The organism is Streptomyces sp. MAR4 CNX-425 (genome assembly GCF_048656465.1).
Classification (GTDB): Bacteria; Actinomycetota; Actinomycetes; order Streptomycetales; family Streptomycetaceae; genus Streptomyces.
The window spans coordinates 227494-285164 of the sequence record NZ_JBMDLF010000002.1 but is presented as its reverse complement, the minus strand read 5'-3'; the positions used below and the strand labels follow the sequence as shown (position 1 = coordinate 285164).

30 protein-coding genes and 3 pseudogenes (2 of these 33 only partly in view) are annotated in these 57671 nt (G+C 74.1%); 17 read left to right on the top strand and 16 right to left on the bottom strand.

The genetic code is table 11. From position 1 onward, the window contains the following. The 6 genes from ACHZ99_RS06545 to ACHZ99_RS06520 form a co-directional block, all read right to left on the bottom strand. Window positions 1-857 carry the 5' portion of a glycoside hydrolase family 5 protein gene (locus ACHZ99_RS06545; RefSeq protein ID WP_420303417.1) on the bottom strand. Its footprint begins 355 nt before the window's first position, so the window shows 857 of its 1212 coding nt (coding positions 1-857); it begins with the start codon at window positions 855-857; its stop codon lies off the left edge, out of view. A gap of 362 nt (window positions 858-1219) precedes the next feature. Further along, window positions 1220-2545, bottom strand: coding sequence for a BNR-4 repeat-containing protein (locus tag ACHZ99_RS06540; protein ID WP_420303416.1), 1326 nt, complete (start codon window positions 2543-2545; stop codon window positions 1220-1222). Between the two features lie 179 nt (window positions 2546-2724). Then, window positions 2725-4038 carry an RICIN domain-containing protein gene (locus ACHZ99_RS06535; protein WP_420303415.1) on the bottom strand — a complete coding sequence of 438 codons (1314 nt, stop codon included), beginning with the start codon at window positions 4036-4038 and terminating at the stop codon, window positions 2725-2727. A gap of 66 nt (window positions 4039-4104) precedes the next feature. Next, a complete protein-coding gene (locus ACHZ99_RS06530) occupies window positions 4105-6042 on the bottom strand; it encodes a glycosyl hydrolase 53 family protein (RefSeq protein ID WP_420303414.1) in 1938 nt (645 codons plus the stop codon). 73 nt (window positions 6043-6115) lie between these two features. Next, window positions 6116-8341 carry a family 43 glycosylhydrolase gene (locus tag ACHZ99_RS06525; protein ID WP_420303413.1) on the bottom strand — a complete coding sequence of 742 codons (2226 nt, stop codon included), beginning with the start codon at window positions 8339-8341 and terminating at the stop codon, window positions 6116-6118. A 95-nt stretch (window positions 8342-8436) separates the two neighbouring features. Next, on the bottom strand, window positions 8437-10674 hold the full coding sequence (locus ACHZ99_RS06520) for a carbohydrate-binding protein (protein ID WP_420303412.1): 2238 nt from the start codon (window positions 10672-10674) through the stop codon (window positions 8437-8439). Between the two features lie 495 nt (window positions 10675-11169). On the opposite strand from ACHZ99_RS06520, the gene ACHZ99_RS06515 reads away from it, so the two are divergent. Beyond that, a complete protein-coding gene (locus ACHZ99_RS06515; protein WP_420303411.1) occupies window positions 11170-12138 on the top strand; it encodes a PaaX family transcriptional regulator C-terminal domain-containing protein in 969 nt (322 codons plus the stop codon). Here the strand turns inward: ACHZ99_RS06515 and ACHZ99_RS06510 are convergent. Together ACHZ99_RS06510 and ACHZ99_RS06505 are read right to left on the bottom strand one after the other, a co-directional pair. Then, window positions 12107-12400, bottom strand: coding sequence for a GH12 family glycosyl hydrolase domain-containing protein (locus ACHZ99_RS06510; RefSeq protein ID WP_420303410.1), 294 nt, complete (start codon window positions 12398-12400; stop codon window positions 12107-12109). The two genes, ACHZ99_RS06515 and ACHZ99_RS06510, sit on opposite strands and share 32 nt — an antisense overlap. Window positions 12401-12627: 227 nt before the next feature. Further along, complete coding sequence (locus ACHZ99_RS06505) at window positions 12628-14649, bottom strand: beta-galactosidase (RefSeq protein WP_420303409.1); 2022 nt, start codon at window positions 14647-14649, stop codon at window positions 12628-12630. Window positions 14650-14835: 186 nt separating this feature from the next. Here ACHZ99_RS06505 and ACHZ99_RS06500 point away from each other — a divergent pair, with 186 nt between their 5' ends. From ACHZ99_RS06500 to ACHZ99_RS06485, 4 genes are read left to right on the top strand one after another with little or no spacing between them, the layout of a single operon-like run. After that, on the top strand, window positions 14836-16158 hold the full coding sequence (locus ACHZ99_RS06500) for an ABC transporter substrate-binding protein (protein WP_420303408.1): 1323 nt from the start codon (window positions 14836-14838) through the stop codon (window positions 16156-16158). After that, window positions 16155-17081 carry a carbohydrate ABC transporter permease gene (locus tag ACHZ99_RS06495; RefSeq protein ID WP_420303407.1) on the top strand — a complete coding sequence of 309 codons (927 nt, stop codon included), beginning with the start codon at window positions 16155-16157 and terminating at the stop codon, window positions 17079-17081. The genes ACHZ99_RS06500 and ACHZ99_RS06495 overlap by 4 nt, the downstream gene beginning before the upstream one ends. Continuing rightward, on the top strand, window positions 17078-17983 hold the full coding sequence (locus ACHZ99_RS06490) for a carbohydrate ABC transporter permease (protein ID WP_420303406.1): 906 nt from the start codon (window positions 17078-17080) through the stop codon (window positions 17981-17983). The genes ACHZ99_RS06495 and ACHZ99_RS06490 overlap by 4 nt, the downstream gene beginning before the upstream one ends. Window positions 17984-17985: 2 nt before the next feature. After that, a complete protein-coding gene (locus ACHZ99_RS06485; RefSeq protein WP_420303405.1) occupies window positions 17986-19011 on the top strand; it encodes a LacI family DNA-binding transcriptional regulator in 1026 nt (341 codons plus the stop codon). A gap of 351 nt (window positions 19012-19362) precedes the next feature. Here the strand turns inward: ACHZ99_RS06485 and ACHZ99_RS06480 are convergent, their stop codons facing one another. After that, entirely contained in the window at window positions 19363-20706 is a 1344-nt protein-coding gene (locus ACHZ99_RS06480; protein WP_420303404.1) for an MFS transporter, read from the bottom strand. A 78-nt stretch (window positions 20707-20784) separates the two neighbouring features. Between ACHZ99_RS06480 and ACHZ99_RS06475 the strand changes: the two genes are divergently transcribed. Further along, window positions 20785-21348, top strand: a complete 564-nt coding sequence (locus ACHZ99_RS06475; RefSeq protein WP_420303403.1) for a CGNR zinc finger domain-containing protein — start codon at window positions 20785-20787, stop codon at window positions 21346-21348. 357 nt (window positions 21349-21705) lie between these two features. Here the strand turns inward: ACHZ99_RS06475 and ACHZ99_RS06470 are convergent, their stop codons facing one another. Then, complete coding sequence (locus ACHZ99_RS06470; RefSeq protein WP_420304036.1) at window positions 21706-21972, bottom strand: hypothetical protein; 267 nt, start codon at window positions 21970-21972, stop codon at window positions 21706-21708. A 156-nt stretch (window positions 21973-22128) separates the two neighbouring features. Between ACHZ99_RS06470 and ACHZ99_RS06465 the strand changes: the two are divergent. From ACHZ99_RS06465 to ACHZ99_RS06420, 10 genes and pseudogenes are all read left to right on the top strand, one after another. Beyond that, window positions 22129-22410, top strand: a pseudogene (locus ACHZ99_RS06465) (SDR family oxidoreductase); the annotation flags it as partial. A gap of 264 nt (window positions 22411-22674) precedes the next feature. Then, entirely contained in the window at window positions 22675-23565 is an 891-nt protein-coding gene (scoE, locus tag ACHZ99_RS06460) for a (3R)-3-[(carboxymethyl)amino]fatty acid oxygenase/decarboxylase (RefSeq protein WP_420303402.1), read from the top strand. Continuing rightward, window positions 23562-24113 carry an FcoT family thioesterase gene (locus tag ACHZ99_RS06455; RefSeq protein WP_420303401.1) on the top strand — a complete coding sequence of 184 codons (552 nt, stop codon included), beginning with the start codon at window positions 23562-23564 and terminating at the stop codon, window positions 24111-24113. The genes scoE and ACHZ99_RS06455 overlap by 4 nt, the downstream gene beginning before the upstream one ends. 43 nt (window positions 24114-24156) lie before the next feature. After that, window positions 24157-30537 carry a type I polyketide synthase gene (locus tag ACHZ99_RS06450; RefSeq protein ID WP_420303400.1) on the top strand — a complete coding sequence of 2127 codons (6381 nt, stop codon included), beginning with the start codon at window positions 24157-24159 and terminating at the stop codon, window positions 30535-30537. After that, window positions 30534-32096, top strand: coding sequence for a long-chain-fatty-acid--CoA ligase (locus tag ACHZ99_RS06445; RefSeq protein WP_420303399.1), 1563 nt, complete (start codon window positions 30534-30536; stop codon window positions 32094-32096). The genes ACHZ99_RS06450 and ACHZ99_RS06445 overlap by 4 nt, the downstream gene beginning before the upstream one ends. Window positions 32097-32110: 14 nt before the next feature. Next, window positions 32111-33370 (top strand): cytochrome P450, encoded by a 1260-nt coding sequence (locus ACHZ99_RS06440; protein ID WP_420303398.1) that lies wholly within the window; start codon window positions 32111-32113, stop codon window positions 33368-33370. Further along, window positions 33367-33585 carry a ferredoxin gene (locus ACHZ99_RS06435; RefSeq protein WP_420303397.1) on the top strand — a complete coding sequence of 73 codons (219 nt, stop codon included), beginning with the start codon at window positions 33367-33369 and terminating at the stop codon, window positions 33583-33585. The genes ACHZ99_RS06440 and ACHZ99_RS06435 overlap by 4 nt, the downstream gene beginning before the upstream one ends. Window positions 33586-33681: 96 nt before the next feature. Next, window positions 33682-39057 (top strand): annotated as a pseudogene (locus tag ACHZ99_RS06430) (type I polyketide synthase); the annotation flags it as partial. A gap of 184 nt (window positions 39058-39241) precedes the next feature. Continuing rightward, window positions 39242-48394 (top strand): type I polyketide synthase, encoded by a 9153-nt coding sequence (locus ACHZ99_RS06425; protein ID WP_420303396.1) that lies wholly within the window; start codon window positions 39242-39244, stop codon window positions 48392-48394. 60 nt (window positions 48395-48454) lie between these two features. Next, entirely contained in the window at window positions 48455-51337 is a 2883-nt protein-coding gene (locus ACHZ99_RS06420) for a helix-turn-helix transcriptional regulator (protein ID WP_420303395.1), read from the top strand. Window positions 51338-51356: 19 nt separating this feature from the next. Here ACHZ99_RS06420 and ACHZ99_RS06415 read toward each other — a convergent pair whose 3' ends face one another. From ACHZ99_RS06415 to ACHZ99_RS06400, 4 genes and pseudogenes are all read right to left on the bottom strand, one after another. Beyond that, the gene (locus ACHZ99_RS06415; RefSeq protein WP_420303394.1) at window positions 51357-53849 is read right to left on the bottom strand and encodes an AAA family ATPase; all 2493 of its coding nucleotides are present in this window, start codon (window positions 53847-53849) and stop codon (window positions 51357-51359) included. A 139-nt stretch (window positions 53850-53988) separates the two neighbouring features. Then, window positions 53989-54209: pseudogene (locus ACHZ99_RS06410) on the bottom strand (hypothetical protein); the annotation flags it as partial. A 198-nt stretch (window positions 54210-54407) separates the two neighbouring features. Further along, window positions 54408-54992, bottom strand: a complete 585-nt coding sequence (locus ACHZ99_RS06405; protein ID WP_420303393.1) for an RNA polymerase sigma factor — start codon at window positions 54990-54992, stop codon at window positions 54408-54410. A 270-nt stretch (window positions 54993-55262) separates the two neighbouring features. Next, window positions 55263-55727 carry a DUF5709 domain-containing protein gene (locus tag ACHZ99_RS06400; protein ID WP_420303392.1) on the bottom strand — a complete coding sequence of 155 codons (465 nt, stop codon included), beginning with the start codon at window positions 55725-55727 and terminating at the stop codon, window positions 55263-55265. A 285-nt stretch (window positions 55728-56012) separates the two neighbouring features. Here ACHZ99_RS06400 and msrA point away from each other — a divergent pair, with 285 nt between their 5' ends. Further along, window positions 56013-56522, top strand: coding sequence for a peptide-methionine (S)-S-oxide reductase MsrA (msrA, locus tag ACHZ99_RS06395; protein ID WP_420303391.1), 510 nt, complete (start codon window positions 56013-56015; stop codon window positions 56520-56522). Between the two features lie 64 nt (window positions 56523-56586). On the opposite strand, the gene trxA is transcribed toward msrA, so the two are convergent. Beyond that, window positions 56587-56916, bottom strand: a complete 330-nt coding sequence (gene trxA / locus ACHZ99_RS06390; RefSeq protein WP_420303390.1) for a thioredoxin — start codon at window positions 56914-56916, stop codon at window positions 56587-56589. A gap of 102 nt (window positions 56917-57018) precedes the next feature. After that, on the bottom strand, window positions 57019-57671 hold the 3' portion of the coding sequence (locus ACHZ99_RS06385) for an SDR family NAD(P)-dependent oxidoreductase (RefSeq protein WP_420303389.1). 121 nt of this gene lie beyond the right edge of the window; the window shows 653 of its 774 coding nt (coding positions 122-774); the start codon falls outside the window, past its right edge; it ends in the stop codon at window positions 57019-57021.

The window sequence follows — 57671 nt, the reverse complement described above, 5'->3', positions numbered from 1 at the left end:
GTGATGGATCCGCTTTCCTCTCCGGTGAAGTCCCACGGATCGTAGTAGTGCACGGAGATCATGATCCGGTGCTCGTCGCCGGGAATGGAGGGGGATCGATACTCGTCGGTCGGCAGGGCGAAGCCGTAGTCGCCCGCGGTGTAGTCGATGTTTGTGTTCCAGCCGGGAATGAGCAGCCACCGTGAGCTGTTGTTGCCACCGGTCTGCCGCACCGTGTCCACGAAGATCTGGTTGTAGTCGTTGATGTTCGAGTAACACGGTTGAGTCGGCTGGCCGTACTGGCCGTCGAACTCCTCGTTCATGGATTCCAGGATCAGGCGCTGGTCGTAGCCCTGGAACTTCGACGCGATCTGCTGCCATACCTTCTGGTACTTGTCCTTGATTTCCGTCTGACCGGACGAGTCGCAGATCAGCCAGGAGCCGTCGATCGTCTTGAAGCCGTCGCCGTGCATGTTGATCACCACGTACATGCCTCGGCTGTAGGCGTAGTCGACGACTTCCTGGACCCTGTTCAGCCAGGACGAGTTGATCGTGTAATCCGGGCCGGGCCCTATGTGGCGCAGATAGGAGACGGGGATCCGGATTGTTTTGAATCCTGCCGCCTGCACCTTGTCGATGAGATCCTGGGTTACCGTCGGATTGCCCCATGCCGTTTCACTGGGATACCCGTTGACGGTGGCTTCGAGTTGGTTCCCCAGATTCCAGCCCGCACCCATGTCGGAAACGATCTGCGAAGCATCCGACTGAGCCGCTGTGTCAGCAGCCGCCTGATTCGCCGAGCCGCCGGATACGGATGCGGCCACCGCCAGTACGATGGCAACGAGGACGGTTCTGATCTTCATTGTTTTTGCCGCCATTAACGCTTCCTCTCCTCTGGTCCTGAGGTGCCGGAAACCTGGTGGATTCACTGATGTCGGGCGGTCGCGGCCATGGCGGCTCGGCGCCGAACGGCGCAGACGAGTGCGACGGCCGCGTGCAGGGGCCGCCATGGGCGGTGGAACTTCACCGCACCTTCTGCGACCATGGTCGCCGCCGAAGGTCCGGTCGATGACTGCGGTGCGCGGCTTCCGGTGGCCGTCGAATTCCCATCGAAGCGCTTCGATGGGAATTCGACGAGCTGGCTCCTTTTCCCCCGGGTAGAGAATAGAGTCACGCCGCGGCCATGACAACAAGCACGACCGCACCCTTCGGCGGCAGGCATCGGTGCCGCGAGCGTCCTCTACGACGTCGCCTGGATGTGCGTCTGATACTCGGTGTAGCTCGGGTAGCGCCCGGCCATCCACAGGATGCCCAGCCGTTCCCCGGAGTCCAGGCCGCGTGGGGTGAGGGGCCGGACCTGAGTGACCGTGGAGTCCGCGGTGACGGCCTCCCGCTCCCACGTCGTTCCGCCGTTCGTCGTCGTCCAGCGCTCGATCTCGTTCACGGACCCGATCCGGCGTGAGAGGAGGACCACGGACGGGTTGGTGTGATCGAGCGTGATGCCACCGGAGTAGTTGATCTCGCCGGGCTTCTCGGCGATCGTGCCGCCGGCGGCGGTCAGCTCCTGGTCGTCCCAGGCGGTGCCGTTCCACTGCGCGTAGTGGTACCGGTGGTCCGTGTCCGTGGGGAACCGCGCGAAGGTGAGGACGGGGTGGCCCTGGCTGTTGAGGGCGATGTCGTGAATCCATGACTTCCCGCCGCCCGAGCCGGCGTCGTAGACCTTCGTGGCCTGGGCGGGCGTCACCGCGGTGGACAGGGGCCCGATCCGGCTGCCGTCCGTCCGGTAGAGCGAGCCGGCCCGGTAGTACATGTGGTAAATGCTGGTGTTGAGGTTCCTCGGATGGGCTTCGGTGAAAGCGAAGTGGATGGTGTCGACGTCGTTCGACGCCACCTTCACGTAGGGCCGCTCCCCGGGGACCGAGACGAGGGTGGATGCGTCGGTCCACCGGTCGCCGCCGGTCGTGGTCGACCAGGTCGGGTTGTAGTTCCCGCCCCGCCAGAAGAGGTACAGCTTGTTGTTCTCCGCGGAGAGCTCCACCGGATTCGGATAGGTGTAGCCGGTGCCGCCCTCGGTGTTGGTGGGGATCTCCTTGGTTCTCTCCCAGCCCTGGCTGATGTCCTCGACCGCCACGGACCGCCGGTAGTACATGGAAGGACCTTGGTGTCCGGACCAGAACACCACCACATGGCCCGTGTGGCGGATGAGGATCGACGGGGTGTTGTGGTCGTCGATCTGGAAGCCGGTCCGGAGCGTGGAGGTTACGGACGCGCCGCTGTCGTGATCGTACTGCGTCACCCTGATGTCGCCGAACGAGGTGATGTATCCGACGAAGGTGCGCCGGTGCCGGCCGCGGTGATGGACCGCCCGCGGGTCTCCGAACCAGCACCACGCACCGCTGGGAGCGAGCGTGTGGGTGGCCGGGAGAGCCGCCGCGGAAGCCCCGGCGCGGGGACCGGCGGCTTGTGCCGCGGGAGTCGCTGCCGCCACAGCGAACGCCCCGGCGGCCGAGGCGAGTCCGCCCAGCACCGCGCGACGTCCGGGGGGCCTGAGTGGGGGGTTCACCATCTGGTCCTGCCTTTCACGAGTGGTTGCTCCGGTCATGCGTAAGATCGGACGGCCCAGGGGCTCCGGGTACGGCTGCCGCCGCAGCGCCGGTTCGACGGCGCAGAGGACTTGGCCGCCCGGAACCGCGCGACGACGCGACCGCCCCGGGGAGCCGCGACCCGCCCCGGTCAGGTCCCGGGTCAGACGCCGCGGCGGGTGAAGCACTGGTTGGGGTTGCCGCTGTAGGTCCACTGGGAGATGCGGGCACCGTCGGCGGTGGAGTACTCCCAGACGTCCATGGCCAGGCCGGATTCCCGGTTGATGAGGCTGATCACGTCACCGCCGTGGTCGACCACGCGCCACTGCTGGCCGGTGGCGCCGGTGTCGGTCTGCTGGAGGACGTCGGCGCCGGTGGCGCTGCCCGCGGGCTGGAGGAACAGGCCGCTGTGCATGGCCTTGACGCGGACGTGGCCGTCACCGGCGTCGACGAACTCGAACTGCTGGCTGAGGCCACCGCCCGGGGTCCGCTGGACGAGCAGTGCGCCGGCGGCGCTGGAGGCCCCTTCGATGTCGGCAGCCTTGCCGCTGTGCCGGGCCACCAGGGTGTAGGGGCCCGGCCCTCCGGGCGAGTCGCCCAGTTGGGCTTCCCACCTGGTGTTCGGCCCGGCCGCCGCGGCCGGGAGACGGTCCCGTGCCGCGTCGTCGCCGTACATGGTCCAGCGGGCCCATTCGACGACGGTGTCCGGGAAGCGGTTGTCGCTCCAGAAGCTGGTGTGGCTGCCCCCGACGAAGGTGAGGAACGCCTTGGGCCAGGCCATCTCGTCGTAGGCCTGGCGGGCCGAGTCGTAGCGCGTGAGGTCGTCGCGGTCGCCGTGGACGAACACGACCTTGGCCGTGATCGAGGCGGCGGGGGTGCCCATGTCCTCGCAGGACTGCGGGTTGGCCGAGATGATCCGGCTGTCCGGCCAGGAGGTCAGCAGACCATGGGTGATCATGCCGCCCAGGGAGTGGCCGGAGACACCCACGCCGATGTCGGTGTTGAGGTGCCCGGCCAGCGGTCCGCTCGAATTGAGGGCGAGGGTGTTGGTGAGGATCTGCGAGACGTCCCGGGCGCTGTTGCCGTTTCCGACGTCGGTGAAGTTGTGGTTGAAGTGCGGGGCGGGGACGACGAAGCCCGCAGCGGCCAGGGCCTGGATGAGGAACAGGGAGTTCTGCGGGCTGCTGTCGAAGCCGTGGGTGTAGTTGTAGACGGGGAAGACGCCGTCGGCGACAGGGGCGTCCGTCACCGGGCTGCCGCCGGGGGTGCCGGTGGCGGGGTAGTAGACGTAGGTGGTGCACGGGCGGCTGCCGCGGGTCCAGTCGTACCGGCGCACGCCGACCCTGAAGGGCGTGGTCGGCGCCGGGTCCAAGGGCCCGACGGCGGCCGGTGCCTGCCCCGTGCCGAGCAGCGACAGGCCCACGCCCGCCGCTCCGGCCGCGCTCATGCCGAGGAATGTCCGACGCTGCATGGTCATGGATGACTCCTTGGGTGCGGGGATGGGTGCAGTGCTGGGAGTTCGGCTGTCCTGTGGGCTGTCCGGTTACGAGGCGGCCACGTCGTGGTCGCCGCGTCGGGGAACGACGTCGATCACCGCCGTGACCGGTCCCTTGCCGGTCATGCCGGTGGCTGTCACCTCACCCGGCTCGTCGGCCGCGCCGGGTGGCAACGGCTGCCAGCGGACGGGGACACCGGTGATCGTGTCGTCGGCGGTGGTGAGCACGCGGACGGCGGAGGGCAGCTTCGGTGCGGTTCCCACCGTGGTGGCGGTGTAGACGGTGTCCTGGAGGATGTGCTTGGCACGGCTGGCGTTGAAGACGTTGATGGAGGCGTGCGGCTCCCACGTGCCGGCCTTTTGGGGCACGGCCCGGAACATGGGCTGGTAGCCGGCCGGCTCCCACACCAGCACAGCTGAGCCCCGGTTGTTGACCACGTCGTTGGCGGCCTGGAACACCCTCTGGACGGCGTCCGCCTGCCCTTGCATCGTCCGCGGGTAGGGTGAGCCGGGCACCGGGGAGCCGTCGCCGCCCGAGGCGGGGTAGGCGGTTTCGGCGACGTCGATTTCGTAGCCGGGATAGGCGATGGTCATGGTGTGCAGGTTGTGATCGAGCGCCTCGGGCGTACCGTGCCACTCCGGGTAGTACGAGAGGGCCAGCACGTCAGGATCCTGGCCCTTCGCCTTCACCCGGGTGAGGAACTGGTCCCAGAACTCCATGGTCTTGGCGAGCCCGTCGGCGTCCTTGTCGACGATCACGTGGATCTCGACCTTGGACGTCGGTGACGCGTCGCGGACCGCCTCGATCCCGGCCGCTGCCAGGGTGGTGAACCGGTCCCACGACTCGTCGTAGAGCCTCCGCTCCGCCGGGTCGGTCGACTTCCAGTACTTCCACAGCAGGCCACCGCCGGGTTTCGACTGGTAGACATCGGCCTCGTCGACGAAGTACGGCGGGTCGGTCGTGCCGATGTGGGCCGCCTCGCTGCCGTACATGAACCCGTTGATGACCTCATTGCCGACGGCCACCTTCTCCGGCGTGGTGCCCTGCTTGACCAGCCGGTCCAGGTAGTCGGCGGTGTAGTCGTAGACGGCCCTGGACAGGTCCGCGAAGTCCCGCTCGGCCCAGGCGCGTGGCTTCGGTTGCTTGCTCGGGTCCGCCCAGGAGTCCGCGTAGTGGAAGTCGATGCCCAGGCCCATGCCCCGCTGCTTGATCCACCGCGCGGAGGTCAGCGAGCGCTCCGGGCCCTGGCGCGGTACCGGCGTCGGCCGACCGGTGCTCTCGCTGCGCGGCTCGTTGAAGATCCGCAGCCGGGCGTACTCCATGCCGCGGTCCTTGGCCACGTCGAGGAGGTGTGGCCCGGCGCCGCGGTCTTCGGCCAGGGGATCGACCCAGTACTGCCGGTCCTGGAAGTCGTCCATCCAGGACAGATCGGCGCCGAGGACGAGGTCGTCGCGCAGGTAGTTGAAGACCTGGAGCTCGCTGACACCGGCCCGGGCACGGCCCGGCCCACCGGTGAACGTCAGCCGGACGAAGCGCGTTTCCGGCCGGGTGAACAGGTGTACTTCCCCGCGCGACACGGCTCGGTTGTGGGACCTGTCGGCGATGGTCTTCCACCGGCGGCCCTCGGACGACGCCTCGACGACGTACCGGTGGGCCACGCCGCGGTCCGGGAACGTCACCGTGACCTTGCGCAGGTTGTCGTACGTTCCACCGAGGTCGACGGTGAGCCGCTGCCGGGCGCCGGTGCCCCCGGGGTGCCAGGAGGTCGTCGGGTCGCCGTCGATGGCCAGTCCGGCGTTCGCCGAGCCGTCGCCGGCTGTCGCCGAGGCCCAGGGCTTGGCGGCGATATTGCTTTCGATGGGCTTGATGTCCGCGTGTCCGAAGGTCGCGCGGGCCGGCGCGGGCACCATCAGTAGCGTCGCGGCCACCATGGTGGCCAACGTCGTCGTACCCGCGACGGCGCGGGCCGGACGCTTGCTGCGCATGTCCTTCTCCTGACGGTGTGGGACGGGACCCCGAGCGCTCTGCCGGCCGAAGGGACCGGCAGAGCGTGGGGGGTCAGGCAGTCGCGGCAGCGACATCCAGGTAGTCGACGTTGGGCAGTCCGGCCGCCGTGGTCGGTTCCAGCCGGATGGTGTTGGTGCCGGCGTTCAGCGGGACGGTCACGGTCTTGGTGGACCACGTCGTCCACGCGCCGGTGGCCTCGAACGACACGTTCCCCACCGTGGATCCGTTGACGACCAGGTTCGCCGGCCGCGCACTGGCGCCGTTGGCGAACCGGACGCCCAGCGTCGCCGTGCCGGCAGCCTCCGGGGTCACCGTGAACTGCGCGACGCCCTCCGCAGCGTTATTGCCGTTGCAGAACCCGCTACCGGAGAAACCGGCGTGATTCGAGTCGATCGTGCCCTGACACTCCGCCGGCGCGGTCTCCGCCTCATAACGCTGTCCCGCCGGCGGTGGCGTGTCGCCGGAGGTCTTGACGAGTGAGAGCTGGTCGACGGTGACGCCGGCCGAACCCGACGCCCGCACCGTGACGGTGACGGTCCCGCTGGGCAGCTCGATGCCGGTGAGCTCGCGCTTGGCCCAGCCGCTCGACGACGGGACGTCGAGAGTTCTTTCGCTGCCGTCGGCGCCGGTGACCACGACCTGTCCGGAGCTCCCCCGAGCGTGCAGGGACAGGGTGTAGGCCCCTGCGGGCACCGACTCGATCCGCTGCTCGACGCCGCCGCTGTCACCCACCTGGAGGGCGAAACGAGACCCGTTCGCACCACCCTCGACATTGGTCGACCACCCACCGGTCCGCTGCCATCCCCGTACGTTGGAGACGATGATGCGGTCGGCCTGGATGTCCGGGTTGAGGATGTAGTTGTTCGCCGGTCCGGCGCGCCACTCACCGGTCGTGACGTTGAACTGCCACTGGCTCATCGAGTGGAACTGCGGGCGCGCACCGGTCTTGGTGATCGGCACCCACTGGTTGTACCCGATCCCGTTCCAGGCGAAGTCGGCCCAGCGGTCGCCGGCGTAGATCACCGTGTTCTGCTTCGTGCCGTTGACCGTCACGAAGAACCCGGTCTGCGTCACGTGGCTGTAGTCCCTCTCGGTGCCGGCAAGGACGTACTCGCTGCTGTAGGAGCCCTGGATGTCGCTGCCGGTCGACTCGTTGACGTAGTTGACGGAGGTGTTCCAGCCGTGCAGGTCCGACGCCGCGTGGTAGTACTTGCCGTCGAGCTTGAACATGGCGTTGCCCTCGCGACCGTCGCCACGGCGGATCTCCACGCCCGGCTCGATCCGCAGCGAGTCGGACTCCCGGAACTTGGCCACGAAGCCGCGCGAACGTCCTTCGCGGTTGGAGAAGATCAGGTAGTCCTTGCCGTCGTCGTCGGTGAAGACGGTCTGGTCCCCGGTGCCGGTCGTGGGCGAGTTGGTGATCTGCGTCTGCAAGTAGCCGAAGTCGAAGGTGTCGGTCGGCGAGTCGCCCTGCAACAGCAGAACGCCGTGCCCGCCCCGGCCCGGGTGCCACATCTGCGTGGCGAGCACGTATTTGCCGGTGTTCTCGTTGTACGTGACACCGAGCCGCCCGACCCAGCCCGCGCCACCCATGGTGGCGCCGCTGCCGGCGTCGGTGGAGCGCGTCGCGACGCGGTTCTCGAACTTCCAGTTCACCAGGTCCTTGGACGAGTACACGGGGATCGACACGAAGCTGACGTCGCCGTCGTACTTCCGCGTCGGATTGGCCCGGTAGTACTCGGCGCCGGTGTAGTGCACGCCGTACCAGTAGTAGGTGTCGCCGAACTTGAAGACTCCGCCGCCCTGCGAGTAGATGGGGTTGCCGTCGGTGTCGTTCCAGAAGGTGTCGTTCGTGATGGTCTGGAACGTGCCTTCGTCAGCGGCCTTCAAATCGGCGGCGGCGGTCATCAGCGCCGTCTTCGCGTCAGCGACGTCCGACTTACTGGCCGAGGTGTCGTCGGCCACACCGGCCGCGGTCCGCAGCGCCTTGGCGAAGGGCGCCCAGGAGCGGGCCGTGTACTTCGACGGAGTGCGCGTCTGGTAGTCGGACACCAGGTACTTCAGGCCGCGCTCCTTCGCCGGTCCGGCAGCGGCACGCTGGTCTTGGAGCTCCTTTGCCGGTGTCTGCGTCGTCGGTTTCTCCTTTACCGGCGCCTCCGCCGCAGCGGTGCTCGCCGAGGCCGGTGCCGCCAGCGCCAGGGATAACAATGCGGTGGCAGCCGACTTCCAGTACTTCGACAGTGCACGTGATCTGTGCCTCAAGATGTCACCTTCCATCGTTCTCAAAAGCGCCGGGCTCCGGCGCACTTCCGCTGAAGGGCAGTCCCCGGCCGGGCCCGTCGGGACGTCGGCGAATCCGTGGTGTCCGGTTGTCAGCGGACGTCGATGCGGGGTTGCGGCGGTGTGCTCATGCCGTTGCCGAGGAAGAAGCTCGGGTGCGGCGGCTGGTTGTAGGCGGTGTTCTGCCAGGCGACGGCGACCCGGTACTGGGGGTCGTGCATCAGCGTGTACATCCGCCGGTCGGTCTGGACGGGGGTGGCGTAGATGCGCAGCGCGGCGTTGTCGTCACGCGGGAGGATGATCTCCTCGCGCCAGTCGCCGAACAGGTCGCCGGACAGCGACGGGGTTGCCTTGGTGCCGTTGATGGAGTGCGCGCCGGAGGCGGTGAGGAGGCGGGAGTCGCCACCGGTGCCGTACTTGTCGACGTGGTTGCCGTCGAGCAGTTCCCGTACGGGGTCGGCGTCCCACCAGGCGAGGAAGTTGGAGCTGCCGGGGTTGCGTCCCACGTTGCCGCCCGAGGCGTTGAGCAGGTTGCCGAGGCCGGTGCCCGACCCCCAGAACTCGGCGCCCGCGTTGCCGGCGTAGATGTCGCCTGCCACCCCGCGGGCCGGGCCTTCGCAGCCGCAGGTGTTGTTCCGCTGCATGAGGATCGAGCCGTTGCCGGCGTCGCGCAGTGTTGCGGAGGCCCCGGAGCTCTGCTCGTGGATCTGCCAGATCTCTTTGCCGGTGCGGCCAGGGACGAAGTCGCCGACGTGCAGGGCGTCTCCGTGGGCGTAGAAGTCGGTGGTGTACCGGCCGGTGCCGTCGGCGTTGATGGTCATGCCGCCGTAGATGACTTCGTCGGTGCCGTTGCCGTCGACGTCGGCGATGGACAGCGAGTGCGTGCCGCGTCCGGTCCACCGGTTGCCCGCGTTGTCGGAGTCGAACTTCCAGCGCAGGGTGAGCTCACCGCCGCGGAAGTCCCAGGCCGCGATGGCGCTCTTTTCGTAGTAGCCGCGGCCCATAATGAGGCTGGGGCGCTGCCCGTCCAGATACGCGGTCCCGGCCAGGAACCGATCGCCGCGGTTGCCGTAGTCGTCGCCCCAGTCGTTGATGTTGCCGCGTGCGGGCTGGAAGTCCACGGTGGACATGGCGGCGCCGGTCAGCCCGTTGAACATGGTGAGGTACTCCGGCCCGGTGATGATGTATCCGGAGGAGTTGCGGTGGTCGGCGCCCGCGTCGCCGATCACCTGCCCGGTGCCGGAGACGGTGCCGTCGCCGGTCTTGACCGCGAGTTCCGCGCGCCCGTCACCGTCGTAGTCGTAGACCTGGAACTGCGTGTAGTGCGCTCCGGCGCGGATGTTGCGGCCCAGGTTGATGCGCCACAGCCGTTGCCCGTCGAGCCGGTAGGCGTCGATGTAGACGTCGCTGGTGACGCCGGACTGCGAGTTGTCCTTCTGGTCGTCCGGGTCCCACTTGAGGAAGATCTCGTACTGTCCGTCGCCGTCGACGTCACCGACGCTCGCATCGCCGGCCGTGTAGTTGCTTCCCGGCCGGGAGATCGGCACGTCCAGGTGGTTGCCGCCGGCGAAGCGCAGCGAGGGCTCGGACGCCGGCTGCTCCGCCCCGTCCACGACGGCGCGGACGGTGTACGAGGCGTCTGCCGGCGCGCCGGCGTCGAGGTAGTTGGTGGAGTCGGTGACCGGCGAGGCGTTCAGCTTCGTCGAGCCCCGGTAGACGTTGAACCCCGTGGAGGACGTCTCGGTCCCCAGCAGCCGCCACGACAGCAGGTTGCCCGACGCCGAACGCACGCTGGTCAGGCCGCGGTTGAGGTCTTCCATCTGCTTGCCGGGCGGCGCGGTGCCGCCGACCTCGAAGTCGAGGTAGTCCACGTTGGCGAGGCCCGCGGCGGTGGTGGGGTCGAGCCGGATGGTGTTGCTGCCGGCGTCGACGGACACGGCCAGGGTCTGGGTGGTCCATGTGGTCCAAGCGCCGGTGGAGCCGAAGCCGCGGGCCCTGTGGGCGACCGTGCCGTTGACGGATACGTCGGCCGGGCGGTCCGCGGTGGTGCCGTTGGCGTAACGGATGGAGACCGTTGCCGTGCCCGCGGCGGACGCGTTGACGGTGAACTCCGCGCCGGCGCTCATCGCGTTGTCGGTGTTGCAGAATCCGCTGCCGGAGTATCCGGTGTGGTTGGACTCGATGAGACCGTCGCAGGTGGCGGGTGCCGTTTCGGCCTCGTAGCGGGTCGGAGCCGCTGATGCCGTCGGGGAGGTGACGGCACCGGTGCCGGCCATGGCCAGCGTGATGCCGGCACAGAGCAGCGCGGCTCGCGGTCGGGGTGCACGCATGGGCTGTTCTCCAGAACGGGTTTGGTGGGATGTAGGGGGAACCCGCGGGCCGTACGCGCTGGCTCCGGCAGGTCGTGATGCGCCGCCCCGGATAAGCCGGTGTGGCGAGGGCGTGCGGTCTGCCGGATGGATCACGACCCTGTGAGTGCTGTGCCGCGCCCCGGATAAGCCGGTGTGGCGAGGGCGTGCGGTCAGCCGGGTGGATCATGGCCCTGCGAGTGCGGGCCGGCGCCGGGAGGCGGCGGGACAACGACCTGGCCGTCGATCGGGCGTGCCGGAGCCGGTTCCGCTTGGTGCTGGCTTGCTCTGCGCTTTCCAGGCCCCTATGACATATAGGTTGCCGCCGGGTCACACAAGTGTCAACCATGCCTGAGTGCGGCACCCTCGACGACGAGAGGGCCGTTTGCGGAAGACCGTGCAGCGGCACGAGGCCGCCATTACAGTCGGGCACATCCTTGTGATCGCGATTTGCGCCGGAGTGCACCGTTGGCCCGTGTGTTCGACCTCGAAGAGATCTTCCGGGATGCGGACGCGACATCGGTGCGGCTTCCCCGCCGGCAGAGCGGCTCGCCGCAGGGGCTCGGGACGACCCTTGTCGGCGACTACACACTGAGCACCCGCGCCTGGCTGCCGTCGGCGGCGATCGTGGACCTGCTCGGCGAGTTCGGGGTGTCCGGCCCGTCCGCCCGCACGACGATCAGCAGGCTGTCCCGCCGGGGTGTGCTGGAGGGCAGACGGAAGGGGCGGCACAGCGCATACCGTCTGACCGACGCCGCCGCTGCCAACCTGTCCAACGGCGGTCGCGAGATCGCGGCGTTCGGCGCCGGCACCGATTCCTGGGACGGCCGGTGGACATTGGTCGCGTTCTCCATGCCGCAGGAAAAGAGCACCCGGCGACGCGCCATTCGAGAGCACCTGCGCTGGCGCGGATACGCGCCGCTCTACGACGGCGTCTGGGTGTCGCCCCACCCGTTGACCACCCGGGAGCAGGCCGCCCTGGCGGGGCTGGCCTTCGGCGCGATGAGCGTGTTCCGCGCGCAGCACCTGGAACTGGAGACAGGTGCGGCCCGCAACCCGGTCGACGCCTGGGACCTCACGGGCATTGCCAAGCAGTACACCGCCTTCGTCCGGCGGTGGGGCCGCCTGCTTCCCCGTGTCACCGCGGGCACGATCTCCGGCACCGCGGCGGTGCGACTGCGCACAGAGGTGATGGACACGTACCGCCGGTTTCCGGTGATCGACCCGCTGCTGCCGGTCGGGCTGCTGCCGCCCGGCTGGCCGCGTACACGTGCGCGGGAGGTGTTCGCGGCGGTGTACGACGGGCTTGCCGAACCGGCACAGGCCCACGTGCGGGCCATTGCGGCGCGCGCCGCCGACGGGGCACCCTCGCAGATCCGCGCCCACACCGTCGCCGAGATGGGCGCCGACATCGTCAAGGGCGGGACGGCTCTTCGCGAAACCTGAAGCCCTGACCGCCACGCGGCCGGGGGGTACGTCTTCCGGGGCCGCCGCCACGTCGTCGCATGGAACTGCTTCCGTTCCCGCACCTGGCGTGCAGCGGAACTCCTGCCGAACAGTGAGCCCTTGTGATGTCCCAGCTGTGACCGCCGACCTCCGCGGTGCCCACCCGCGGGCCGATGGGGCCGACCGGGACGTACCGGTTGAGCCACAGCATGCTCTCGTGGTCGTGGTTGTCGCCCGGACCAGCCGCTCGGGGCGGCGGCACCGGTTCCGTCGGCCTCGAAGCCGCTGGTGGCCGGGGCGCTCGCCGCGCGGGTCGGTGGGGCGGGGGGCGGCCGCCTCCGCTGACGGCGGCGGCAGCAGAGTCCGTACCGTTCGTCCGGGCTGGAGCATCATCGTCCGTAGTCCCTTCCGGATTCGGTGAGGCTGAGGTGTGCCCCGCGCCCGCGGAGGGAGTTCCGCGTGCGCAGGCCCGTTCGGCCGCGGGGCCGTTCAGCCGTCGAGTCGTACGACCCGGACGGCACCCGCGGGCACGGCGAGGCGGCCGGCGGCGCGTTCGCCCGTCAGCAACTCGGTGCCGTGCGCGTCCAGCGGCACCTTGGCGTCGGTGCCGGTGTGGTTGATCGCGAAGACGTAGGTGCCGGAGTCGCCGGTGCGGCGCACCACCTCGACGTCGTGCGGCAGTTCGGCGCGCGGCGCTATCCCGGCGTCCGCGGCGGCCCGGTCCAGCACGGCGTCCAGGGTGTGCGGGGCGAGGCGGGTGGAGACGTACCAGGCGGTGCCCTCGCCGAGCCGGTGCCGGGTGACGGCCGGGTGGCCGGCGGTGAGCCCGTCGGCGTAACGCCAGACCGCCTCGGCGCCGCGCGGCACGACGATCTCGGTCCACACCTCGCCGGTCGGCCCCGCCCCGTCCGGGCCGCTGAGCCGCACCCGTTCGCCCTCCAGCAGCGGCGAGAACTCCTCGACCGTCAGCCCGAGCACGTCGCGCAGGACGCCGGGGTACGGCCCCCCGTGCGCGGCGTCGTGCTCGTCGACGATCCCGGAGAAGTACGACACGACGAGGGTGCCGCCGCGCTCGACGTAGCCCTTGAGGTTGCGCCCGGCGGCCTCGGTGGCCAGGTACAGCGCCGGCACGACCACGAGGGGGTGCGCCGACAAGTCGGCTTCCGGATGGACGAAGTCGACCGTCAGGTGGCGGTCGTAGAGCGCCTCGTAGAAGGCGTCGGCGCGCTCGCGCGCGTCGTGGTCCTGGGTCGGCCGCCACTCCAGCGACTGCGCCCACCAGGAGTGCCAGTCCCACACCATGGCCACGTCGGCGACGGTGCGGGTACCGCGCACCGGCGCCAGCGCGCCGAGGGCGGCGCCGAGTTCGACGACCTCGCGCCAGATCCGCGACCCGGTGCCCGCGTGCGGCACCATCGCCGAGTGGAACTTCTCGGCGCCGCGCCGGGACTGCCGCCACTGGAAGAACAGTGCCCCGTCGGAGCCGCGGGCGACGTGGGCCAGGGAGTTGCGCGCCATCTGGCCGGGGGCCTTCGCGGGGTTGCGGGGCTGCCAGTTGACGCCGGAGGTGGAGTGCTCCAGGAGCAGCCAGGGGGCGCCGGCGGCGACGGAACGGGCGAGGTCGGCGGCCATCGCCAGGTTCACGTGCGTGCGCCGGCCGTCGGTGATCAGGTAGTGGTCGTTGGTGACGAGGTCGACCTCGCGGCCCCAGGCCCAGTAGTCGACGGAGTCGCACTGGCTGAGCGCGGTCATGAAGTTGGTGGTGACGGGGACGCCGGGGGAGAGGCGGCGCAGGATGTCCCGCTCCATGCAGAAGTTCTCGCGCATGGTGGCGTCGGCGAAGCGGCGGTAGTCCAGCTTCTGGGCGGGGTTGCCGACGGTCGGGGTGGTGCGCGGCGGGTTGATCTGGTCGAGGTCGGCGTAGTGCTGGCTCCAGAAGTCGGTGCCCCAGGCCGCGTTGACGCCGGCGACGTCGCCGTAGCGCGCGGCGAGCCAGCGGCGGAAGCGGGCGGCGCAGACGTCGCAGTAGCAGGCGGAGACGGGGACGCCGTACTCGTTGTGGACGTGCCACAGCGCGAGCGCCGGGTGGCCGGCGTAGCGGGTGGCGAGTCGGGTGGTGATCGCGGCGGCGGCTTCGCGGTAGTGCGGATTGCCGTGGCAGATGGCGCCCCGGGAGCCGAACTCGTACCGGACTCCGTCGGCGGTCACGGGCAGCGCGTCGGGATGGGCGCGGTAGAACCAGGCGGGCGGGGCGGCGGTGGGGGTGCCGAGGTCGGCACGGATGCCGTTCTCGTGCAGGAGGTCCAGGAGGCGGTCGAGCCAGCCGAACTCGTAGCGGCCCGGCGCGGGCTCCAGCAGCGACCAGGAGAAGACCCCGACGGTGACCATCGTGACGCCGGCCTCGCGCATCAGCCGGACGTCCTCGTGCCAGACGGGCTCCGGCCACTGCTCGGGGTAGTAGTCGCCGCCGTAGGCGAGTCCGGCCAGGCCCCTGGGCGTGGTCTTGGTCATCGATCCTCTCCCGAATCCTTGATCATTTGGGAACGTGCACACATGGTTGCGGCGGCATCAACCCAACATAACCGCACAGTGGTAACCATTGACAAGCGTCGTCCAGGTTTCTCTACTGTGAACGCTCACAGCGAGCATCCCAGACCTCCGCAACGGGCGGAGACTGCCGGATCAGGGGAGAGACCCATGCCGAAAGCGAAGCGCCGCCGCCTCCTTTCCGCCACCATCGCCGTCACCCTGGGCGCGACCGCCCTCGCCGCCTGCGGCTCGGACGACGAGGGGGACGCCCAGGCCGGCCCGGCCGAGCTGACCTACTGGTCCTGGGCGCCGGGCATCGAGAAGGTCGTCGACATCTGGAACAAGGGACCGGGCAAGAAGGACGGGATCAAGGTCACGGTCAAGAAGCAGGGGCAGGGCGACGAGCTCGTCACCAAGATCCTCACCGCGCACAAGGCCGGCAAGGCGCCCGACCTGGTCCAGGCCGAGTACCAGACGGTGCCCACGCTGGTCAGCAACGACGCGCTCGCGGACATATCCGGCGAGGTCGGCGGCGTGAAGGAGAAGTTCGAGGACACCGTCTGGCAGCAGACCACGCTCGGCACGGACGCCGTCTACGCCGTGCCGCAGGACGTCGCCCCCCTCATGTTCTACTACCGCGAGGACCTCTTCGCGCGGTACGGCCTCGACGTCCCCGAGACCTGGGAGCAGTTCGCCGACACCGCCCGCGAGCTGAAGCGGAAGGCCCCCGACAAGGACCTCACCACCTTCTCCGCCACCGACTCCGGCCTCTTCGCCGGCCTCGCCCAGCAGGCCGGCGCCGCGTGGTGGACCACCGAGGGCGATTCCTGGAAGGTCGGCATCGACGACCCGGCCACCCACCGGGTCGCCGAATTCTGGGGCGGGCTCGTCGAGGAGGACGTCATCGACAACGAGCCCATGTACACCCCCGCCTGGAACAAGGCACTCAACACCGGCAAGCAGATCGCCTGGGTCAGCGCCGTGTGGGCCCCCGGTGTCCTCCCCACCGTCGCGCCCGACACCGAGGGCAAGTGGGCCATGGCGCCGCTGCCGCAGTGGGAGGCGGGCGAGCAGACCACCGGCAGCTGGGGCGGCTCCTCCGTCGGCGTCACCACCGACTCCGACCACCCGGAGGCCGCGGCGAAGTTCGCCACCTGGCTCAACACCGACCCCGAGGCGGTCGCCGCGCTCGCCGCGGAGGGCGGGATCTACCCGGCCGCCACCGCCGCCCAGACCGCGGGCGCCTTCGACCAGCCGCCCGCGTACTTCGCCAACCAGGCCGACTTCTACGACCGGGCCACGGAGATCGCGAAGACCACCGCGCCCTCCGCCTGGGGCCCGAACGTGAACGTCGCCTACAGCTCCTTCAAGGACGCCTTCGGCGCCGCCGCCAAGTCCGGGGACAAGGACGAGTTCACCGCCGCGGTGCGGACGGTGCAGCAGGACACGGTCGCGGACCTGAAGAGGCAGGGCTTCGAGGTCGCGCCGTGAGACGTGCCCGCCGGCCGGGGTACGGGGTGAGGGGTGCCCCGTACGCCTTCCTCGTGCCCGCCGCGCTCCTCTTCGCCCTCTTCTTCGCGCTGCCCATCGGCTACGCGGCCTGGCTCAGCCTGCACCGGGTCGAGGTCAAGGGCCTCGGCCTCGGCTCCGGCGCGCGCGAGGAGGTCTGGGCGGGGCTGTCCAACTACACCGACGCGCTCACCGACGCCGAGCTGCTGCACGGGGCGCTGCGGGTGCTGGGCTACGGCGCCATCGTCGTCCCGGTCATGCTGGGCCTGGCGCTCACCTTCGCGCTCATGCTGGACCACGAGCGGGTGCGGTTCGCGCCGGCCACCCGGCTCGCGATCTTCCTGCCGTACGCGATCCCCGGCGTGGTCGCCGCCCTGCTGTGGGGGTTCCTCTACCTGCCGGAGGTGAGCCCGCTCCACTACGGGCTCGACCGGGCCGGGCTGCCGCAGCCCGACCTGCTGGACGGCGGCTCGCTCTACCTCGCGCTGTCGAACATCGCCGTGTGGGGCGGCACCGGCTTCAACATGATCGTCATCTACACCGCGCTGCGGGCGATACCCGCCGAGGTGTACGAGGCCGCGAAGCTGGACGGCTGCACGCCGCTGCAGACCGCCCTGCGCATCAAGGTGCCCATGGTGGTCCCCGCGCTGGTGCTCACCTTCTTCTTCTCGATCATCGCCACGCTTCAGGTCTTCAACGAGCCGACCACCCTCATGCCGCTCACCAACGGCATCTCGACCACCTGGAGCCCGCTGATGAAGGTCTACCGCGACGCCTTCGTCGAGAACGACATCTACTCGGCCTCCGCCACCGCCGTCGTCATCGCCCTCGTCACCCTCGCGCTGTCCTTCGGCTTCCTGCGCACGGTGAACCGCAGGACCCGGCAGGAGGAGGCCGCCCGATGAGCTCCCTCGCCGCCCCCCGCAGCACCGCGCCCGCCGCACCCGCCGCTCCCGGCAGCGGGCAGGGCCCGCCGCGCCGCCGCGCCGCGCTGATACCGACGCTGGCCCTCGTCGTCGGCGCCGTGTACTGCCTGGTGCCGGTGGCGTGGGTGGCCGTCGCGGCCACCAAGTCCGGGACCGAGCTGTTCTCGACGTTCACCTTCCTGCCCGGCTCGGGGTTCGCCGACAACCTCGATCAGCTGAACGCCTACCGCGACGGCGTCTACTGGAAGTGGATGGGCAACACCGCCCTCTACGCCGGACTCGGCGCCGCGCTGTCCACCGCCGTCTCCGCGCTCAGCGGCTACGCCCTCGCCCTCTACCGCTTCCGCGGCCGCGAGGCCGTCTTCAACACCCTGCTCGCCGGCGTGCTGATGCCCCCGGTGATCCTCGCCGTGCCGCAGTACCTGCTGCTCGCCAAGGCCGACCTCACCGACTCCTACCTCTCCGTGCTGCTGCCGCAGCTCCTCTCCCCGTACGGCGTGTACCTCGCCCGCGTCTACGCGACCGCCGCCGTGGCCACGGACGTCGTGGAGGCCGGGCGGGTGGACGGAGCCGGCGAGTGGCGGATCTTCATCCGGGTCGGCGTGCCGATGATGGCCCCGGGCCTGGTGACGATCTTCCTCTTCCAGTTCGTGGCGATCTGGAACAACTTCCTGCTGCCGTACATCATGCTCAGCGACGACGAGAAGTTCCCGCTCACGCTGGGTCTCTACACCCTGCTGGAGCAGGGTGCCAGCGCCCCCGCGCTCTACACCCTCGTCATCATGGGCGCGCTGCTCGCGGTCATCCCGCTGATCGCGCTGTTCCTGGTCGTCCAGCGGTTCTGGAGTCTCGACCTGCTGTCCGGAGCCGTAAAGTCGTAACCATGCACACAGCGGGGGACAGGCGCAGGCCGCCGACGATCCACGACGTCGCGCGCGAGGCCGGGGTCTCCCGGGGCACGGTCTCGCGCGTGCTCAACGGCGGGCGGCATGTCAGCCCCGCCGCACGGGAGGCGGTGGAGGTCGCGATCCGCCAGACGGGGTACGTCGTCAACCGGCACGCCCGCTCACTGATCACCGGCCGCTCGGACTCGGTGGCCTTCCTGCTCACCGAGCCGCAGGAGCGGTTCTTCGAGGACCCCAACTTCAATGTGCTGCTGCGCGGCTGTACCGAGGCACTGGCCGTGCACGACGTGCCGCTGCTGCTGATGATCGCGGGCACGGAGCCGGAGCGCCGGCGCATCACGCGGTACATCGCGGCGGGCCACGTCGACGGGGTGCTCCTGGTCTCCAGCCACTCCGGCGACCCGGTCGCCACCCGGCTGCGTGAGGCCGGGGTGCCGCTGGTGGCGTGCGGCAAGCCCATCGGACAGGCCACGAAGGTCTCCTACGTCGCCGCCGCCGACCGGGACGGCGCCCGCGAGATGGTGCAGCACCTGCTCTCCCTGGGCCGCCGCCGCATCGCCACCGTCACCGGGCCGCTGGACACCCCGGGCGGCGTGGAGCGGCTCGCGGGCTACCGCGAGGTCCTCGCGGAGGCCGGCCTGGCCGCCGACGACCGGCTGGTCGCCACCGGCGACTACGGCCGGGCCAGCGGCGAGGCGGCCGGGGAACGGCTCCTCGCCGCGGCCCCGGATGTGGACGCGGTGTTCGTCGCCTCCGACCTCATGGCCCAGGGCGTGCTCACCGCGCTGCGCCGCGCCGGCCGCCGCGTCCCCGACGACGTCGCGGTCGGCGGCTTCGACGACTCGCCGGCCGCGCTCGCCGCCCAGCCGCCGCTGACCACGATCCGGCAGCCCTGGGACCGCATCAGCACGGAGATGGTACGTGTCCTGCTCGCCCGGATCGGCGGCGAGGAGCCGGCGGCGGTGATCCTGCCGACGGAGCTGATCCGCCGCGCCTCGGCCTGACGGCGCGGGGTCTTTGGCCTCATCCCGGAATCGCCTGCGCGTCGATGAGCGAGGCAACGCGCGAGGACGGCCCGGAGGACATCGCTCGTAGCTCGATGGAGCGCTTGTCCAGCCAGTCCAGCAGCTCGGCGTCGACGTGCTTCCCGCCGAGGGCCCGGTCGAGACGGTCGGGTTCGATGCGGGCCCAGTCCGCGGCGGGGTCGACCAGGCCGGTGCTGCTGAAGAAGCGGTCAGGGCGGCGCGCGCGGCTCGGCGGGCCGCACCGTCCTGGCCCGCCGGGTCGGCGAAGCCTTCGATGTCGTCCCGACCGCCCTCGGGCTGACCGGACTCCCGCGCTCTCCGTTGCCGGACTCAGCCCGCCGGTGGACAGCCGGGCGGCGGTGCCACGGGCGGTGGCGAAGCCTCCGGCGCCTCAGCGCACTGCGGCGGATCGCCGGGGAGAGACCGCGGTGCCGACGGGCGGGCACCCCGGCGGCCGCGCGCTCGTGGTCGCCGGCGGGCAGGGTCGGACGCCGCCCCGCGTGCGCTCGCCGCCCGTACGACCGCCGGCTGCACGACCGCCAGCACCACGCACAGGCCGGCCAGGACGGACCACATTCCCGCGACCCCGGCGCGGTCGAGGAGCTGGGTGCCGAGCAGCGGTGCGGCGACTCCGGCGATGCCCCAGCCGGTGCCGTAGACGGCGAGGTAGCGGCCGGTGCCGCCGGGCGGCGCCAACTCGGCGACGACCGCGAGGGCCCGCCCGACCAGCAGCAGGTCGCCCAGGCTCCACACGACGGTCGCCACGGCGTACCCGGCGAGGCTGCCGGCCACGGCGTACCCGGCGAGACCGGCGGCAAGGAGCGCGCCGCCGGCCGCGAAGGCGGCGGGAGCGGCCCGGGTGGACAGCGGCTCCAGGCGCAGCAGCGGCTGGCCGCCGACGATGGCCAGCGCCGAGACGGCCAGCAGCAGACCCGCGTCGGCGGGCTCCAGACCACGGCGGTCCAGCGCGAGCGGGAGCATGACGGCGATCTGCAGGTAGACCAGGGCGAACAGCGTGCCCGTGCACAGCATCGCGAGGAGCGTACGGTCGCGCCACGGCGCGACCGCGGTACGGCCGCCCCTGTCCTGCCCGCCCGCCCCCGGCCGGTCGGCGGGCAGGGCGACGCGTACGACGAGCGCGCACAGCAGGCAGGTGACGGCGTCGGCGACGAAGAGCCAGCGCAGGTCCCACCGGCCGAGCCCGGCGGCGAGCACCCCGGCGGCCAGACCCGCCACCGCGAGCGCGGCGTTGAGCAGGCTGTACGCGCGCACCCGCGCGGCCTCCCCGACGGCGTCGGCGATCATCGCCTGGCTCGGCGGCTCGTACAGCTCGAAGACCAGCCCGAGCAGCACGGCGAAGCCCACGAGGACGGCGAGGTTCGGCGCGGCGGCGAGCCCCGACTGCGCCACGGCGCAGCCCACCAGCCCGGCGACCATCGTCCGGCGCCGCCCGAGCCGGTCGGCCAGCCGGCCGCCGGCGAGCCGCGAGGGGATCGTGGCGAGCCCGAAGGCGGCGACCACCAGCCCCGCGGTCGCCGGTGCGGCGTCGTACCGCGCGGTGATCAGCACGGCGAGGAACGGCAGGGAGAAGGCTCCGAGCCGGTTCACCGCACGGGCGGCGACGAGCACCCGGACCGTACGCGGCAACCGCTGCCCGGCCGGCGGACCCCGCACCTCCGACACCGTCCCGTCACTGGTGAATCGGATAATGTCAGTGACGACGCTAGACCCGAAGGAGTGACCGGTCAAGTGATGTTCGACAGTCACGTAGCGACGCTGCTGGACGTATCGGCCGCCCTGGTGAACACGCTCACCGACGGCTCCGCCCGCGGCCGCCCGTACACCGCACCCCGCGACGGCGACCTGCCGGCGGCCGTCGCCGCCGCCCTCCCCGGCGAGGTCCGGGTCGAGCCCGCGGCGGCGGTCAGCCTCACCCGCACCGCCGAGCAGCTGCGCGCCGTCTTCGAAGCCGTGGCGGAGGGGCACCTCGACACCGCCGCCGACCGGCTCAACTCCCTCCTCCGCAGCACCGGCGCCCGCCCGCAGCTCGACCGCGTGCCGGGCGAGCCGTGGCAGGTCCACTTCCACGGCGCCGACGACACCCTCGCCGTCGGCTGGAGCGCCGGCTGCGCCACCGCCCTCGCCCTGGCCGTCGGCAGCGACCTCGCCGGCCGCCTCGGCGTCTGCCGGGCCCCGCGCTGCGACCGCGTCTACGTCGACGGCTCCCGCAACGCGGCCCGCGAGTACTGCTCCACCGCCTGCCAGAGCCGCGTCAAAGCCGCCGCCTTCCGCGCCCGCCAGGCCCCCGCCGGCTGACCCGCCCCGCGCGCCGCCGGGGGGCCACACCCGTACGAGTTCGGGGACCCGCCGCACCGGTACGGTCCACGGCCGATCTGATGATCAAGGAAGAGGCGCTGGATGGCCGAGGCCGTGACCGGGGCGAAGCCCGGGGCCGAGGTGGTCGGGGAGGCCGCCGGTGAGGTCCGGCCGGGGCGCCCGGGATCCCCGCGGGTGGCCCGACCTCTGATCAGTGTGTCCGACGCACACCCCGCCAGACTCGACGGCATCGCCCTTCGGCAGGGGACACGGTCATGCCGAGCCCGGAGGCCGGAGGCCCTCTTGCAGGGCCGCGGACAACGGGGGAGGGACCGGGTGACGTGAGGAGCGCCGGTCTCAGGGTGCGCCGTGCACGGCTGCGGCGGCCGTCGCGATGACGCGCGCCACCTCCGCGGCGTCCCGGGCCCCGTCGCGACCGGCCAGGGCGTCGTACGTCTCGAAGCTGGTGAGTTGCCAGATGACGTCGACCGTCTCGTCGGCCGGGGCGCCGGAGAATTCGGCGAGGACCGCGCGGAGGGCGGAACGCCGCATCTCGTCACGTTCGCGCAGCAGTCGGTCGAGGTCGCGGTCCATGACGGCCATCCCGCGCAGGTTCCTGATCACGGTCCGGTCGGACGCCCAGAACCGGCAGAACACCTCGCAGAAGCCGGCCAGTGCCGCCCGGGTGCCGGGTGCAGTGAAGGCCGCCGCGAGGCCGATGTTCGCCCGTGCGGCCAGGGAGTCGAACAGCGCCTCCAGGAGGCCGGACTTCGACCGGAGGTCGGCCTGACCAGGTGCGCGGCCCTCGACTACGCCGGGGCCGGGATCCGCGTCAACGCCCTCGCCCCCGGGCCGATCCTCACCGACCAGCTCCGGGCCGCCGGCGAACAGGCCCAGCAGATGGCCGCACAGGCGATGCCCATGCGCCGGATCGGCGGCCCCGACGAGGTCGCACAGGCCGCCGTGTGGCTCTGCTCGGACGCCTCCTCCTTCATCACCGGCGCCACCCTCCCCGTCGACGGCGGCAAGCTTGCGGGCATGGCGCCCTTCCGCCGGTCCTGACCGGGCGGCGGCCGGCGTGCGCCGGTGGCGCCGGGCAGTGCGCCGGGCGGCACCGGGGCGCGGCCCGTCAGGCGCAGGACCTCGCCCGTCACGGACTCCCGGCGGCCCCCGGGCTCCGCCCCGCCCCCTGCGGCCGGTTCGCCGACCCTGGGGGTCGACCCCAGCCGCCACCCCAGGTTCGCCGCCGGGGCCTCCGCCGGGGCGCCGGAGCGCCCTTACGGTGAGGCTCAGCTCAGTGCCGAGCATCAGGTTGGAGCAGTGCACGTGATCACTATTCCGCAGGAGAAGTCCCTGATGGGCGTGGCCGTCGAGGACATGGACGTCCTCGGCGCACCGGACGCGGACCTCGCCTCGCTGAAGCAACTCGTCTACACCCACAAGATCGTGGTGCTGAAGAACCAGGAGCTCGACCCGGCCGGCTTCGTGCGCCTGGGCAGGCGGCTCGGCGAGGTGGAGACGTACTACCAGCCGATGTACCACCACCCCGAGCAGCAGGAGATCTTCGTCTCCTCCAACGTGAAGAAGGAGGGGGAGCAGGTCGGCGTTCCCCAGACGGGGAAGTTCTGGCACCACGACTACTCCTTCATGCCGCGGCCGTTCGGCCTGACCCTCATCTACCCCCAGGTCATCCCGAGCGGCGAGCGCGGCACGCTGTTCATCGACCTGGAGGCGGCGTACGAGCGGCTGCCCGGGAAGCTGAAGGACGAGATCGCGGGCACCCGGGTCCTGAACAGCGTGCGGCGGTACTTCAAGATCCGGCCGACCGACGTCTACCGCCCGATATCCGAGATCATCGCGGAGATCGAGGAGACGACCCCGGCGGTCGCCCACCCCACCGTCTTTCCGCACCCGGTCACCGGCCGGCCGGTGCTCTACATCAGCGAGGCGGTCAGCTTCCAGCTGGTCGACGGGGAGGGCAAGGCGCTGCGCGACGGGCTGCTGGAGGACCTCTTCGAGGCCGTCGGCCAGTCCGACACCACCTTCACCCACCCCGCCATCCACCTGCAGCGGTTCGACGAGGGCGACCTGCTGATCTGGGACAACCGCAGCCTGGTGCACCGCGCCCTGCACACGGTCAACCCCGAGCCCACGGTCTCCTTCCGCGTGACCGTCCACGACGAGTACGAGTTCTACCCCGGCATCGGGCAGCCGTGACGGTCGGCGACGACGAGGCACTGCTGGAGCGCGTCCTCCGCGTCTACAAGCCGCACTGCCGCTATCTGGGTTCGGCCGCGGTGACGGTCGAGGGCGACCCGGCGGACGAGGGCGGACGGGTCGGCGTACGCGGCCGGTTCCACATCCCCGAGTCCTGCTACATCGACGACACCGGGCACTTCAACGCCGTCGAGTTCAACATCTGCTACAACCAGATGATCTACCTCCTCATCGCGAAGTCGGTCGACGAGGGGCTGCTGCGCTCCTTCGCCGGCTGGTCCCTGGACGACTTCTGGTCGCGGCAGTTGGAGGACATGTTCATCGCCGACTTCCACAGCTCCTTCCGCCGGCCCATGCGCGGCCGCCGCTTCTGGGGCGAACTCGACATCGTCGAGGCGTTCCAGGGCGACTGGGGAAGCGGGCCGTTCCTGTTCCTCCGTACGACGTGCCGATTCGGCGAGACGGACCAGGCCGCCGCACACGGCAAGGTGCTGGTCGCCGTGAAGGCCCCCGCCGGCGCCGCGGACCCCGCCGCCCCGGCGCCGTAGACCGACCAGACCCTGACCACGGATGACACGGGAGTACGGAGTCATGTCCACACCCCACGGGGAGCCCATCGCCGTCGTCGGTATCGGCCTGCGGTTCCCGGGCGGCAACACCACACCCGACGGATTCGCCGACTTCCTCCGCGCCGGGCGCTCCGGTCTGCGGCCCCTGCCCACCGACCGGTGGGACCCGGTGGACGCCGGTCAGGACGGCGCCGGGGCCGGGGACCTCCTCCGCTGCGCGCAGGGCGGGTTCATCGACAAGGTCGACCACTTCGACGCGCAGTTCTTCCACATCTCGCCGAAGGAGGCCGACTACGTCGACCCGCAGCACCGGGTCGCGCTGGAGGTCGCCTGGGAGGCGCTGGAGGACGCGGGCATCGACCCGACGCCGCTGCGGCACGGCACCGGCGGGGTCTACATGGCCGTCAGCAACGTCGACTACGTCGGCGAGATGACCGCGTACGATCTGGACGAGCTGAACACCTACATGGCCACCGGGGCGACGTTCAGCGCCCTCTCCGGCCGGCTCTCCTACTTCCTCGGCTGGCGCGGCCCCTGCATGACCGTGGACACCGCCTGTTCGGCCTCCCTGGTCACGGTGCACCTCGCCGCGCAGGGGCTGCGCGCCGGCGAGACCGACCTCGCGCTGTGCGGCGGGGTCAACACCATCCACAGCCCGCGCGCGTACGCCATGGCCGCCAACGGGAACATGCTGGCCCCCGACGGCGTGTGCAAGACCTTCGACGAGGCCGCCGACGGCTACAGCCGCAGCGAGGGCTGCGGCGTCGTCGTGCTCAAGCGGCTCTCCGACGCCCAGCGCGACGGCGACCGGATCCACGCCCTCGTCCGCGGCTCCGCCGTCGGCCAGGACGGCGCGAGCAGCTCCCTCATGGTGCCCAACGGCACCGCCCAGGAGCAGCTGCTCCGCACGGCCCTGGCCGGTGCCGGGCTCGCGCCGGGCGACATCTCGTACGTCGAGGCCCACGGCACCGGCACCCCGCTCGGCGACCCGATCGAGATGGGCGCCCTCGGCGCCGTGTTCGGCGCGTCGCACACCAGCGAGGACCCGCTGGCGGTGGCCTCGCTCAAGACGAACGTCGGGCACATGGAGTCGGCCGCGGGGATCGGCGGCCTCATCAAGACCGTGCTGCAACTGCGCGACCGCACGCTCTACCCGCACCTGAACCTCGACACGCCCTCCCGGCGCATCCCCTGGGACGACCTCCCCGTCACCGTGCCCACCGAGAAGCGCCCGTGGGCCGCCGACACCCGGCGCGCGGTGGTCAGTTCCTTCGGCCTGACGGGCATCATCGGCTCGGTCGTCCTCGAAGAGGCGCCCGCGGAGACCGCCGCCGCGCCGGCCGCGGCCGCGCCCGCGGACCCGCCCGGCGAGGCGCACGTCCTCACCCTCTCCGCGCGGAGCGCCGGCGCGCTGCGCGGGCAGGTCCAGCGCTACCAGCGGCTGCTGCGCGACCGCCCCGAGACCGGCGTGGCGGACCTCTGCCACGCCGCCGCCACCTCCCGGGCCCACTTCGACCTGCGCACCGCGGGCGTCGTCCGCGACCACGACGACGTCGCCCGGCTCCTCGACAACGCGCTGACCCGCTCCACCCGGCCGGGCCGGCCGGCCGCCCCGCCCGCGGTGGCGTTCCTCTTCTCCGGCGGCGGCACGCAGTACGTGGGCATGGGGCGGCCGCTGTACGAGCGCTTCGGCGCCTTCCGCGAGCAGTTGGACGCCTGCGACCGGCTGTTCGCGCCGCACCTGGGCCGGTCGATCCGGGACATGGTGCTCGGCGACGCGGACGACGCCGAGCTGATCCACCAGATCCGGTACATGCAGCCCGCGCTCTTCGCGCTGGAGTACGCCGTGGCCCGGCTCTGGCTCTCCTGGGGCGTACGCCCGGCCGTCCTGGCCGGCCACAGCATCGGCGAGATCGTCGCCGCCACCGTCGCCGGCCTGTTCTCGCTCGACGACGCCGTCACCCTCATGGCCGCCCGGGCCCGCCTCATGGACGCCTCGCCGCCCGGCGCCATGGCCGCCGCGGAGGCGTCGCCGGCCGAGGTCGCCGACCTGCTGGAAGAGCACGACGACCTGTCCGTGGCCGCCGTCAACGGCGCCCGGCAGATCGTCCTCTCCGGCGGCAAGGCGTCCCTGGAGCGCGTCGAGGAGGCCCTGGCCGGGCGCGCGGTCAAGACGCGGCGGCTCGCCGTGTCCTGCGCCTCGCACTCGCCGCTGATGGCCGAGGCCGCCGCGGAGCTGCGCGAGGTCGCCGCCGGACTCACCTTCCACCCGCCCGAGTTCACCCTCGTCTCCAACCTGACCGGCCGCGTCGCCGACCCCGCCGAGCCGGCCACCCCCGACTACTGGGCCCGCCACCTGCGGGAGCCGGTGCGGTTCGCCGAGGGCGTGCGCGCCGTCGCCGAACGCGGCCGGCACGCCTTCCTGGAGGTCGGCCCGGCCACCGAACTCGTCGGCATGGGCAAGCAGGTCCTCGACGCCCCCGGCGACCACCTGTGGCTGAGCAGCCTGCACGCCGAGGACGCCGACGGCACCGTCGCCCGCCAGTCCCTCGCCCAGCTCTACGCCGCCGGCACCTCCGTGTCCTGGACCGGCTACTACGGCGACCGCCCCCGCAGCCGGCTCACCCTGCCGACGTACGCCTTCGACCGCCGCCGGCACTGGCTGCCCGCCCCGCGCGGGGCCGGCGCGGCCCGCGGCGGCGACGTGCACCCGCTGCTCGGCCGCGAGGTCTCGACCGACAAGGAGCGCGCCGCCGGGGTGCGTACGTTCGCCACCCGGCTCGACGCCCGCCGCCCCTACCTGGCCGACCACAAGGTGCGCGGCCGGGCGGTCTTCCCCGGCGCCGGCTACGTGGAGACGCTGTTCGCGCTCCAGGACGCGGTCTACGGCGAGACGGGCCTCCCCGTCACCGGCGTGACCATCCACGAGGCCCTGCTCGTCCCCGACGAGGGCACCGTCGAGCTGCGCACCCGGCTGCGGCCCGGCGCCGGAGACCTGGCCGAGGTGGAGATCGTCAGCATGGCGGAGGGTGAGGACCCCGGCGCCGCGCCGCTCGAACGGCGCCATGTCACCGCCACCGTCGAGGCCGGCGGATCCGCGGACGGCGGCGCCGCGGCCGCGCTCGCCGAGACGGCCCGGTCCCTGACGACCCTCCTCGGCGAGGCGGGCGAGCCCCGCTCCCGGCTGCTGCCCGACGACCTCTACGCGGACTTCGCCGAGCTGGGCGTGGACTACGGCCCGCACTTCCAGGGCGTACGGAGCATCGAGCGGTACGGCGACCACCTCGCCGTCGGCGAACTGCGCGGCCAGGAGGCGGCCCCGGCCGAGCACCTGCCGCCCGCCGTCCTCGACACCGCGCTGCAGACCCTCACCGCGCTCGCCGACGACGACACCCTCGCCATGCCCGTGGGCTTCGGCCGCTGCCGGCTGCTGCGGAAGCCCCGCGGCCGCACCCTGCGCAGCGTGCTGCGCACCACCCCGCCCGCCGCCGGCGCGGAAGGGGAGCCGCCCACGGCGGACGTCCTCGTCCTGGACGGGGACCGCCCGGTCTTCGTGCTGGAGGGCCTCACCCTGCGCCGGGTCGCGAACGCCGCCCCCGACCGCGACCGGATGTACTCCGGGGTGCGGTGGGTCAAGCGCTCGCTCCAGGCCACCGCACGCGAGCCGCGCCGGGTGCTGCTCGTCGGCGCCCCGCCCGCCGGCGTCGACGCCCTCGCCGGGCCCGCCAAGGAGCGCGACGTGACGCTGTCGGCCGCCGCCACCGCCGCCGAGGCCGTGGCGCTGCTGCGGGAGCGGCCCACGGACGTGTGCTGGTTCTGGCGGCCGCCGGGGGAACCCGGCGAATCCCTGCCCGCCGAGTGCGAACGCAACTACCGCGACCTGCTGGCGCTGCGCGACGCGCTGGGGGAGACGGGCTCCGGGCAGCCGCCGCGGCTGTGGCTGGTGACCGAGGGCGGCCAGTGGGTTCCCGGCGACCGGCCGGAGGAAGGGGCCGGGGCCGGGCAGGCGGCGCCGGCGGCCGCCACGCTGTGGGGGTTCGGGCACGTGATGTGGACCGAGTACCCGTCGTACGGCGTCACCCTCGTCGACCTGCCGCGGCCGGCCGCGGACGGCGCCGGCGCCGGTTATCCGCCGCTGCTGGACGAGTGGACCGCGGCGGAGTCCGCCGACTTCCAGGTGGCCTACCGCTCGGGGGTGCGGCACGTACGCCGCGTCTCCGCCGAACCGGGCGGCCCGCGCACCGACGTCGAACTGGTCACGGGACAGGGGCAGATCGGCGTCGTCGCGGTGCCGCTCGCGGAGGAGCCCGCCCCCACGGGCGGCCGGATCCGCGTGCGGGTGCACGCGGCCGGCCTGAACTACGTGGACGCGGCGAACGCCCTCGGCCTGCGCGCCGAGGCCGGCGAGGAGGTCGCCGAGGCGCTGGCGGAGCTGCCGCTGGGCCTGGAGTGCGCGGGCGTGGTGACGGCCGCGGGACCCGACGCCGCGTTCCGGGTGGGCGACGCCGTCGTCGCGGCCCACATCGGCGTGCTGCGCCGGGAGGTGACGGTCGAGTCCGAGACCGCGGTCCGCAAGCCCGCGCGGCTCGGCTTCGCCGAGGCCGCCGGCCTGCCCATCGCGTACCTCACCGCGCACTACGCCCTGCACGACCTGGCGGGGATACGGCGCGGCGACCGGGTCCTGATCCACTCCGCGGCCGGCGGCGTCGGCCAGGCCGCGGTGCGGCTCGCGCAGCGGGCCGGGGCGGAGGTGCTGGCCACCGCCAGCCCGCAGAAGTGGCCGCTGCTGCGGTCCCAGGGCATCGAGCACGTCATGAACTCCCGCACGCTCACGTACCCCGACGAGGTGCTCGCCGCGACGGACGGCGCGGGGGCCGACATCGTGCTCCACAGCCTCAGCGGCGACCGCGTCGAGGCCAGCCTCCGGTCGCTCGCGCGCGACGGCCGCTTCGTCGAACTGGGGAACGTCGGCACCTGGACCCCCGACGAGATCCACCGGGCCCGGCCCGACGTCGCGTACCACACCTTCGACTTCCTCGACTTCACCGCCGAGGAGCGGCTGCGGCTGATCCGGGACGTGCTCGGCACCGTCATGGAGCTGATGGACACCGGGGAGCTGTCCCCGACCCCCACCACCGTCTACGCCGTCGACGAGGTCGACGAGGCGTGCCGGTCGATCGGCCGCGGCACCAACGCCGGCAAGCTCGTCGTCGGATTCGACGACTGGCTCGGCGCCGAACCGCCGCCCGCCGTGCGGCCCGTCGAGGTCGGCCCCGACCACACCTACCTCGTCACCGGCGGGTTCGGCGCGCTCGGCCGCCAGGTCGCCGAACGCCTCGCCGCCCTCGGCGCCCGCCACCTCGCCCTGCTGGGCAGGCACGTCCCGGCGGCCGAGGACCTCGCCGCCCTCCAAACCCGGCTGGGCCCGGACACCGAAGTCGTCGCGTACGCCGCCGACATCGGCGACGACGCCGACGTACGCCGGGTCTTCGCGGACCTGCGCGGCAGGCCGTGGCCGCTCGGCGGCATCGTGCACGCGGCCGGCACGCTGGCCGACGCGCCGGTGGCGGCGCAGACCTGGGAGAGCATCGACACGATCTTCCGCACCAAGGTGTACGGCAGCTGGCTGCTGCACCGCGCCGCCCTCTCCCTGCCCGACCTCCGGTTCTTCATCGGCTACTCGACCGTGACGTCCCTCCTCGGCAACGGCGGCCAGGCGAACTACGCGGCCGGCAACGCCTTCCTCGACACCCTGATGTGCCGGCGCCACGCCGCCGGACTGCCCGGGACCAGCGTCAACTGGGGCGCCTGGGGCGAGATCGGCCTCGCCGCCGCCGCGGACGCGCAGCACGCCGCGAACGTCGAGCGCCAGGGGTTCACCTTCTTCCGGCCGGCGGCCGGGATCCGCGCCCTGTTCCGGCTGCTGGACCGGCCGCCCGCCCAGGTCACCATCGCCGAGGTCGACTGGGACCGCTTCGCCGCGACCCGCCCGCAGCACAACGCCCTGTACCAGCAGGTCGCCCGCGGCCCGCGGCGCCGGGAGATCGACGTCGACCCGGACGCCCTGTCTGCGCTCCCGCCGGCCGAGCGGCGGGAGACCGTCTCCGGCATCCTCCGCGGGCTCATCGCCGACCTCCTGCACTACGACGGCGCCGACGACGTGCCGCGCGACGCCCGCTTCTTCGAGGTCGGCCTGGACTCCCTGGCCGCCGTCGAGCTGAAGAACGCACTCCAGCAGTGCTTCCGCCTGCCGCTCTCCGCCGCCAGCGTCTTCGACCACCCGTCTGTCTCCGAGCTCGCGGAGTTCATCGACGGGCAGCTCACCACCGCCGCCGCGCCCGGGGCCGCTACGGGCACCGACGGCGCCGGCCACGCCGACGGCCCGAACGGAGGGACGCGATGAGCAAGGCCACGGGAGACGCCGTCCGGCTCCCCACCATCGCCGCCACCGCGGCCCACCACGCCGAGGTCCGCCCCGACGCCCCGGCCGTCGAGTGCGCCGGCCGCGTCGTCACCTTCCGCGACCTGCACCGCCGCAGCAACCGTACGGCCCACGCGCTGGCCGCCGCCGGCGTCACCGCCGGCGCCCGCATCGCGTACCTCGCCCAGGACACCGAGCACTACTACGACCTCCTCCTCGCCTGCGCCAAGAGCGGCGCCGTGCTGGTGCCGGTCGACCCGCGGCTCACCCCGGGCGAGATCGAGCACGTGCTGCGCGACTCCGGGACCGTCCTGCTGGTCACCGACGCCGAGCGGCTGCCCGCCGTCGAGGGGATCCGCCCCGCGCTCGCCGCGCTCCACACCGTGATCCCCCTCGACGCGGACGCGCCGCACGGCGGCTTCCCCGGCTGGACCGCCGGCCACCCCGCCACCGACCCGGACCCCGGCACCGCGCCCGGCCCCGCACAGCCGCTGACGCAGATCTACACCAGCGGCACCACCGGCGCGCCCAAGGGCGTCGTGCTCAGCCAGCGCAGCTACTGGGCGGTCAACGACCTGCTGGCCCGGCACCGGCTGGACTGGATCGACTGGCGCCCCGACGACCGGATCCTGCACGTCCTGCCCGGCCACCACATCGGCGGCCCGTGGTGGTTCCTCCAGGGCTTCCGGGCCGGGGCCGTCAACGTGCTCGGGCAGGGCTTCGAGGGCGGCCGTACCCTCCGTACGATCCGCGAGGCCGGCATCACGACCACGCTGATGGTGCCCTCCATGCTCCAGGTCCTCCTCGACGAACCGAACGCCGGCCCGGCCGACTTCGCCGGCCTGCGCAAGGTCGTCTACGGCGGCTCGCCCATGCCCGAGGCGCTGCTGCGCCGGTGCCTGGAGACGATGGGCTGCGAGTTCGCGCAGATCTTCGGCCTCACCGAGACCTGCGCCTCCGCCCTCTGCCTGCCCCCGGCCGACCACGTGCCCGGCGGCCCCCGCCTCACCGCCGCCGGGCGCGCCTACCCCGGCGTCGCCGTGCAGGTCGTGGACCGCGCCGGCGAACCGCTGCCGGCCGGGCAGGTCGGCGAGATCCTCCTCGACACCCCCGCCGTCATGGACGGCTACTGGAACCGCCCCGACGACACCGCGCGCACCCTCGTCGACAACTGGCTCCACACCGGCGACGCGGGCTTTCTCGACGAGGACGGCTACGTCCACGTCCGCGACCGCATCAAGGACGTCATCCTCGTCGCCGGCGAGAACGTGTACCCGGCCGAGGTCGAGAACGCCCTCGGCAAGCACCCGGCCGTCGCCGAGGTCGCCGTCGTGGGCGTGCCCGACCGGGTGCGCGGCGAGGCGGTCCGCGCGTACGTGCTCGCCCGGCCGGGAGAGCGGCCGACGGCCCGCGAACTGACGACGTTCCTCAAGGACCGGCTCGCCGACTACAAGAGCCCCACGGACTACGCCTTCGTGGACACCCTGCCGCGCACCGCGAGCGGCAAGATCCTCCGCCGCGAGCTGCGCGGCCGCGCCTAGGGAGACCGGAAACCATGGACGAGCGCACGGACCGGCCGGGCGGGCCGGATCTTCTGGAACTGCCGCTGCCCAAGCCGCGGGAGTGCCCGTTCGGGCCGCCGCCGGAGATGGCCGGGCTGCGGGAGCGGACGCCGGTGGTCCGGGTGAAGTGCCCGACGGGCCTGACGGCCTGGCTGGTCACCCGCTACGCCGACGTGCGCGAGGTGCTCGGCGACGCGGAGCGCTTCAGCAGCCGCGCCGGCCAGGCGATTCACCTGATGGCGCACGCGGATCCCGAACGGCCGGTCGGCGAGCTGGAGTTCTCGCGCATGGACGGCGCGGACTACCAGCGGTTCCGCCGCACCATCGGCCCCGAGGTGTCCACCGCCCAGCGCATGACCGAGCTGCGCCCGATGGTGCAGGCCCTCGTCGACGAGCGGCTCGACGCGCTCGCCGCCGCCGGGCCGGCCGCCGACCTCTACGCCGACTTCGCCGTCCCCGTCACCACCGCCGTGATCGGCGGGCTCGTCGGCGTGCCGTACGCCGACCGGGAGCTGTTCCACAACGCGGCGGCGGTCATGTTCAGCGGCGCCACCAGCCGGGCGGACGTGCTGGAGGCGATGCGCCCGCTCCACGAGTACCTGTTCCGGATGGTCGCGACCCGCCGCGCGACACCGCTCGACGACAGCCTCACCCGCATGATCGCGCGCAGCGAGGCGAGCGAACGGCCGTACACCGACCTGGAGCTGGTGGGGATCTGCGCCGCGCTGCTGGTCCCCGGCTTCGACACCAGCGCGACCGTCATGGCCCACGGCCTGCTCACCCTGCTCGCCCACCCGGCGGAGCTGGCCCGGCTGCACGCCGAGCCGTCGCTGGTCCCCAGCGCGGTCGAGGAGATCGTGCGCTTCCTCGGCGGCGCCCCGGGCATCGTCCGCCAGGCGACCCGGGACACCGAGATCGGCGGCCACCCCGTCGCCGCCGGCGACTACATCGTCCTCGCCATGCAGGCGGCCGACCGCGACACCGAGGTGTTCCCCGACCCCGACCGGCTGGACGTGGGCCGGCGGCCCAACAACCACCTGGGCTTCGGCCACGGCACCCACCAGTGCTTCGGCCAGCAGACGGCCCGGCTGGAGCTGACCGTGACCCTCCAGACCCTGCTGCGCCGCGTCCCGTCGCTGCGCCTCGCCGTACCGCTGGAGGACGTCCCGTTCAAGACCGGGAGCATCGTGTACGGGCCGGCCGAGGTCCCGGTGACCTGGGACGCCGTCCTGCCCGCGGAACCGGCCGGATGACGGGGGACGGGGCCGGCGCGCCGCTGAGGGTCAGCGTCGACACCGGCAGGTGCGTGGCCTCCGGCATGTGCGCGTTCGTGGCACCCGAGGTCTTCGACCAGCGGCCGGAGGACGGCGTGGTCGTGATCAGGCGCCGCGACCCGCCGGCGGACCAGGCCGAGGCGGTGCACGAGGCGGCCGTGCGGTGCCCCGCCCAGGTGATCGACGTCGAGTAGCCCGCCCCGGAGCCGCGGGTGACGTGGGCCGCCGGCGCCGCCGGGCGGCCGCGCTCCCGTCTCCGCGCTCCATGTCACCGACGGGAGTCCCTTCCGGTGTCTGCCAACGAACAGCAGCTGCGCGACTACCTCAGGCTGGTCACCGCCGACCTCCGCCGGACCAGGCAGCGCCTCGAAGAGGCGGAGGCCCGCGGGCACGAGCCCGTCGCCGTCACCGCCATGGCCTGCCGCTTCCCCGGGGGAGCGACCTCCCCCGAAGAGCTGTGGCGGCTCGTCGCCGACGGCGGGGAGGGCCTGTCGCCCCTTCCCGCCGACCGGGGCTGGGACCTGGACGCGCTCTACGACCCCGACCCCCTGCTGCCCGGCCGGAGCTACCTCCGTGCGGGCGGATTCCTGCCCCGCGCGGGCGACTTCGACGCCGAGCTGTTCGGGATCTCGCCCCGCGAGGCGCTGGCGACGGATCCGCAGCAGCGGCTGCTGCTCGAAGTGGCGTGGGAGGCGTTCGAACGGGCCGGACTGCCGGCCGGCGAGCTGCGCGGCGCGCCCGTCGGCGTCTTCGTCGGGGGCACGCCCCAGGAGTACGCGCCGCGCCAGGGCGACCCGGCGGCGCGCGACCTGGAGGGCTACCTCGCCGTCGGCACCACCACGAGCGGGATGTCCGGGCGTATCGCGTACACCTTCGGGCTGCGCGGCCCCGCCCTCACCGTCGACACCGCCTGCTCGTCGTCGCTGACCGCCCTGCACCTCGCCGTGCAGGCCCTGCGGCGCGGCGAGTGCACCCTCGCGCTCGCCGGCGGGGTCACCGTCATGTCCTCGCCGAACTGGATCGTCGACCTCAGCCGCCAGCAGGCGCTGGCCGCCGACGGCCGGTGCAAGGCGTTCGCCGCGGCGGCCGACGGCTTCGGCCCCGCCGAAGGCGCGGGCGCGCTGCTGCTGGAGCGGCTGTCCGACGCCCGCCGCCACGGCCACCCCGTGCTGGCCGTCGTGCGGGGTACGGCGGTGGGGCAGGACGGCGCGAGCAACGGCCTGACCGCCCCCAACGACGAGGCGCAGGAACAGGTCATCCGGGACGCCCTCGCCGACGCCCGGCTCACCGCCGCCGACGTCGACGCGGTGGAGGCCCACGGCACCGGCACCCGGCTCGGCGACCCGATCGAGGCGCAGGCGCTGAGCGCCGTCTACGGCCGGGAGCGGCCGGCGCAACGGCCGCTGCTGCTGGGGAGCGTGAAGTCGAACATCGGGCACACCCAGGCGGCGGCGGGCATGGCCGGGGTGATGAAGACGGTGATGGCGATGCGCCACGGGCTGCTGCCCCCGACGCTGCACGTCGACGCGCCGTCGCCGCACGTCGACTGGGCGGCGGGAGGGCTGGAGCTGCTGACCGCCGCGAGGCCGTGGCCGGAGCGGGACGGGCCCCGGCGGGCGGGGGTGTCGTCGTTCGGTATCACCGGCACGAACGCGCACGTGATCCTGGAGGAAGCGGAGGCGGCCGGGGAAGCCGCCGACACCGCAGGTTCCGCCGACCCCGCCGGCAGCGCGGCACCGGCCGCCGTCGTCCCGTGGATCCTCTCCGCCCGCGGCGAGACCGCCCTGCGGCAGCAGGCGGTGCGGCTGCGGGAGTTCACCGCCGGCACCGGCCCGTACCCCCGCCCCATGGACGTCGGCTGGTCGCTGGCCCGGACCCGTACGCCTCTGGAACACCGCGCGGTCGTGGTCGGCGGCACACCGGCGGAGCTGACCCGCCGCCTCGACGCCGTGGCCGCCGGGGCGGAACAGCCCGGTGTGGCCCGGGGCGTGGCCCGCGGCGACGCCGCCGGCGTGGGCCTGCTCTTCGCCGGCCAGGGCGCGCAGCGGCCCGGCATGGGCCGGGAGCTGTACGAGGCGTTCCCGGTCTTCGCGGCGGCCTGGGACGAGGCCCGCGCGTTCCTCGACAAGCAGCTGCCCGGCCCGCTGAACGACGTCGCCTTCGGCACGGACGAGGAGACCCTGCGCCGTACCGAGTGGGCGCAACCCGCCCTCCTCGCCCACGGGGTGTCGCTCTTCCGGCTGGTCGAGTCGTGGGGCGTCCGGCCGGCCCTGGCGGCGGGTCACTCGGTCGGCGAGATCGCCCTCGCGCACGTCACCGGCGTCCTCTCCCTGGAGGACGCCTGCACGCTTGCGGTGGCCCGCGGCCGGATGATGCAGGCCCTGCCCGCGGGCGGCGCCATGGTCGCCGTGGCCGCGCCCGAGGACGAGGTTGCGGCCGCCCTGGCCGGGCACGAGGACGACGCCGGCATCGCCGCCGTCAACGGCCCCCGCGCGGTGGTCGTCTCCGGCGCGGAACCGGTGGTCACGGCCCTCGCCCGGCGGTTCGCGGACCGCGGGGTGAAGATCCGCCGGCTGCGGGTGAGCCACGCCTTCCACTCGCCGCTGATGGACCCGATGCTCGACGGTTTCCGCGCGGTGCTGGCGGGCCTGCGCTTCCACCCACCGCGGATCCCGGCCGTCTCCACGGTGACCGGGCGGCGCGCCGGGGCGGACGACCTGGCGTCCCCGGACTACTGGGTGCGGCACGCCCGCGAGGGCGTGCGCTTCCACGACGCCGTACGCACCCTGGCGGCCGAGGGTGTCCGGCACGTGCTGGAGATCGGGCCCGACGCCACGCTCAGCGGGATGGCGGCCGAAGCCCTCGCGGACCCCGGCGGCACGGTCTTCTGCCCCCTGGGCCGCGCGGACCGTCCCGAGCCGCTGGCCGCCGTCGAGGGGCTGGCCCGCGCCTGGTGCGCCGGCGTGGACGTCGACTGGCGGGCGCTGTGCGCCGGCGGGCGCCGCGTCGAACTGCCCACGTACGCCTTCCAGCGGCGGCGGTACTGGCTCCGGCCCGCGCCGGGCGGCGGGGCGGCGGCCGGTCTGGGGGTACGGGCCGCCGGCCACCCGGTGCTCGGCGGGGCCGTGGACATGGCCGACGGCCGGGGCCCGGTCCTCACCGGCCGGCTGGCGCGGTCGGCGCAGCCCTGGCTGGCCGCGCACCGCGTGGGGGAGCGCGCGCTGGTGCCGGGCACGGCGTTCGCCGACCTGGCCCTGCACGCCGGTGACGAGGCCGGCCGCGGCCGGCTGGACGAACTCACCCTGCACACGCCGCTGGCCGTGCCGGAACACGGCGGGCTGCGGCTGCAGATCGTGGTGGACGGCGCGGACGAGGAGGGCCGGTGCGCGTTCGGCGTATACGCCCGGCCGGACGCGGACGCGGACGGTGACGCGGAGGGGGAGTGGACCCGGCACGCGACAGGTGTGCTGGCGCCGGCGGCGGCCGCGGCGCGTACCGCCGCCGCACACCCGCCCGCCGACAGCCCGGCCGCCCCGCCCGTCGACCTCGCCGCCTGGCCGCCGCCCTTCGCCGAACCCGTCGACCTCACCGACTGCTACCCCCGGCTCGCCGCCGCCGGCCTGCACTACGGCCCCGAGTTCCAGGCGCTGCGCGCGGTCTGGCGGCGCGGCGACCAGGTGTTCGCCGAAGCGGCCCTGGCCGCGGACGTGGACGTGCGCGGCTTCGGCCTCCACCCGGCGCTGCTGGACGCCGCGCTGCACCCGGTGGTCCTCACCGGCATGGTGGCCACCGACGGCACCCCGGCCCTGCCCTTCTCCTTCGCCGGGGCCGAACTCCTCGCCACCGGCGCCACCGCGCTGCGCGTCGCGCTCACCCCGGTCGCCCGCGACGCGGTCTCCGTGACCGTCGCGGACGGTTCCGGCCGGCCCGTCGCCACCTTCGACTCCCTGACGTTCAAGAGCGCCCCCGCCGAAGGCCCCGGCCACGTACCGGCCGCGCGCGGCTCCCTCTACCGGGTCGCGTGGGAGCCGGTCACCGCCGAGCGCGCCCCCGCCCCCGATCCGGACGTCGCTCGGCTCGACGAGGACGCCGACGTACGCGGAGCTGTCCACCAGGCCCTCACGCTCGTACGCGACCGGCTCGCCGGGCAGCGACCCGACGAGGCGCGCCTGGCGATCGTCACCCGCGCCGGCCTGCCGGCGCACGCCGCGGCCGAGGGACTGATCCGCTCCGCGCAGGCCGAACACCCCGGCCGCTTCGTGCTGGTGACGAACGACGGGGATCCCGCACAGCCCGCCGGCATCGCGGGCATCGCGGCTGCCGTGGACGAGGACCACATCCGCCTGCGCGACGGCACCGTCCTCCGCCCGCGTCTCGTCCGGGCCGACCCCGCAGAGACACCCGGGCCCTCCCCGCTGGCCGGCGACGGCACCGTCCTCCTCACCGGCGGGACGGGCCACCTCGGCCGCCTCCTGGCCCGCCATCTGGTGACCCGCCACGGCGTACGGCGGCTGCTGGTGGCCACCCGGCGCGGCATGGCCGCCGAGGGCGCCGAGGCGTGGGCGGCGGAGCTGACCCGGCTGGGCGCCACGGTGGACGTGGCCGCCTGCGACGTGGCCGACCGCGCCGCGCTCGCGCGTCTTCTCGCGGACGTCCCGGCGGAGTTCCCGCTACGGGCAGTGGTGCACTTGGCCGGTGTGGTGGACGACGCCGTCGTCACCTCCCTCACGGACGGGCAGGTGGACCGCGTCCTGGCGGCCAAGGCCGACGCGGCGCTCGCGCTGGACGAACTCACCGCCGGGCCGGACCTGTCGGCGTTCGTGCTGTTCTCGTCCGTCGCCGGCGTGCTCGGCACCCCCGGCCAGGGCAACTACGCGGCGGCCAACGCCTTCCTCGACGCGCTCGCCGCCCGCCGCCGCGAACGCGGCCTGCCCGCGGTGTCGCTGGCCTGGGGCCCGTGGGCGGAGACGGGCGGGATGACGGGCGGGCTGAGCCCGGCGGACCGGGCCCGGCTGGGCCGGTGGGGCCTGCGCGGGCTCGGCACCCGGGAGGCCCTGGCGCTGTTCGACGCGGCGCTGGCCGGGAACGCGACGGCGGGGGCGGGCAGTTCGCACGGGCCGGCCGGGACCGACAGCGCGGGCGGCGCCTTCGAACCGGCACCCTCGGCCGCCGGAGCCGCCGACGCCACCCTGGTCCCCGTCCGGCTCGACCCGGCCGCCCTCCGCGCCCGCGGCGCGGCCGAGGGCGGCGTCCCCCCGCTCCTGCGCTCCCTGGTCCGTACCCCGGCCCGGCGGCGTACCGTACCCGCGCGGGACGCGGCCGAGCCGTCCGACGCCGAGACCCTGTCGCTCGCCCTGGCCGGAGCAGCCGCCGGCGAACGCCGGCGCCTGCTCCTCGACCTGGTGCGTACGCAGGCCGCCGCGGCCCTGGGGCACGGCCTGACCGACGCCGCCGCCGACGGCGCCTTCCACGATCCCGAACGCCCCTTCCGTGACGCCGGGTTCGACTCGCTGGCCGCGATCGAGCTGCGCAACCGCCTGGTCACCGCCACCGGACTGCGGCTGTCCGCCACGGCCGTCTTCGAGCACCCCAGCCCGGGGGCCCTCGCCGCCCACCTCCTCGCCACCTGGGACGCGGCGAGGCACCCCGGCCCGCCCTCCCCGTAGCGGCCGTCCCCGGCCCCGGGCCGCCGCCCGGCCCCGGGATGGCTGGGGTCTGGCCGGGGGTGTGCACCGGGGTGGGCGGCTGGTACAGGGGCACAGAATCTGATGTCCCTGCAACGACGAGACCGCGACCGGTGCGGCGGCCGAGCCACCGCACCGGTGACAAGGCACGGGGGAGCGCCCGCGAATGACCGGAACGGATCCGATCGCCGTCGTCGGCCTCGCCTGCCGGCTGCCGGGCGCGTCGAGCCCGGCGGAGTTCTGGCGGCTGCTGCGCGACGGGACCGACGCCGTCGGCGAGGTCCCCGAAGGCCGCCGTGCGCACGCCGGCGGGCCCGGGTACGGCGCCTTTCTGGAGCACGTCGACGCCTTCGACCCGGAGTTCTTCGGCATCTCCCCGCGCGAGGCCGCGGTCATGGACCCGCAGCAGCGCCTGATGCTGGAGCTGGCGTGGGAGGCGCTGGAGGACGCGGGCACGGTCCCGTACGACCTCTCCCGGACCGCCACCGCCGTCTACGCCGCCGCCCTCTGGGACGACTACGCGGAACTCGCCCACCGGCGCGGCGGCCCGGCCGTCACGCACCACACCTTCGCCGGCACCCGGCGCGCGATGCTCGCCAACCGGGTCTCGTACGCCCTCGGTCTCACCGGCCCCAGCCTCACGGTGGACACCGGCCAGTCCTCCTCCCTCGTCGCCGTCCACCTCGCCTGCGAGAGCCTGCGCCGCGGGGAGTCGGCCCTGGCCCTCGCCGGGGGCGTGAACCTGGTCCTCGCCCCCGGGTCCACCGCCACCTCCGAACGGATGGGCGCGCTGTCCGCCTCCGGGCGCTGCCGCACCTTCGACGCCGCCGCCGACGGCTACGTCCGCGGCGAGGGCGGCGCGGTGGTCGTCCTCAAGCCGCTCGCCCGGGCCCTCGCCGACGGCGACCCGGTCACCTGCGTGATCCGCGGCAGCGCCGTGAACAACGACGGTGGCGGCGACTCCCTCGGGACGCCGCGCCGCCGCACCCAGGAGGAGGTGCTGCGGCTGGCGTACCGGCGGGCGGGGACCGACCCCGGCGACGTCCAGTTCGTCGAGCTGCACGGCACCGGCACCCCCGCCGGGGACCCCGTCGAGGCGGCGGCGCTCGGCGCGGTGGTCGGCGCCGCGCGGCCCGCGGGCGACCCGGTCCCGGTCGGCTCGGTCAAGACCAACGTCGGTCACCTGGAGGGCGCGGCGGGCATCGTCGGCCTGCTCAAGGTGGCGCTGAGCGTCCGCGGCCGCGAACTGCCGCCCAGCCTCCACTACGTCACCCCGCACCCGGCCATCCCGCTGGACCGGCTCAACCTGCGGGTGCAGGCGACCCGCGGGGGCTGGCCGCGCCCGGAGCGGCCGCTGGTGGCGGGCGTGTCCTCGTTCGGCCTCGGCGGCACCAACTGCCATGTCGTCGTGGCGGAGCCGGAGCCGGAGCCGCCGGCGTCCGGCGGCTCGCGGGCGGCGGGCCCGCGCGCGGCGGGCGCGGAGGCGCCGGCGCTGCCCTGGGTGTTCTCCGGGCGCGGCCCCGCCGCCCTGCGCGCGCAGCCGGCCCGGCTCCTGCACGACCTGGGCGCGCGCCCGGGGCGTACGCCCGAGGACGTCGGCCTGTCCCTGGCCACCACCCGCGCGGGGTTCGACCACCGCGCCGTCGTCCTCGCGGCCGGCGAGGACCGTCTGCGCGCGGGGGCCGCGAGCCTGTCGGAGGGAGAGCCCGCCCCCGGCGTCGTGCAGGGCGTCGTCCTCCCGGGCGCGGGGCCGGTGTTCGTCTTCCCCGGGCAGGGGTCGCAGTGGCGGGGGATGGCGCTGGAGTTGTACGGGGAGTCGGGGGTGTTCGCGGGGGCGCTGGAGGAGTGCGCGGAGGCGCTGGCTCCGTGGACGGGGCGTTCGCTGGTGGAGGATCTGCGGGGGGATCTGAGTCGTGGGGATGTGGTGCAGCCGGCGTTGTGGGCGGTGATGGTGTCGCTGGCGCGGTTGTGGGAGTCGTACGGGGTGGTGCCGGCGGCGGTCGTGGGGCATTCGCAGGGGGAGATCGCGGCGGCCGTCGTCGCGGGCGCGTTGAGCCTGGAGGACGGCGCCCGGGTCGCGGCGCAGCGCAGCCAGGTCATCGCGCGCGGGCTGGCCGGGCAGGGCGGGCTGGTGTCGGTGGCGCTCCCGGCGGACGACGTGCGGGACCTGCTGGGCACGGTGGACGGCGCGCTGTGCGTGGGGGCGGTGAACGGCCCGGCGGCCACCGTCGTCAGCGGGCCGCCGGCCGCCCTGGAGAAGCTGACCGCGGTGCTGGCGGCCCGGCAGATCCGGGTGCGCCGCGTCGACATCGACTACGCCTCCCACTCCGCCCAGGTCGACGCCGTGGTGCCGGAACTCCTCGACGTCCTGGGCGAGGTCCGTACGCGCCCGGCGGGCGTGCCGTTCTGCTCGACGGTCACCGGCGAGATGCTGGACGGCCGGGAGCTGGACGCCGGCTACTGGGTGCGCAACCTGCGGCACCCGGTGCGGTTCTCCGACGCCGTGGCGAACCTGCTCGGCCGCGGCCACCGGCTGTTCATCGAGACCAGCCCGCACCCCGTGCTGAGCACCGCCGTCTCCGCGACAGCCGACGCGCTCGGCGTCGAAGCCGCCGCCGTCGGCAGCCTCCGGCGCGGCGACGGCGGCCGGCGGGGGTTCCTCACCGGCGCCGCGCAGGCGTGGACGCGGGGAGCGGCCGTCACCTGGGAGGCCGCGTACGCCGGTCTCGGCGCCCGGCGCGTCCCGCTGCCCACCTACCCGTTCCAGCGCACCCGCCACTGGCTGCCCGCCGGAGACGGCGAGGAGAGCGCCGCGGCGGAACCGGTGATCCCCGAGGCGCGGGAGCCCGTCGCCGCCGACCGGCAGGACCGGCCGCTGCTCGACGTCGTACGCGGCCACACGGCGGCCGTCCTCGGCTACGCCGACCCCGCACGCGTCGCCGAGCGCACGACGTTCAAGGACGCGGGCTTCGACTCGCACATGTCCGTCGAACTGCGCGACCGCCTCGCCGCCGCCACCGGGCAGCGGCTGCCGTCCGACATCCTCTTCTCCTTCCCCACCCCCGCCGCGCTCGCCGAGCGGCTGCGCGCCCGGCCGACGCGGCCGTCCGCACCGGCGCGGACCGACGGCCGCCCCGACGGCGACGGCGACGACCCGATCGCGGTCGTCGGCATGGCCTGCCGCTACCCCGGCGGCGTCCGCTCGCCCGAGGACCTGTGGCGGCTCGTCGCGGACGGCACTGACGCGATCACCGGCTTCCCGGCCGACCGCGGCTGGGACGACGGCGCCGCTTCCCGCGCCTGGCGGGGCGGCTTCCTCGACGGCGCCACCGAGTTCGACGCCGGGTTCTTCGGGATCTCCCCGCGCGAGGCGCTGACCATGGACCCGCAGCAGCGCGTGCTGCTGGAGGTCTGCTGGGAGGCGGTCGAACGGGCCGGAATCGTCCCGGCGACGCTGCGGGGCACCACCACCGGCGTGTTCGCCGGCGCCATGGCCCAGGAGTACGGCGCCCGCCTCGACCGGGCGCCGGAGGGCTTCGAGGGGCAGATCCTCACCGGCGACACCCCGAGCGTGCTGTCCGGACGCGTGGCGTACACGCTCGGCCTGCACGGCCCGGCGCTGACCGTCGACACCGCCTGCTCCTCGTCCCTGGTCTCCCTCCACCTCGCCGCCCAGTCGCTGCGCCAGGGGGACTGCTCCCTCGCCCTCGCCGGCGGGGTGGCCGTCATGGCCAACCCGGGCATGTTCCTGGAGTTCGACCGCCAGGGCGGCCTCTCCGCCGACGGCCGCTGCAAGGCGTTCGGGGCCGACGCCGACGGCACGAGCTGGGCGGAGGGCGCGGGCGTGCTCGTCCTGGAGCGGCTGTCGCACGCCCGCCGCAACGGGCACCGCGTCCTCGCCCTGCTGCGCGGCTCCGCGGTCAACCAGGACGGCGCGTCCAACGGGCTGACCGCACCCCACGGCCCCGCCCAGGAGCAGGTCATCCGCCGCGCCCTGGCCGCGGCCGGGCTGACGGCGGCGGACGTGGACGCCGTCGAAGCGCACGGCACGGGCACCAGCCTCGGCGACCCGATCGAGGCGCACGCCCTGCTGGCGACGTACGGGCAGGGCCGCGGCCCCGGCGAGCCGCTGTACCTGGGGTCGCTGAAGTCCAACATCGGCCACGCCCAGGCCGCCGCGGGCGTGGGCGGCGTGATCAAGATGGTGATGGCGATGCGGCACGGCGTGCTGCCGCGCACGCTCCACGCCGACGAGCCGTCCCCGCACGTCGACTGGGCGTCCGGCGCGGTGTCCCTGCTGGCCGAGGCGCGTGCCTGGCCCGGCCGGGGCCGGGCGCGGCGGGCCGGGGTCTCGTCGTTCGGCATCAGCGGCACCAACGCGCACGTGATCGTGGAGCACGCGGACGAGCCCGCCGAGCCCGCCGAGGTGCGTACGGAGCCGGCGGTGCTGGCGTGGCCCGTATCCGGACACACCCCCGGCGGGCTGGCCGCCCAGGCCGGGCGGCTGCGCGACTTTACCGGGGCGCACCCCGAGCACGCCGCGGCGGACGTCGGCTGGTCGCTCGCCGCCACCCGGGCGGCGCTGGAGCACCGGGCCGTGGCCGTCGGCACGAACGCCGACGACCTGGCGGAGGGCCTGGCCGCGCTGGCCGCCGGGGAGCCCGCCGCGCGCCTCGTCACGGGCCGGGCCACGGGGGTCGGCGCCGGGCCGGTGTTCGTGTTCCCGGGGCAGGGGTCGCAGTGGCGGGGGATGGCGCTGGAGTTGTACGGGGAGTCGGGGGTGTTCGCGGGGGCGCTGGAGGAGTGCGGGGAGGCGCTGGCTCCGTGGACGGGGCGTTCGCTGGTGGAGGATCTGCGGGGGGATCTGGGCCGTGGGGATGTGGTGCAGCCGGCGTTGTGGGCGGTGATGGTGTCGCTGGCGCGGTTGTGGGAGTCGTACGGGGTGGTGCCGGCGGCGGTCGTGGGGCATTCGCAGGGGGAGATCGCGGCGGCCGTGGTGGCAGGGGCGTTGAGCCTGGAGGACGGCGCCCGGGTGGCCGCGCTGCGCAGCCGCGTGATCGCCCGGCGGCTGGCCGGCGGCGGTGGGATGGCGTCGGTGGCGCTGCCGCACGACGCGGTACGGGAGCGGCTCGACGCCCTGGGCGGCGGGCTGTGCGTGGCGGCGGTGAACGGCCCCGCGGCCACGGTCGTCAGCGGGCCGGTGGCGGCCCTGGAGGAGCTGACGGCCGCGCTGGCGGCCGAGCGGATCCGGGTGCGCCGCACCAACGTCGACTACGCCTCCCACTCCGCCCAGGTCGACGCCGTCGCGGCGGAGCTGACGGAGGTGCTGGGCGAGGTCCGTACGCGCCCGGCCGCCGTGCCGTTCTGCTCGACGGTCACCGGCGAGATGCTGGACGGCCGGGAGCTGGACGCCGGTTACTGGGTGCGCAACCTGCGGGCCACGGTGCGGTTCTCCGACGCCGTACGGAACCTGCTCGGCCGCGGCCACCGCATGTTCATCGAGACCAGCGCCCACCCCGTGCTCACCATGGGCGTCCAGGAGACCGCCGAGGAGGACGCGGTCGCCGTCGGTTCCCTGCGCCGCGGCGACGGCGGGTCCGAACGCTTCCTCACCTCGCTCGCCGAGGCCCACGTGCACGGCGCCGCCGTCGACTGGGCCCCCGCCTTCCCCGGCGCCCGCGCGGTGGACCTCCCGACGTACGCCTTCGAGCGCCGCCGCTACTGGATGACCGCCCCCGCGCCCGCCGCCGACACCGGCGACCACCCCCTGGCCCGCTCCGTCACCCAGCTCGCCGACGCCGACGGCGCCCTGCTCACGGCCTCGCTGTCCCGCCGCACCGCGCCCTGGCTCGCCGACCACGTCGTCTCCGGCAGCGTGCTGCTGCCCGGCGCCGCGCTGGTCGAACTGGTCCTCCGCGCGGGCGAGGAAGCCGGCTGCGGGCGGCTGGAGGAACTGATCCTGCACGCCCCGCTCCACCTCCCCGAGCGGGACCCGGTCCAGCTCCAGATCGCGGTACGCGCCCCGGAGGGCGGCGCCGCCCCGCAGCCCCGCCGCCCCGTCGCGGTCCACGCACGCCCGGCCGGCGCCGCGCCCGGACAGCCGTGGACCCGCCTCGCCACGGGGGTCCTCGCCCCGGCGCGCGGGGCCCACGGCGGTTCCGTACGCACCGAATGGCCGCCCGCCGGCGCCGAGCCGCTGACCGCCGACGCGCTGTACGCGGAGCTGGCGGCGCTCGGCTACGCGTACGGCCCGGCCTTCCGCGGCCTGTCGGCGGCGTGGCGGCGGGACGGCGAGGTGTTCGCCGAGGTCGCGCTCCCGGCCGAAGACCCGTCCGGCGCCGTCGGCTACGGCATCCACCCCGCGCTGCTCGACGCCTGCCTGCACGCCGCGCTCCCCGGCCGGGCCGCGGGGCGGGCCGGCCGCCCGGCGCTGCCGTTCGCCTGGAGCGGGGTGGAGCTGTTCGCCACCGGCGCCACGGCGGCGCGCGTGCGTATCGTCCCGGACGGGGAGGGGGCCGTCGCCCTGCACGTGGCGGACGCCGCCGGCCGCCCGCTGGCGGCCGTCGAGTCCCTGACGCTCCGGGAGAGCACCGCCGCGGACGACACCGCCCGGGCGGACGGCGCGGGGCGGCTGTACCGGATCGGCTGGCGGCCCGCGGCGCCTCCCGCTGCGCCCGCGGCGCCGCCCGCCGGGGCGGGGAGCGGTACGCCCCCGTACGTCCTGGACACACCCGCCGCCGGCCTCTCCGCACTCGCCGACCCCGTCCCCGCCACCGTGATCGCCCCCCTACCCGCCACCGGCACCGCGGAGGACGCCGCCGCCCGGGCGCTCCGCCTCGTCCAGGAGTGGCTGGCCGACGAGCGCTTCGCCGACTCCCGGCTCGCCGTCGCCGTCACCGGCGAGGGCCCGGCGCAGGCCGCCGTCGCGGGGCTCGTACGCACGGCCCGTACCGAACACCCGGGCCGTTTCGCGCTCGCGCACGTCACCGACGACCCCGGGTACCGGACCACGGCCGCCGCCCTCGCGTCCCTGGACGAGCCCGAGATCCGCGTGGTCGCGGAACAGGTCCGAGTCCCGCGGCTGGAGAACCCCGCCCGCCGGCTCCCGGTCCCGCCGGCCGGCGACCCCTGGCGGATCGACGCCGCCCCCCGCGGGACGCTCGACAGCCTCGCGGCACTCCCCGCCCCCGCCGCGGCCGGACCGCCGCCCCCGGGTCATGTCCGCGTCGCCGTGGGAGCCGCGGGCCTCAACTTCCGCGACGTGCTGATCGGCCTCGACATGTACCCCGGCCGGGCGGACATGGGCGTAGAGGGCGCGGGTACGGTCACCGCCGTCGGGCCCGGCGTGACCGAACCGGCCGTCGGCGACCGCGTGCTGGGCCTGATCCCGGGCGCCCTGGGCCCCGTCGCCGTGGCCGACGCCCGCACCCTGGTGCGGATGCCCCCGGGCTGGACGTTCGCGCAGGGCGCGGCCGTGCCCGTCGCGTACCTCACCGCCTGGCTGGGCCTGGTCGACGGGGCCGGCCTCGCCCGCGGCGAGCGGGTCCTCATCCACGCCGCCACCGGCGGGCTCGGGCTGGCGGCGCTGCACGTCGCCCGCCACGTGGGCGCCGAGGTGTTCGCCACCGCCGCCCCGGCCAAGCAGCACCTGCTGCGCCGCCTCGGGCTCGCCGACGACCACATCGCCTCCAGCCGCGACCTGGAGTTCCGGCAGCGGTTCCGGGACGCCACCGGCGGCGAGGGGATGGACGTCGTCCTCCACACCCTCGCCGGCGAGTTCACCGACGCGTCGCTCGACCTGCTGCCCCGCGGCGGCCGGTTCGTCGAGATGGGCAAGACCGACGTCCGCGACGCCGCCGCCGTGGCCGCGGACCGCCCCGGCGTCGGCTACCGCCCGTTCGACCTGCTGGCCGAGGACCCCGGCCGGGTCGGGGAAGCCCTGCGCCGCCTCGCCGGCCTCTTCGCCGCCGGTACGCTGCCACCGCCGCCGATCACCTCGTGGGACGTCCGGGAGGCCCCGGAGGCGTTCGAGACGCTGAAGGACGCCGGTCACCTCGGCAAGTTCGTGCTCACCCTGCCCCGCCGCCTCGACCCGGACAAAACGGTCCTCGTCACCGGCGGTACGGGCACGCTCGGCCGTCTGCTCGCCCGCCACCTGGTGACCCGGCACGGGATCCGGCACCTGCTGCTCACCAGCCGCCGCGGCCCCGGCGCGGACGGCGCGGAGGAGTTCGCCGCCGAACTCGCCGGCCTCGGCGCCCGGGTCGAGACGGCGGCCTGCGACGTCGGCGACCGCCGGGCACTGCGCGAACTGCTCGCGGCCGTCCCGGCCGGGCGGCCGCTGGGCGCGGTGATCCACGCCGCCGGGACGCTGGACGACGCCGTTGTGGAAAGCCTCACGCCCGCGCGGCTGGCGCGGGTGCTGCACGCGAAGACCCGGGCCGCGCAGCACCTCGACGAACTGACCGCGGGCCTCGACCTGGACGCCTTCGTGCTGTTCTCCTCCGTCGCCGGGCTGCTGGGCACCGCCGGCCAGGCCAACTACGCCGCGGCGAACGCCACCCTGGACGCCCTCGCCCGGCACCGCCGGCACCGCGGGCTGCCCGCCGTCTCCCTCGCCTGGGGCCTGTGGCGGGAGGCCGGCGGCATGACCGGGCACCTCGCGGAACGCGACCTCGACCGGCTCGCCGGCGCCGGCGTCGCGCCGCTCGACTCCGCCGACGGGCTCGCGCTCTTCGACGCGGCGCTGACCGGCGGCGAACCGGTCCAGGTCGCCGCCCGGCTCGACCTCCCGGGGCTGCGCCGGCAGGCCGCCGCCGGCGAACTGCCGGCCCTGTTCCGGGACCTGGTCGGCACGGTCAGGCCGCGGGCCGCGGCCGGCGGCCCGGCGGCGGGGGAGCCGGGCGCCGACGACGGCACCCTGGCCCGCCAACTGGCCGCGACGCCGCCCGAGGAGCGGCGGCGGGCACTGCTGGGTCTGGTCCGGTCGCAGGCGGCCACGGTCCTGCGGCACGGCACCGCCCAGGAGATCGTCCCGGACCGCTCCTTCCGGGAGCTGGGATTCGACTCCCTCACCGCGGTCGAGCTGCGCAACCGGCTCACCACCGCGGCGGGCGTGCGGCTGCCGAGCACGGTGGTGTTCCGGCACCCCACCCCCGCCGAACTGGCGGACCGCCTGCACGCGGAGCTGTTCCCGCCCGGCCCCGAGCAGACCGCGACCGGCCCCGACGACCGGGGCGGCGGGGGAGAAGCCGAACACGTGCCGCTCGTGGACGACGACCTGCTCGCCCTCATCGACAAGGCCGTGGAGGGCGACTGACGAGCCGGGGGCCCGGCTGACCGCACCGACGAACGCGTCACCGACGGGGGGAAGGACTCCATGCGTGCAGCAGACGTGCCGTTGATCGAGCGGGACCACGAACTCGCGGTCCTCGACAGCGCGGTCACCCGAAGCCGGCGCGGAGCGGGCCACCTGCTCCTGGTCGAAGGCGCCCCGGGCATGGGCAAGACCGCCCTGCTCACCGCCCTGCGGCGCCGGTCGGAGACGGCGGGCTGCCGCGTCCTCCAGGCCAGGAGCGCCGAGTCGGAGGGGGGATTCCCGTACGGCGTCGTGCGCCAGCTCTTCGAGGGCTGGCTGGCCACCGCGGCCCCCGAGGAGCGGCGCCGGGTGTTCCGGGGCCCGGCGCGCCCCGCGCTCCGGCTCTTCGAGTACGGGCCCCAGGACACCCCCGTGGGCCGGGAGCCCGCGCTCTCCTCCGGCGACCGGCAGCACGTACTCCTGAACGGCCTCTCCTGGATGTGCGCCCACCTCGCGGAACGCCGGCCCCTCACGCTGCTGCTCGACGACGCCTGGTGGGGCGACACCCCCTCGCTCCGCTTCCTGCACTACCTCGCCACCCGGCTGGACGGCCGGCCGATCCTGCTCGGCGTCACCACGGACCCCGCGCAGAAGGGGCCCTGGCTCAGCGGCGCCCACGCCGTCGTCAGCCTGCCGGCGGCGGAGCTGATCCGCCTCGCTCCGCTCAGCCCGGCGGGCGTCAGAGCCTGGCTCGGCGGACGGCTGGGCGACGGGGCCGGCTCCGCGCTGGTGGACGCGTGCCACCAGGCGACCGGCGGCACCCCCTTCTTCCTCCGCGAGCTGATCGACGAACTGGCCGCCGCCGCCCCGCCGGACGGCGGTCCGCCGCCCGCGGCCCTCGTGCCCGGACTCGCCCCGCCCCGGGTCGTGCACGGCCTGCGGCGCCGGCTGCGAGCGCTGCCGGCGCCCGCCGTCGCCCTGGTCGAGGCCATGGCCGTGCTGGGGACCGAACCCGGCCTCACGTACGCCGGCGGGGTCGCGGGCATCGACCCGGGGGCCGTCGCCGGCGCGCTGGGCGCGCTCGTGGACGGCGGGCTGCTCCGGCCCGGCCTGCCGCCCCGCTTCCTCTACCCCGTCGTCCGGACCGCGCTGTACCACGGCCTGCCGGCCACCCGGCGGAACGCGCTCCATGCCCGCGCCGCGCACGTCCTCGCCGCGGCCGCCGCCCCCGTGGACGAGACCGCCCGGCACCTGCTCCACGCCGACGTCACCGGCAACCGCGAGGTCGTCTCCCTGCTGCGCCGGGCCGCCCGCAAGGCGGTCGCCGACGACCGGCCGACCGCCGCCGTGACGTACCTGACCCGCGCCACCCAGGAGCCGCCCGCACCCGGCGACGAAGTCACCGTCCTCACCGAACTCGGCCGCGCCGAGCTGCGCGCCCGCATGGCCGCCGCCGTGGACCACCTCGGTCAGGCGATGGAGCTGAGCACAGATCCCGTGGAGCGCGGCACTATCGGGCCCGGCCTCGCGCAGGGACTCGTCGCCGCCGACCGGGTGGAGGAAGCCGTCTCCCTTCTCCAGCAGCTGCGCAACGAGGTCGGCGACCTCGACGAAACCCTCGGCGGCCGGCTCGACATCGCGCTCGTCGTCACCGCGCGACAGGCGGCCCACCTGCGGCCCATCGCCACGCGGCGGCTGAGCGAGATGGCCGGCGCCGACACCGTGGCCCCCCGCGTCGCCCGGCTCCTCGCCCTCGACGAACCGGTCGCGGCCCTGGGCCGCGGGGAGCCCGCGGCCCGGATCGGCGAGCTGACCGAGAAGGCCCTCGCCGAGGTGTTTGCCGACGGCCCCGGGTCGTACGACCACGAGGTGTCCGCGCAGCTCTGGTGCCGGGTCGCCGCCGTCCTCGCCTGCTGCGACCTGCTGGGAGACGCGGAGCGCCTGCTCACCCACGCGCTCGCGGACGCGGAGTGCACCGGCGCGTCGATCGCCGCCGACTCCTACCGCGCCGTGCGCGCCTGGGTCCGGTACCAGCGCGGCCGGCTGGCCGAGGCGGAGACGGACGCGCGCCACGTGCTTCACCGGGCCGACGGCGCCGGACTGCGCAGCCCCCTGGCGGTGTTCGCCGTCGCTGCGCTGACCTGCGTGCTGACCTCGCGCCACGAGCTCGACGCGGCGGCGGCCGTCGTACGCACCCACGACTTCAGCGCGTCGACGCGGCGGTCGGTGATCTACGCGCCCGTGCTGTTCGCCCGCGCCCGGCTGCACGGCGCCCTCGGCGACACCGACACCGCCGTCGAGGACACCCTCCACGGGTGCCGGCTCATGGAGGACTGGGGTCTGCGCGACGCCACCCTCCTGCAGACCCTGGACGCCGCCGTCCTGCTCGACCGGGCGGGCCGCACGGAAGCGGCCCGTGCCCTGACCGAGGGCGCGCTGCCGCGCGTACGGGCCTTCGCCGGCCGGCGGGTGACCGCCGCCGGGCTCCGCGCCCGCGGCCTGATGGCGGCGCCCGGCTCGGCGGTGCGGTACCTGGAGGAGGCCGCCGAGATGCTCGCCGGCTCCGAGGCCCGGCTCGACCACGCCACCGTGCTCGTCGATCTCGGGGCGGGGCTGCGCCGGTGTGAGCGCTGGACGCGCGCCCGGCGGACCCTGAACAGCGCGCTGGCCGTGGCCCGGGGCTGCGGGGCGTGGGGGCTGGTGACGGCCGCCAGGGCCGAGCTGTCGGCGATGGGCGTCCGGGTCCGCGTCACCGAGGCCGGCGCGGGTGCCCTCACCTCCCAGGAACGGCGGGTGGCGGGCCTGGCGGCGGAGGGCATCCGCAACCGGGACATCGCGCAGACCCTCTTCGTCACGGTGAAGACCGTGGAATGGCACCTCAGCCGGGCCTACCGGAAGCTGGGCATCACGTCCCGGCACGAGTTGCCGAAGGCGCTTGCCCGGCAGCGCGTCGGCGTCGCCTGAGGGGGAGCGGCGTACTCCGTCAGTCGCCGGCCAGGGCGGCGCCGAGTTCCCGTCGCGAGGCGATCCCGAGCTTCCGGTAGACCTGGCTCAGATGCCACTCGACCGTCTTCACCGTGACGAAGAGGATGCGGGCGATCTGCCGGTTGCTCTTCCCCTCCACCGCCAGCAGCGAGACGCGGTGCTCGCGCGGCGTCAGCCCCGCGACGCCGGTGCGCGCGGCGCGGCGCACGCGCACGCCCATCGCGGACAACTCCCGCCGGGCCTCCTTGCCGAGCGCGGCCAGGCCCGCGGAGTCGGCGGCCTCGATGGCGTCGCCCAGCGTGCGGCGGGCCTGCGCGGCACGGCCGGCCGCCCGGAGCCCGGCACCGAGCCGCACCCGGATCTCGCACTCGTCGACGACCGCGCCGGTGCCCGCGACCTGCTCCACCGCCTCGGCCAGCAGCGTGAGCGCCGGGGCGCCGCCCAGCGCGGCCGCGCGGGCAGCCAGGGCGCACGCCAGCGCCCGGGGTTCGCCGAACGCGCGCGCGGCGCGCAGCCGTTCCGCGGCGAGGGCACGGGCCTCGCCGACCCGGCCGAGCGCGGTGAGCGCCCGCACGGCCCGTACCCCCGAGTCGAACGCGGGGGAGCGGACCCCGTGTGCGGCCAGCGACTCGTGGACCGCCAGCAGGTCGAGGGCGCCCGCCGCGGTGTCGCCGCGGGCGAGGCGCAGCCGCCCGCGGGCCGCCGTCAGCGGCAGGGACAGCGCCCGGTGTCCGGCGTGCGCGCCGCCGCCCGGCGTGCCGTGCCGGGCGAACGCGGCGGCCGCGGCGCTGGTCTGGTTCCGCAGGAGCAGCACCTCGGTGAGGGTGTAGACGGCGAAGGGCCGGCCGAGGACGGCCGCGTCGTCCGGGTCGGAGCCGCTGAGCGCGGCCGTCGCGTCGGTGTCCGCCGCGGCCAGCATGCCGCGGCGGAGCTGGACGAACGCCCGCAGGGACCGCAGGTCGCGGGCGGCCGGCACCAGCCCCAGCGCCTCGGCGCGCCGAACGGCGTCGTCGAGGACGGCCGCGGCCTCCGGGAGGCGCCCGCAGCAGGACAGGCACAGCGCGATCAGGCCGGGGGCGAGCGCGTCGCCCCGCGCCGCATCGCCCCGCGCCGCATCGCTGTGCGCGCCGCGCCGGAGCGCCTCCTCCGCCAGCCGCCGCACGTCGGCCGCGGGCGCGCCGTCGAGCAGCGCGGCGAAGGCGCGCCGTGCGGGCGGCGGTTCGGTGGACTCGTCCAAACCGGCGTCCGTGCCGGCGCCGGCGGTGCGGGCCGCCGCGGGCCGGTCGTCGCGGCTGGGCGGGAGGTGCAGCAGGTGCTCGGCGACCTTCTCCGGCGGGGCGCCGGCGCGCGCGAGCGCCTGCGCCACGGCGGCGTGCGTGCGGTAGCGGCACGCGCGGGGCATGTGCGCGTACACGGCGTTGCGCACGATCGGATGGGTGAACCGGGGCGGGACACCGGGCTCGACGACGCCGATGTCGGTGAGCACGGCGACCACCTCCCCGACCTCCCGCGGGCTGAGCCCGGCGGCGTCGGCGAGCACACCGTGCCCGGCGGCACCGCGCACGACGGCGAGCACGTCGGTGAGGCGCCGGGCCCCTTCCCTGTGCTCCTGCGGCACGTGCCCCACCCACCGCTGCACGGCCCTGGCGACCTGCCGGGGCGCGGCCCGGGCCACCAGCCCCGGCCCCCACGGCCCCCCTGCCCCCGGGGCGCGCCGCAGTTCGGTGGCGAGTTCGTGGAGCAGCCCGGGATTCCCGCCGGTGACCACCCGGGCCGCGTACACCACCTCCGGGTCCGGCTCCCCGCCCCACACCGCGCCGAGGACCTCCGCCACGGCCTTCCGGCTGAGGACGTCCACGGGAACGGAGCGCACCGCGGATGCGCCGCGGAGCGCGTCGGCGAGGTCGGGATGCGCGCCGCAGCCGACGGCGGTGGTGGCGGTGGCGACGCACAGCACGGGGAGGCGCTTGAGCCGGTTCTCGACGTACTGGAGAAAACGCAGCGACGCGGCGTCCGCCCAGTGCAGGTCGTCGAGGAGCAGCAGGACGGGACCGCGCCGGCCCATATTGACGAGCATCCGGTGCAGCCCGCGCAGCAGCGCCTCGTGCTGCCGCCGCGCGATGTCGCCGTGCGCGATGGGATGCCGGTGGTCGAAGAGCGGCGAGGCGAGTGCCGCGGGCCCGTCGACGGCCGCGGCGCGGTCCTCGGCCGGGGCGGCCTCGAAAAACGGCTCGAACAACTGCCGGACGATCCCGTACGGAAATGCGCTCTCGAACTCACTGCTGCGCGCGCGGAGAACCGTGAACCCGGCGTCGGCAGCGCGCTCGTGCACAGCCCGGAGAAGAGAGGTCTTCCCGGTCCCGAAACCCCCTTCGACGACGACAATGCCGCCGGCGCCGTTCCGGCAGGAGCCGAGGGCGACGTCCAGGAGGCGTAACTGGTAATCGCGCTCGACGACGGGGAGGGTGTCCAGGTGGTGAATCCCGTGCATTACGCAGACATCCTCGTGAACCGCCTCATCCTTGCTCATCTCCGTTTCCGCTCGGGGAGACACCGATCCCCGGAACCGCCGGGCCGGGTCCGTGGGCGGGATTGTCGCCGGTCACCCTTGGGACCTTCTTGGCTGACACTTATCGCCGACCACCCCGGCGCGTACGCCCGGGGCCGCCGACATCCCCGGTGCCGAGCGGGTATCGGGTGAGGAGGCCCCGGGGGATGCCGGCCCGCCGTTCCCAGCGGATGCGCGGGCGACGGAAACCGTGCCCACCCGGCCACCAACCGGCGGGGGCGCACCGGGCAGCGGGATCAGCCGGGTGACGTCGTCGCGGGTGCCGCCGGTCAGCAGGACGGCGGCACAGAGGATTCCGCCCGATCAGCGCAGAGAGCCCGGTGAGGGGCGCCCGTACCGGCGCGTCGCCCGCCGTGGCGGGACTTGCGCCCGGCGACGGCCCGGCCGGCGGCAGTCGCCGGCGATGAGGAGCACGATCCGCGGCTGGGGCACCGGCCGTTCTGGTACCGCTGCTCGCGCCACGGATCTCCGCGGCTCACGTCAGCCCGCGCCGCCGAGATGTCCGCCGGCTACCAGCCGGGCCCGGAGCTTTCGGCGAGCGTCGAACATCGTCTTGTAGAGCGCGTTCCGGTTCGTCTCCAGCTCACTGGCGAGCGTTTCCAGGGAGACCCCGTTGACGACGGCGGTGAAGACCTGCCGCTGGCGGGCGCTCAGCGCCGTCGCCACCGCGTCGCGTACGGCCTCGACCAGCTCCTGAGCCTGCCAGTGACTGGCGGGGTCGGTGCCCGGCCGGTCGGGCACCTGGGCCCATTCGTCGGAATCGAACCGGGCATGTGCGGCGCGCCAGAAGTGACGGCCCAGCTTGCTGGACACCTCCAGGACGACAAATCGGTACGCCCACGTGGTGAACCTGGCGTCACCTCGGAATTCCTGGATTTTGTACGTGATGCGCATCAGCGCGTCAGCGGCTGCCTGATGGGCGAGATCATTCAGCTCCGGTCCGACAATCCGGTAACGGGGGCCCCGGCGGAGCACTTCGTCCATGGCAATACGCACGAGCAGTTCGTGCAGTTGCGTGCAGGCGTGCTCGTACCGCGGCCCGCGGCCGTCCTTGAGCGCATCCACCCAGGCGGCGGACTCCGGGTCGAGTCGCCCTCGCTCGTCCGTGGACTCTGTCGCCGGAACGCTGCCACCGGCTCCGGGCCGTTCCATCGGGGCCGAGCAATACCTTCTGGTATTCGCAGAGTGCATGGCTCTCAATCTCCAGCCGGTCTCGTGCCGACAAGCACATCACGAGACCATCTACCGGCCGTCTATCCGACATGACCGTCCTCCTGTTTCCCGCAGGGGGAGGTGGTGGACGGTCACGACGCGCGCGGCCCGGCGGCCGGCTGGTCACTCAGGGTCCTCCCGGGTGTCAGGGACCACGTGGACAGCCGCCTCCTCGGCGGAGGCGGCGCCGCTGTCGATGCCGACGTCCCGGGCCCAGTAGTCGTCGCCGTCGTACCCCTCGGCGACGACGTTCGTGTCCCAGCCGACGAGGCGTCCCGCACGCTCGTCACCGACCTGGTCGTCGATGAGCTCGCCGTCCGTGCCGATGACGTCGCCGAGCCCGTCGCCCTCGTCCGGCGCGTCGGCTTCCGGCACCTCGCGCCTGAGCCGATGCGTGAGGTCCTCGTGCGAGGCGCCCTCTCTCGCGGTGATGCCCCAGTCGTTGACGGCGAGAGGTGCGTCGGCAGGCGAGTAGCCCCGGTCGAGGACGTCCTCGCCCAGCTCGTCCTCGTCGTACTCCTCCTGCGAGCGCAGCGGGTTGGAAGCGCCCGCGTCCCCGGAGGGCTGCTGGTTGTCGGGTGAAGTCATTCCGGCCTCCGTGGCGTCCGAGTCCCGCGATCTCGATGCCGGCGCTCCGGTGACGGCTCGGCGGGAGGAGACCATTCCACCGGCCCGGTGTCGACCAGGCGTCTATCCGGCATAGTCGCGCGCGCCCCCGGCCGTAAGGAGTCGGCGGCCGCGGCAGCTAACGGGTCGAGCCGGCGGTCCGGCGCGGCAGCGCCGAGGCCCCGTCCGGCGGCCGCGACCTCGCGGCTCGTCTCGTGTCCCACGGCCTCGGCCGCATCGGGTCCTACAGGGAAGGGGGAGCACAGGGTGGTACCGGCAAAGGAGCACGCCGTGCTGGCGGGCGGGTGCTTCTGGGGCATGCAGGAGTTGTTCCGCACGTTCCCGGGTGTCGTGGGCACCCGTGTCGGCTACACCGGCGGCGACGTGGTGGCACCGACGTACCGGAACCACGGAAACCACGCGGAGGCGGTCGAGGTCGCCTACGACCCGTCCGGGACGGACTACGTCAGCATTCTGGCGTTCTTCTTCCAGATCCACGACCCCACCACGGTGAACCGGCAGGGCGACGACATCGGCCTGACCTTCCGGTCCGCCGTCTTCTACCTGGACGAAGAGCAGCGATGCACCGCCGAGGCGGTGATCACGGACTGTGACACGTCCGGGCTGTGGCCCGGGAAGCTGGTCACCGAGGTCGTTCCGTCCGGCACGTTCTGGGAGGCGGAACCCGAGCACCAGAACTACCTCCGGCGCCATCCGGACGCGCACATGAGCCAGTTTGTCCGGAGGGGCTGGAAGCTCCCCCGGGAGCGGGCCTGAAACGTCCGTCCCGCCGGCGTGTCCGAGCAGGCGCGACGGCGGCGGGTGGCCCCCGGGGGCTCGGTCACCTCAGGAACTCCCGCAGCTCCTGTTCCAGGACGTGCTTGGGCCTGGCCCCCACGACCGTCTTGACGACCTTGCCGTCCCGGTAGACGTGGAGCGTGGGGATGGACCTGACTCCGTACCTCCCAGCGGTGCGAGGGCTCTCGTCGACGTTCAGCTGGACGACGGTGATCTTGTCGCTGTGCTCGGTGGCGAGTGCCTCAAGGACCGGTGCCACCAGGCGGCAGGGCCCGCACCATTCGGCCCAGAAGTCGACGAGCACCGGCCTGTCGCTCGTGAGCACCTCGTCCTCGAAGGTCTCGTCGGTCACGCTTGTCAGCTTGCCTGCCATGCGGGCTCCTCGTACGTGGTCGGCTCTGCCCGATGCTCCCGGGCCCGTCCCGCCCGGGGCAGGTGTCACCTGCCGGTCCCGGGCAGGGCGTGGGGGCTGCGTCTAGTTGCGGCCTGCCATGAATCCGCCGTCGACGTTGACGATGGCGCCCGTGGTCCAGTCGGAGGCCGGGGAGAGGAGGAAGGTGATCGCCGAGGCCAGGTCCTGCGGGGTGCCGACACGGCCGAGCGGGTGCAGGCCGGCCAGCTGCTCCATCGCGCCGTCCAGCTGGTCGGCGGGAAAGACCTTGTCGAACAGGGGCGTCCTGGTGACGGCGGGAGCCACGGCGTTCACCCGGATTCCCTCGCCCGCGAGTTCCATGGCCAGGTTGTGCGTGAGAGCGTGCAGGCCGGCCTTGGCCATCGAGTAGGCCGACGACGGTGTCGCCGCGATGGCCTGGTGCGCCCACATGCTGCCCACGTTCACGAGGGCGCCGCCCCGGCCGCCGGCGACCATGGCCCGGACGGCGGTCTGGATCAGGAAGAAGGCCGCCCTGTTGAGGTCGTGATAGGCGTCGTAGTCCGCGACCTCGTGGTCGAGGAAGGGTTTCGGCGTGAAGAATCCCGCCGCGTTGACGAGGAGGGTCGCGTCGGGGTGGTCCTCCGCCAACTGCTTCTGCGCCTCGGCGACCTGGTCCCGGTTTGCCAGGTCGGCCGCGATCGACCACGCGTCGCCGGCGCGCGACAGCCCGGTCGTGGCGTCGTCGAGTTTCTGAC

Coding starts and splice junctions, on each gene's coding strand:
- ACHZ99_RS06540 (WP_420303416.1), bottom strand. CDS start 2,545: ATGGTGAACCCCCCACTCAGGCCCCCCGGACGTCGCGCGGTGCTGGGC.
- ACHZ99_RS06535 (WP_420303415.1), bottom strand. CDS start 4,038: ATGACCATGCAGCGTCGGACATTCCTCGGCATGAGCGCGGCCGGAGCG.
- ACHZ99_RS06530 (WP_420303414.1), bottom strand. CDS start 6,042: ATGCGCAGCAAGCGTCCGGCCCGCGCCGTCGCGGGTACGACGACGTTG.
- ACHZ99_RS06525 (WP_420303413.1), bottom strand. CDS start 8,341: ATGGAAGGTGACATCTTGAGGCACAGATCACGTGCACTGTCGAAGTAC.
- ACHZ99_RS06520 (WP_420303412.1), bottom strand. CDS start 10,674: ATGCGTGCACCCCGACCGCGAGCCGCGCTGCTCTGTGCCGGCATCACG.
- ACHZ99_RS06505 (WP_420303409.1), bottom strand. CDS start 14,649: ATGACCAAGACCACGCCCAGGGGCCTGGCCGGACTCGCCTACGGCGGC.
- ACHZ99_RS06500 (WP_420303408.1), top strand. CDS start 14,836: ATGCCGAAAGCGAAGCGCCGCCGCCTCCTTTCCGCCACCATCGCCGTC.
- ACHZ99_RS06490 (WP_420303406.1), top strand. CDS start 17,078: ATGAGCTCCCTCGCCGCCCCCCGCAGCACCGCGCCCGCCGCACCCGCC.
- ACHZ99_RS06485 (WP_420303405.1), top strand. CDS start 17,986: ATGCACACAGCGGGGGACAGGCGCAGGCCGCCGACGATCCACGACGTC.
- ACHZ99_RS06475 (WP_420303403.1), top strand. CDS start 20,785: ATGTTCGACAGTCACGTAGCGACGCTGCTGGACGTATCGGCCGCCCTG.
- ACHZ99_RS06450 (WP_420303400.1), top strand. CDS start 24,157: ATGTCCACACCCCACGGGGAGCCCATCGCCGTCGTCGGTATCGGCCTG.
- ACHZ99_RS06445 (WP_420303399.1), top strand. CDS start 30,534: ATGAGCAAGGCCACGGGAGACGCCGTCCGGCTCCCCACCATCGCCGCC.
- ACHZ99_RS06440 (WP_420303398.1), top strand. CDS start 32,111: ATGGACGAGCGCACGGACCGGCCGGGCGGGCCGGATCTTCTGGAACTG.
- ACHZ99_RS06435 (WP_420303397.1), top strand. CDS start 33,367: ATGACGGGGGACGGGGCCGGCGCGCCGCTGAGGGTCAGCGTCGACACC.
- ACHZ99_RS06425 (WP_420303396.1), top strand. CDS start 39,242: ATGACCGGAACGGATCCGATCGCCGTCGTCGGCCTCGCCTGCCGGCTG.
- ACHZ99_RS06420 (WP_420303395.1), top strand. CDS start 48,455: ATGCGTGCAGCAGACGTGCCGTTGATCGAGCGGGACCACGAACTCGCG.
- ACHZ99_RS06415 (WP_420303394.1), bottom strand. CDS start 53,849: ATGCACGGGATTCACCACCTGGACACCCTCCCCGTCGTCGAGCGCGAT.
- ACHZ99_RS06400 (WP_420303392.1), bottom strand. CDS start 55,727: ATGACTTCACCCGACAACCAGCAGCCCTCCGGGGACGCGGGCGCTTCC.
- trxA (WP_420303390.1), bottom strand. CDS start 56,916: ATGGCAGGCAAGCTGACAAGCGTGACCGACGAGACCTTCGAGGACGAG.